Genomic DNA, 57,521 nt, shown 5'->3' with positions numbered 1-57,521 from the left:
CGCCCTGTTCTGAGCACGGTCCGGTCGTCGCGCACAGGATCGTCGTAGCGCGGGCCGGCGCCGCCGGCCCGCCTTCCGCAACCGGAGGACGGGGGGACGCAAGCCATGAGACGTCGGATCGCCGTCCTCGACGCGCCGACCAACCTCGGCCTGCGTCCGCCCACCTTCTCGTCGGTGCCGGGATGCGGGAAGGCGCCCGGGGCGCTGCGCGACCACGACCTGGTCGCCCGACTGGGCGCTCGGGACGCCGGTTGCCTCACCCCGCCCCGGTACGATCCGGGCGACTGGCGGCCCGGCGACGGGGTGTGCCACGCCCGGGAGATCGCCGGGTACTCCACCGCCCTGGCCGGTCGGATCGGTGCGATCATCGACCGGGGGGAGTTCCCGCTGGTCCTCGGCGGGGACTGCTCGGTGCTGATCGGTTCGGCGCTGGCCATGCACCGGTTGGGTGAGTCCGTCGGGGGGCGGGTCGGCCTGGTCTTCGTGGACGGTCACTCCGACTTCCGGCATCCCGGCAACGCCTCCTACGTGGGCGCGGCGGCCGGGGAGGACCTCGCCCTGGTCACCGGGCGGGGGCAGGCCGACCTGGCGGCCATCGAAGGGCGTCGGCCGTACTTCCGCGACATCGACGTGGTGGTCCTCGGCACCCGATCCCAGGACGAGTACCGCCTCGACCTGCAGGCCGCCGGCATCGTCAACCGACCCGTGCCGGAGCTGCGGGTCGAGGGTGCGGCAAGGACCGCCCAGTGGGCGCACGAGCAGCTGACCGACTGCGCCGGATACTGGGTGCACATCGACGTGGACGTCCTCGACCCGGCGGTGATGCCGGCCGTCGACGCCCCCGAACCGGGCGGCATCGCCTTCACCGAGCTGGAGATCCTCCTCGCCGGTCTGGTGGACACCCCGCACTGCCTCGGTGTGGAGCTGACCGTCTTCGACCCCGACTACGACCCGGACGGCGGGTACGCCGCCGAGATCGTCGACGCCGTGGTCGCCGGGCTCTCCCCGGTGTCCACCCTGGACGTCGACCCGCCGGGCGTACCCGGTCCGGGGCGGGAGCCGCCCCCGGGACCGGAGCCGGTGGTGCCCCGGCAACCGGCCTCCCCGGACGCCGACGCCGACGACCGCCCGGAGCCGGTGGCGGGGGAGGCCCGACCCTGAACCGCCGGTCGTCGGGCGTCCGGCCCCCTTCCGGGACCGGCGGTGGTCACCGGGGGAGGGCGCGCAGGAAACGTCCGGCGGCCGGTACGGCGCTGTCGCCGCTGGACCCGCCCTGCTCGACGAAGACGGCGAAGGCGACGTCACCCTGCCAGCCGACGAACCAGGAGTGGGTGTTGGCCGGGTCGTCGTCGTACTCGGCGGTGCCGGTCTTGCCGTGCACCGGGCCGCCGGGCACGTCGGCGAGCGCCTTGGCGGTGCCCACCGTCACCACCTGCCGCATCATCGTCCGCAACGGCTCGACCGACTCGGCCCGCAGCTGCGGGCCGGGGGCGGCCGGCTGCGCCGGGGCGGGATCGGTCACCAGCTTCGGCTGTTCCCACCGGCCGCGGGCCACCGCCGCCGTGGCCGCCGCCATGGCCATCGGGCTGACCACGGTCGTGCCCTGACCGAAGGCGGCGGCGGCCTGCTCGGGTCCGGAGCCGCCGGTGGAGACCTTGCCGGTGAACACGTCGGTGCCCAGGTCCCAGCTGCCCTCCAGGCCGAGGGTCCGGCCGGTCTCGGCGAGGCCCTCCGGGCCGAGCTGCGGGGCCAGGGCGGCGAAGGAGGTGTTGCAGGACCGGGCGAAGTGGGTGCGGAACGGGACCGAGCCCAGGTCGAAGTCGTCGGCGTTGGAGAAGGACCGGCCGTCGACGGTGAACGTCTTCGGACAGTCCACCCGACCGTCGAGGGTGACGGCACCCTTGTCGAGCAGGCTGAGCGTGCTGACCATCTTGAACGTGGAGCCGGGCGGGACCTGCGCGGAGAGGGCGAGGTTCTCCCCGGCCGCCCCCGGGCCGTTGGCCACCGCGAGCACCGCGCCGTCGCTGATCCGTACCGCCACCAGCGCCGCCCGGCGCTTCTCGGCGCGCAGCGCCCCGTCGGCGGCGTTCTGGGTCCGTACGTCGAGGGTGGTCCGCAGGGGTTGCCCCGGCTGCGGTTCCGCGGTGAACAGGGGCTCCTCGGCGGTCACCTCGGTCCCGTCGGGTCGGGTCTGCCGGACCACCACCGAGGCTCCGGGTACGCCGCGCAGCCGCTCGTCGTACCGGCTCTGGAGCCCACCGTGGCCCACCAGGTCACCTCGGGCGTACCGGTCGGGATGGGCCTGGAGGTCCTCGGCGGTCGCCGGGTCGACGGTGCCCAGCAGCGCCCGGGCGAACTCCCGGGTCGGGGCCAGGTCGAGGTCCTCGGTGCGGAACTTCGTGCCGGGCAGGTCGCGGATCCGGGCCCGGATCTGGTCGTAGGCGTCCCGGCGGAGGGTGAGCACCTCGACGAAAGCCTCCGGATCGGCCCCGGAGATGCGTTCGGGCAGGTCGGAGAGGTCGACCGCCGGGGTGATCGGGGGTTTGACGGCCCGGAACGCGGCGGTCAGGTCCCGGGTGAGTCGTGCGGCGTCGGTGACCTCGCTCGGCTGCACACCGATCCGGACCACGGGTCGGGGGGTGACGATCGGTTCACCGGCGCCGTCCAGGACCGCCGACCGGGTGGGGCGTTCCCGCTGCAGCGCCAGCCGGTCACCCTTGGTGAGCTGTTCGTGCATCACCTTCGGCTCCCAGATCACCTGCCAGCCGTCGTCGGCGCCACGGCGTAGCCGGACCTCGCGGTCGTAGCCCCACCGGATGTCGCCGGGGAGGGTCCACTCGATCCGTACCCCGGCGGTGGCGAGATCCTGGGTGACCGTCGGATCGCCGGTCCGGTGCAGCTCGGGCGGGGTCTTGGCCAACTCCCCGGAGAGCTGTTGGATCTCGGCGGACACCTCCTCGGCCCGGAGCCGGGCCCCGGTGGGGTCGATGAACCCGAGTTCGTGGAGGTCGCCGGAGCGCCATCCGGCGAGAAAGGCGTCGACGCTCCGTTCCGGCCCGTCACTGTCCGAACACCCCACCAGCGCCCCGCCGGCCATCAGCACGGCGGCGAACGCGGCGACGCGTCGGCGGACCCGACGACGGGGGGACAGGTGTACGCGTGCCATTGGCAGCTCCCTGGGGTCGCGGTCGCCCCGCCACGTTAGTACGACCCGACCAGCTCCCACCGGCCCGTCTGTCCTGCGGCCCGACGAAGTGAGCACGAGACCGGTGTGATGAAAATCCCGCGACTGGGTATCCACCAGCCGTTCGCCCAGCTACCCACCAGGGGTGAAAGGACTTCAACCCCGATCCAGACGTCCGGCAGGTGGTCCACCGAGCAGCTCAGAGATCGGCGGGCCTAGGCTGGGCGGGAGAGTGACCCACAACGCGGTGGGTTGAGGGGAGTGCACCAATGGACCGGCGTCCGGCGATCAAACCGGGTCCCGACTTCCGGCTGGTTGACACCGGCCGAGGCGACGACAGCTTCGACACCGCGACCGACACCGACGGCGACGGCCGACTCGACACCGGAGTGACCGGGATGACCGGTTCGAGTGTCGACACGCTGTACGACCTCGGGCTACCCCCGGAGGCCCTGGCCGACGACGTGGAGGACGCCGAGCTCGACGAGCCGGTCCCCAACGCGGAGCGGCTCGTGGCCCAGGCGGTGGCCCTGGCCGGGGAGGACCACGACGCGGCCACCCTGGTCAGTCGGTTCTGGCGGTTCGCGCCGGACGAGGAGCTGATCGGCTTCACCCCGGAGGAGATGCTCGACGCGGCCCGGGACCACCGGGACCTCGCCCAACAGCGGGTCCCCGGCGAACTGCGGCTGCGCATCCACGCCCCCGCCGACGACCAGCACCACACGGTCATCGAGATCGTCACCGACGACATGCCGTTCCTGGTCGACTCGGTGACCGCGCTGCTCAATTCCCACCACCTCGACGTACACATGCTGGTCCACCCGCTGGTGGTGGTCCGGCGGGAACCCCTGGGTCGGCTCACCGAGGTCTCCGCCGACGTGGAACCCGACGACGCGATCGCCGGGGACCTGGTGGAGAGCTGGATGCGGATCGAGGTCGACCCGATCCGCGACGGCCGCCAGCGTGACCGGCTGCGCGGCGAGTTGCAGCGGGTCCTCACCGACGTGCGGGAAGCGGTGGAGGACTGGCCGAAGATGCGTCAGCGGGCCATGGCCCTCGCCGACGACCTCGCCTCGGCCCGGACCTCGCAGGACCGCCCGCCGGTGCCGGAGAAGGACATCACCGACTCCGTGGAGCTGCTCCGCTGGCTCGCCAACGACCACTTCACCTTCCTCGGTTACCGGGAGTACCGGCTGGTGGACGCCCCGTCGGACGGTCCGGAGGGGGCCGCCGGGGGCAAGGCGCTGGAAGCGGTCCTCGGCACCGGGCTGGGCATCCTGCGTCAGGACGCCCAGGAGGCGCGGGCGCTGGCCTCGATGACCCCCGAGGCGCACGAGAAGGTGCTGGAGAAGCGCCTGCTGATCATCACCAAGGCGAACTCGCGGGCCACGGTGCACCGCTCGGCGTACCTGGACTACGTCGGATTCAAGATCTTCGACGCCGACGGTCAGGTGGTCGGGGAGCGTCGGTTCCTCGGGCTCTTCTCCACCGCCGCGTACCGGACCAGCGTCCGGGAGCTGCCGGTGGTCCGCCGTAAGGTCGCCGAGGTGTTGGACCGTTCCGGTCTGAGCCAGCGCAGCCACTCCGGCAAGGACCTGCTCCAGATCCTGGAGACCTACCCGCGCGACGAGCTGTTCCAGATCAAGACCGAGGACCTGTACCACGCGGTGATCGGCGTCCTGCGGATGGCGGGCCGTCGGCAGCTGCGGGTCTTCCTGCGTCGCGACGCGTACGGGCGGTTCATCTCCTGCCTGATCTACCTGCCCCGGGACCGGTTCACCACGCAGAACCGCCTGCGGATGCAGGACATCCTGCTGCGGGAGCTCAACGGACTCGGGGTGGACTACACCACCCGGGTGACCGAGTCGATGCTGGCCCGGGTGCACTTCATCGTCCGTACCGACCCGCACAACCCGCTCGGCGCGATCGACGCCGACCTGCTGGCCGAGGAGCTGGCCGACGCCACCCGACTCTGGGATGACGACTACCGGCTGGTCCTGGAGCGCAAGCTCGGCGACGAGCAGGCCAAACACCTGTTCAACAGGTACGCCGACGCGTTCCCGGAGGGGTACAAGGACGGGCACACGCCGTACGAGGCGATGAAGGACCTGGCCAAGCTGGAGCTGCTGGAGGAGCCCGGCCAGCTGGAGATGCACCTGTTCCGCAAGCAGTTCGCCGCCCGACCGGGGCAGCGCGGTGCGGACGTCGACGAGACGCTGAACGTCCGGTTCAAGGTCTACCGGTACGGCGAGCCGATGATGCTCTCGGCCGTCCTGCCGGTGCTGCACTCCCTCGGCGTGAAGGTGATCGACGAGCACCCGTACGAGGTGGACCGGATCGACGGCCGGATCTGGCTGTACGACTTCGGGCTGCACCTGCCCGAGGGGCACCAGGAGCTGGCCGAGGTACGCCCGCACGTGGAGAACGCCTTCGCCGCCGCCTGGCGGGGGGAGGCCGAGGTCGACGGCTTCAACGAGCTGGTCCTGCGGGCCGGGCTGACCTGGCGTCAGGTGGTGGTGCTGCGCGCCTACGCCAAGTACCTGCGTCAGGCGGGGACGGTCTTCTCCCAGGACTACGTGGAGTCGACGTTCACCGCGAACCCGTCGATCGCCGCACTGCTGGTGGAGCTCTTCGAGGTCCGGTTCGACCCGGAGGCGGAGCTGGAGGCCACCGACCGGGCGACCCGTAGCCGGGAGCTGGTCGAGGCGATCGGCGAGGCGTTGGACGAGGTGGCCAGCCTCGACCAGGACCGGATACTGCGGTCGTACCTGACGATGATCCAGGCCACCCTGCGGACCAGCTTCTACCAGAAGCGGGCCGACGGGCGACCCAAGTCGTACGTGGCCTTCAAGCTGGACCCGCAGGCCATCCCGGACCTGCCGGCCCCCCGTCCCAAGTTCGAGATCTTCGTCTACTCGCCCCGCTTCGAGGGGGTGCACCTGCGGTTCGGCCCGGTGGCCCGGGGCGGGTTGCGCTGGTCCGACCGGCGGGAGGACTTCCGGACCGAGGTGCTGGGTCTGGTCAAGGCGCAGATGGTGAAGAACGCCGTGATCGTCCCGGTCGGTGCCAAGGGCGGCTTCGTCCTCAAGCAGAAGCCGGGCGACCGGGACGAGGCGGTGGTCTGCTACAAGGCCTTCATCTCCGCCCTGCTCGACGTCACCGACAACATCGTCAGCGGGGACATCGTCCCCCCGGACGACGTGGTCCGGCACGACGGGGACGACCCGTACATGGTGGTGGCGGCGGACAAGGGGACCGCCACGTTCTCCGACATCGCCAACGAGATCTCCGCCGGGCACGAGTTCTGGCTGGGTGACGCGTTCGCCTCCGGCGGGTCCGCCGGGTACGACCACAAGAAGATGGGCATCACCGCGAGGGGTGCCTGGGAGTCGGTCAAACGGCACTTCCGGGAGCTGGGTCACGACACCCAGAAGCAGGACTTCACAGTGGTCGGCGTCGGCGACATGTCCGGTGACGTGTTCGGCAACGGGATGCTGTTGTCCGAGCACATCCGGCTGGTGGCGGCCTTCGACCACCGGCACCTCTTCATCGACCCGGACCCGGACGCGGCCACCTCGTACGCCGAGCGCAAGCGGCTGTTCGACCTGCCCCGCTCCTCGTGGGAGGAGTACGACAGGGACCTCATCTCCGCCGGTGGGGGCGTGTACTCGCGTACCGCCAAGTCGATCCCGATCACGCCGCAGGTCCGGGGGGCGCTCGGGTTGTCCGACGACGTCACCCAGCTCAGCCCGCAGGACCTGATGAAGGTGATCCTCACCGCCCCGGTGGACCTGTTCTGGAACGGCGGTATCGGCACCTACGTCAAGTCGTCCGGCGAGACCAACGCCGAGGTGGGGGACAAGTCCAACGACGCGATCCGGGTGGACGGCAAGAGCCTGCGCTGCCGGGTGGTCGGCGAGGGCGGCAACCTGGGCTTCACCCAGCACGGGCGGATCGAGTACGCCCTCTCCGGCGGCCGGATCTACACCGACTTCATCGACAACGCGGCCGGGGTGGACTGCTCCGACCACGAGGTGAACATCAAGATCCTGCTGAACACGGCGGTCGCCGACGGGGAACTCGACGTCCCGGAGCGCGACGAGTTGCTCGCCGAGATGACCGACGAGGTCGCCGAGCTGGTGCTGCGGGACAACTACGACCAGGCGCGGGCGATCAACAACTCGCAGGCGCAGGCCGGTCCGCTGCTGCCGGTGCACCGGCGGATGATCAGCGAGCTGGAACGCTCAGGTGGGCTCAACCGGGCGCTGGAGGGGTTGCCCTCGGACGAGGAGCTGGCGGTCCGGGCCGAGACCGGGCTGACCGCGCCGGAGTTCGCCGTCGTGCTGGCGTACGTCAAGATCGCGCTGGAGCGGGAGATCCTCACCGAGGGGATCGCGGACGAGGAGTGGACGACCGACGTCCTGGTCAACTACTTCCCGACGCCGATGCGCAAGCGGTTCGCCGACCGGATGGGCCGGCACCGGCTGCGCCGGGACATCGTGACCACGGTGTTGGTCAACGAGGCGATCAACCGGGGAGGCATCTCCTTCGTCTACCGGGTGGTCGAGGAGACGGCCGCCTCGGCGGCGGACGTGATCCGGGCGTACGTGGTGGTCCGCGAGGTGTTCGGGCTTCGCCGGCTCTGGGACGCGGTCGAGGCGCTGGACAACCGGATCGACCCGGAGCTGCAGACCAGCGTCTACCTGGACACCCGGCGACTGCTGGACCGGGCGGTGCGGTGGTTGGTGACCAACCGGCGTTCGCCGCTGGACGTCCCGGCGGAGATCGACCGCCTGCGGGCCGGGGTGGCCCAGCTGCTGCCCCGGATGGAGACGCTCTTCTACGGCGACGAGCGGGAGTCGATCGCCGCGAAGATCGACGATTCGACCCGCAAGGGGCTGCCACGGGAGCTGGCCGAGCAGGCCACCCGGATGATGTACAGCTTCGGCCTGCTGGACGTGGTGGAGACCGCCACCGAGACCGGCAAGGACGTGGGCGAGGTGGCCTCGATCTACTTCGTCCTCTCCGACCGGTTCCGGGTCGACACCCTGCTGTCGAAGATCTCCCTGCTGCCCCGGGAGGACCGGTGGCAGACCCTGGCCCGGATGGCGCTGCGGTACGACCTGTACGCCGCACTGGCCGCGCTCACCGCCGAGGTGCTCGGCTCCACCCCGGAGAGCCTCCCGCCGCACGAGCGGGTGCTCCAGTGGGAGCAGTCGAACGCCACCTCCATCCACCGGGCACAGCGGGCGATGGGGGAGTTCGACGAGTCCCGGTCGGATCTGGCCGCCCTGTCCGTGCTGTTGCGACAGATCCGTACCCTGGTGCGGACCTCCTCGGCCACCTGACGGACCGGTCCCGGCGCGCACCCGCCGGTCACCGGGCGGGGCTGGCGAAGACGACGGTGTTCTCAAGGTAGGACTGCGCCTTCTGGTCGAACTCCCCGCCACAGGTGACCAGCCGCAGGCCGGGCCGGTCGTTGGGGCCGTACACCAGGTCGGTGGGAAAGGCCGTCTTCGGGTACGACCGCACCTCGTCGACGGTGAACACGACGCTCCGGCCGTCCTGCCGGCCGACCTCGATGGTGCTGCCCGGTTGCAGGGCGCCGAGTTCCCAGAAGACGGCCGGACCGTCCCGGTTGTCCACGTGACCGATGATCACCGCGTTGCCGACTTCACCGGGGCTGGCCCCCTTGGCGTACCAGCCGGTGAGGTGGGACTGCTCCAGGGGCGGGGTCTGGACGGTGCCGTCCGGGTTCGTTCCGAGCTGCATCACCTGGGCCTGCACCCCGATCTGCCGGATCGACACGGTGGTCGGCTGGGACCGGGGCAGGGCGGGCGTCCCGCCCTGGGCGGCCTCCTGTCCGGCGGGCAGGTCCGGGTCGACGTAGGCGGTCCGTCCGCTGTCCGGGCGTGGGGGCCGGGGGTCTGCGTCGGGACTGGTCGCCACGCCCAGCAGCGCCGCACCGGCCATGGCGACGGCGAGGAGGACGGCCGCGCCGGCGGCGCGCCACGGGGTTCCGTGACGGCCGCCGGCCCGGATCATCCTCACGTCAGACCAGGGACTCATCGGTCCGACGCCGGCGCATCAACACGATGCCCCCGAGCGCCGCGGCGCCCAGCATCCCGGCTCCGCCGGCGGCCATGCCCGTGTCGGTCCCGGTGCTGCCGGCACCGGCCTCGACGCCGCCACGCGGCAGGACCACGAGCTCGCCCTCGCCGCACGACCCCTTCAGGTCGTACGCACCCGGCTCGGCGTCCCACGGGATCTTGACCTCGGCGAAGTACACGAACTCACGCTCGTGCGAGCGCTCGTCCGACTCCTCGCCCTTGTGGCCGCCCCGGTTGCCCTCGTCCTCGCGGGCCCCGTGCTTGTCGCCCTCGTTCTCGTTGCCCTCGTGCTTGTTGCCCCCTTCGTTGCGGGCGTCGTCCTTCTTGCCCTCTTCGTTGCGGGCGTCGTCCTTCTTGCCTTCGTCCTTCTTGGCCTCGTCGGCGTTCTGCTCGTTGCGAGCCTCGTCCTTCTTGGCCTCGTCCTTCTTGCCTTCGTCCTTCTTGGCGTCGTCGGCGGCGCCGCCGCCCCAGCCGCCGGACTTGGCCTCGTCCTGGCTGCTCTCCTCCCAGGAACCCTTGTCCTCCCAGGGCCGCTCGTTCTCGCCGCCCTGCTCCTCGGACCGGCCGTTCTCGCCGTCCTTCTCGCCGTTGCGGCCTTCGTGCTCGCTCTTCTCGCCGTCGCGGCTGTCCTCGTCGCGCTGGCCCTTCTCGCCGTCGCGGCTGTCGCGTTCGCCCTTCTCGCCGTTGCGGCCTTCGTGCTCGCTCTTCTCGCCGTCGCGGCTGTCCTCGTCGCGCTGGTTGCCGTGCCAGTCGCCCCGGTCCCCGCGGTCCTGCTGCTCGGCCTTGTGGAGCTTGACCTTGCCGGTCACCTTCGACCAGACGAAGGCCTCCTCCTGCGCCGTCGGGCAGACCTCGACGAGCTTGACCTTGTGCCCGGCCTTGACGACCTCGGGCTCGGCCAGCACGTAACCCTTCTTGTGGTGCTCGGCGTCCGGCTTGCCACCGTCGGCGAAAGCGGTGGCCGGCGCGAACACCAGCAGCGACGCGCCACCCAGAGCGGCACCCGCGACAACCTTCCCGAGCATCTTGTTAGCCATGACCTGAGTCACTCCATCCCATTTCGTCCTGAACCCGGCGACAGCCGAGCTACGACAGACGTTAGACCGATTCGCGAGTTATAAGAGGAAAAACTCGCGTTTTAATACCTCCTGGGTGACCGACCCGGTTCGGCCCCGAGCGCGGCCTGCCGGCGGGTACCTCCCCGTACGCGGCGTGCCGATCGGGCGCTCCCCCTTTCGTGTCCGCCGGTGGGGGCGTGCCCGTACGCGGCCTGCGGCGGGAGCATCCCCGTCCGGGGTCCGCCGGTAGGGCCGTCCCGGGACGACGCCTCCGGGGTGATCACCCTCGATCACCCCGGAGGCGTCCGGATCGTCCCGGTCGGCGGGAGGGTCCCCCGTGGGGTCAGCGGAAACAGGCCTGGACCGATGCAGCGCCCCCCTGGCAGTTGGTGGGCCGGTTGTCGGTGAGCCCGGTCTTGTCGTCGACGTTGATCCGGAGGTGACGGCCGGACACCCCGCCCGGAGCGTGCACCGAGCGGTTCTCGGTGACCCGGCTGCCGAAGAGGCTGAGCTGCCCGCCGGTGGCGTGGATGCCACCGCCGGTCGAGCGCGCCCCGACGGCACCGTTGCCGGTCAGCTCGCTGTGGCGGACCGGGACGTTCGACCTGTCGACGAACAACCCGCCGCCGTTGCCGTGCGCGGTGTTGGCCCGGACGATGCTCTGGTCGAGGGTGGCCAGGCCCCGGGACGTCCAGATGCCGCCGCCGTCGCCGGTCGCCACGTTCTCCTTGACCTGGAGACCGCGCATCGCGACGGTGGCGTCCCCGTTGGCGATGCCGCCGCCGACCCGCGCGGTGTTCCCGACCACCTCGGTGTCCCACACCCGGGTCCGGGCCGAGAAGCTCGCCATCCCGCCGCCCTGGTCGGCGTGGTTCTGCTCGAAGCTGCTGCCACTGACGTCGGCGGCCCCACGGAAGTTGGCGAACCCGCCGCCGAGCGACTTGGCGCTGTTGCGGGTGAACGTCGACCCGCTCATGGACAGGACGCCGCCGTTGAGGATCCCGCCGCCCCGGCCGGTACGGGCGGTGGCGGCGTTGTCGGTGAAGGTGCTGTCGACGACCCGGAGGTTGCCGTCGTTGAAGACCGCTCCGCCCCCGCCCGTCGCTGACAACGAGATGCTCTGGGTGATCGTGACCCCCTCCAGCACCGCGTTGGCGCCGTGCACGACGTGCACACTGCCGCCCTCGGCGACCGAACGCCCGTTGCGCAGCGTGACGTCGGTCAGTCGAAGGTCGCCGCCGTCACGGACGGTGAAGAACCGGAACTCGGCCGCTCGGGAGTCCCGGGTGATGGTGGCGCCCTCGCCCCGGATGGTGATCGGGTGGTAGACCACCGGCAGGCCGGAGCTGTTGTCCCGCCGGACCTGGGCCGGGGACCGCTCCGGTCGGGCCGGCGCCCCGCCGTTCTCCGCCTGGTCGGCGGCCTCCCGGGCGTCACGGACGCCTCCGTCGAACCGGTCGTCGTCGAAGGCCCCCTCGGTGAGCACGTAGGTGCACCGTGGCGCGAGCTGGAGGGTGCCGCCGCCCTGGGTGTCGGCGTGCAGGAGGGCGGCGACGAGCTTGGCCGCGTCGCAGGGCACCTTCGTCACCTCGCCCGGCCCCCGGGCGTCGGAGTCGGTCCTGCGGTCGCCGTCACGGGCTGCGGTGTCCTGACCGAGCATGATCGAGGCGGGGGTGGTGAGGACCGTACCCAGCACGCCGCTGCCGCCGCCGGCCAGTGCGACGCCGGCCGTGCCGGCGATCAGGCTGCCCGCCACGAGCCCTCCGGCGAGCAGCTGCCGGCGGGTGGTCCGGGCGCGGGACCGGCTGAGCTTCTCGTGGCTGCCTCGGAACGTGGACATCAACTTCCTGCCTTTCGCCGATGACGCGGGCCGTGCCGCAGTGGCACGGAGTGGCTGAACTTCTCTCGCAGTCACTTCCGCCACCGTACGGGCATAACGGACATTACGGAGCAATATGAAGAAACTATGCAAATCTTCTTAGGGTGTCCTCCCCGGGAGGATTTGTGACGCGGAGATTTCCCCTGCTGGCCGAGGTGGAGGGTATAATTAATCGAGACGTTGCCATGGAAGCGCTCCCATGCAAGAATCGCTGCACGCGGTTACGGAGCTACACCGCGAAGGCAGATGTCGAGGGCAGGCCGGTGCGCCGGTACGACACTCCGCCGCCGGTCGGTTACGCCGACCGTGACACCACCACCAAGCCCGTCCGGGTCGGGCACCCCCGAAATCCCGAAGGCACCGACGGCCGTCCACAGCGGATGTCGCCGGAGCCGCACCGCCGGGTCGATAGTGGATCCGGTCTCGCCCAAGGAGATCACTGGCATGAACGTGTGGAGAAGGCTGTCCGGCCAGCGCCGGGCACTCGCGCTGGCCGGCGCGGGGGCCCTGGTCGCAGGCGGACTGGTGACCCTCCCGGTCACCGCGGCGCACGCCGCGACGCAGTGTGACGTGACCTGGACGACCAACGACTGGCAGGGCGGCTTCACCGCCAACGTCACCATCAAGAACATCGGCGACCCCGTCAACGGCTGGACGCTCGGCTGGACGTTCCCCAACGGCAGCCAGCGTGTCCTGCAGGGCTGGTCGGCGGAGATCACCCAGTCCGGCAGCCAGGTGACGGCCCGGAGCCTGTCGTACAACGGTTCGCTGGCCACCGGCGCGTCGACGAGCTTCGGCTTCAACGGCTCGTGGAGTGGCAGCAACCCCAAGCCGACCTCGTTCACCCTGAACGGCACCGTCTGCAACGGCGGCACCACGAACCCGACCACCCCGCCGACCACGCCTCCCACCACCCCGCCGACGACTCCGCCGACGACGCCCCCCACCACCCCGCCGACGACCAACCCGCCGACCGGGTCCAAGGTGGACAACCCCTACCTGAACGCCCAGGGGTACGTGAACCCGGAGTGGCGCGCTCGGGCCAACTCGGTCGCGGGTGGCAACCGGATCTCCGGCACCTCCACCGCCGTCTGGATCGACCGGATCGCGGCGATCGAGGGTACCGACAACAGCCAGTCCAACGGCCCGATGGGCGTGCGTGACCACCTGGACGAGGCGCTGCGGCAGAACGCCCAGTACATCCAGTTCGTCATCTACAACCTCCCCGGCCGCGACTGCGCCGCCCTCGCCTCCAACGGTGAGCTGAAGGCGGACGAGCTGCCCAAGTACAAGGCCGAGTACATCGACCCGATCCGGGCGATCCAGGCCGACGCCAAGTACCGCAACCTGCGGATCATCAACATCATCGAGATCGACTCGCTGCCGAACCTGGTGACCAACACCTCCGGCAACCCGGGCGGCACCGCGATGTGTGACACCGTGAAGGCCAACGGTGCCTACGTCAACGGCGTCGGCTACGCCCTGGCGCAGCTCGGCTCGATCCCGAACGTCTACAACTACATCGACGCCGCCCACCACGGCTGGATCGGCTGGGACAGCAACTTCACCCCCACCGCCAACATCCTGCGTGACGCCTCCCGCGCCTCCGGGGCCACCGCGGCCCACGTGCACGGGTTCATCGTGAACACCGCGAACTACTCGGCGCTCCGCGAGCCGTACGTCAAGATCACCGACTCGGTGAACGGGCAGTCCGTCCGGCAGTCCAAGTGGATCGACTGGAACCAGTACAACGACGAGCTCTCCTTCGCCCAGGCCTTCCGTAACGAGCTGGTCCGGGTCGGCTTCGACTCCAGCATCGGCATGCTGATCGACACCTCCCGCAACGGCTGGGGCGGCACCGCCCGGCCCACCGGCGCGGGCCCGACCACCAGCGTCGACGCCTACGTCAACGGCGGTCGGGTGGACCGGCGGATCCACGCCGGCAACTGGTGCAACCAGGCCGGTGCCGGTCTCGGCGAGCGGCCGAAGGCCGCCCCCGAGCCGGGCATCGACGCCTACGTCTGGGTGAAGCCCCCGGGTGAGTCGGACGGCTCCAGCCGGGAGATCCCGAACAACGACGGCAAGGGCTTCGACCGGATGTGCGACCCGACCTACACCGGTAACGCCCGCAACGGCAACAGCATGAGCGGTGCCCTGCCGGACGCCCCGATCTCGGGTGCCTGGTTCCCCGCGCAGCTCACCGAGCTGATGCGCAACGCGTACCCGCCGCTGAGCTGAGCTGACGGGTCTCGCCTGCCCGCCGCGTCGGTAGTGAGGCACCGACCGGCAGGTTCCCCAGGGGCCCCGGTCCGACCGAAACCGGTCGGACCGGGGCCCCGCCCGGCGTGACGTCCCCGCCGGGCCGGTGTGTGGCGAACTCGGTCAGGGGACGGTCCGCTCGACCGCCGCGTTGCCGTGCTCGGCCAGGTCCCGCCTGGCCCGGTCCAGGTTCTCCGCCGTGGGATCCTGCCCCCGGGCCGCTACCAGGTCCGCCGGCTCCCACTCCTGCTCACCACCGGTGCGGATGTGCTTCCCGCCGGCTCCCGTCCCACCCCCGTACGGGTCGCCGATCAGGTCGTCGGTCTCCGCCGACGTGGCAGGCCGGTCACCGGGGCCGGTGAACCCGGGGTCGTTCCGGTCGGCACCGCCACCGGTCCGCAGCTGCGGCACGGTGCTCTCGTCGTCGACCGCGGCGGCGGCCTCGGGAGTCTCCTCCAGCGGTCGGCGGTTCTGGTCCCGGTCGGTCATGACGCTGCCCTCCTACCCTCGTCCGCGACGGGTACCCGGTCCGCCCCCAGCCATGCCCACCACGACGACGCACCGCCGGCGAGCCGCGAAGCGCTCACCGGCGGTGCGTCGTCGTACGGGTCAGCGACCGAGCACCCGGTCCAGGAAGTCCCGGTACTGGCGTACCGCGACCCGCAGGTCCTCGGTGTCGGCGGAGTCGGCGTCCTGCCAGCTGCCGAGCTTCTCCTTCTGCGCGGCGAGCGCGGCGGCGAGCGCCTGGATCGCCTCGTCGACCAGGGACTGGGCCTGCCCGGCGGCGGCCTTCGGGTCGTCGACGAAACGCAGCTGCACGTCCCGCCACCGGTCCCGGAAGCCCTGGGCGGTCTCCGAAGCGAAGAGGGTGGCCGCGCCGCCCGGGACGGTCTCGGTGCCGCCCTTGGCGGCGTCCCCGAGTCCGGTCTTCCCGTCGGCGTCCGGGTCGACCATCGTCGGTGCGGGCCGGCCGTAACCGGCCGCGCCGGTGTCCTCGGTGGCGTCCCGGTCCGCGACGGTCTCGTCGCCCCGGTCGGCGTGCCGGCCCACCGGACCGCCCTGGTGCAGCCGGTCGGCGGCGGTCGGGTCGGCCCGCTCGTCGTCGAACCTGTCGGTACGTCCCGGCGCGCCGTCTCCGGGGCGGGCGGTCTCCTCGCCGCGCGGGTCGCGCTCGTCCTCGGGCCGGTCACCGGCCATCGCCGAGGCGGCCACGGCCCCGCCGACGGTGGTGGCACCGAAGGTGGTCGGGACCGGGGCCGGCTCGTGGAAGTCCGGGCGGGCGTCCCGCCCGTCGGCGACCTTCGGGTCGTCGAAGGTGCCGCGGTCGTCGAGCGCGTCCTCGGGCCCGTCGGCACGGTTACCGGGGCGGCCGTTGCTCGTGGCCCCCTCCGGCACCGGAACCGGCGTGGACCGGACGGCCTCGGGGTGGTCCTGGGTCACCTGCTGCTCGTTCTGACGCATCCTGGCTTGCCTCTCAACGGGTCGGGACGTCGTGCGGGGTCCGCTGCTGCGGGGGCGACGTGGGGTGGGACTCGGTCGGGCTCGGCTGGTCGGCCGACTCGGAGTGGGACGTCGGGGTCGTGCCCGGCTGCGCGGGCCGGGACCCGACCGGCTCGGTCCCGAGCAGGTCGGCGAAGAGCGCGCGGTAGTGCACGATGGCCTGACGCAGGTCCTCGGTGCTCGCCTCGCCTCGGGCGTTGCGCTCGTGGATCTCGTGGGCGTCCCGGTAGTGCCCCAGCGTCCGGGCGTGCTCGACGGACAGGTGGGCGATCTGGTCCGAGAAGTCCCCGGTCGGGTAGCCACGCTCCGAGATCAGCCGGGTGACCAGTTCGTGGGCGTCGGAGACCGTCTCGTGGGGCGAGTCGACGAAGCGGACCTGGAGTTCCTCCCAGGCCGCCGCGTACCGGTCCCGAGCCTCGGGGGAGAGGGGGGTGAGGGTGAGTTCGGCGTGTCGGCGCTGGCGGTCCCGCAGCTCGCGCTCGGCCGCGCTGCGACTGCTCTGTTCCGCTACCGCCCGGTCGTACTCCGGGCCGAACCGTTGGCGCAGCGCCCGCCGCCGACCGGCGATCACCAGGGCTGCGGCCACCGCCGCGACCACCAGTACGACGAGCACCAACACGATTACCTGCGTGGACGTCATGGCTCCTCCTTCGTCCTCTGGTATTCCCTGCTTCCGGTGATCGCCAATCCCGATCCGCACACTTTCCTCAGATGGGTCGGATGGGTCGGATGGGTAAGGAGGAACAGGTGGGACGGCGGAATGCCGTCGACTGGTGCCCACCGAGCAGGAGGAGAAGCGATGAGCGAGCAGGTCGACAAGCCGGTCCTCACCACCCGGCAGGGCCATCCCGTGCACAACAACCAGCAGCAGCGGACGGTCGGCTCACGGGGGCCGGCGACGATGGAGAACTACCACTTCCTGGAGAAGATCAGCCACTTCGACCGGGAGCGGATCCCGGAGCGGGTGGTGCACGCCCGAGGTTTCGTGGCGCACGGGGAGTTCGAGGCGTACGGCACCATCGGCGACGAGCCCGCCTCGGCGTACACCCGGGCCAAGCTTTTCCAGACCCGGGGCGCCAAGACTCCGGTGACGGTACGCTTCTCCACTGTCATCGGCGGCCGGGACTCCTCCGAGGCGACCCGCGACCCCCGGGGCTTCGCTGTGAAGTTCCGTACCGAGGACGGCAACTGGGACCTGGTCGGCAACAACCTGCCGGTCTTCTTCATCCGGGACGCCGTCAAGTTCCCGGACGTGATCCACGCCCTCAAGCCGGACCCGGTCACCTTCCGACAGGAGCCGAACCGGATCTTCGACTTCATGTCCGGGACCCCCGAGTCGATGCACATGCTGACCTGGCTGTTCAGCCCGCGTGGCATCCCTGCCGACTACCGACGGCAGGAGGGCTTCGGGGTCAACACCTACCGGATGGTCGACGCCGCAGGTGAGGGCGTCCTGGTCAAGTACCACTGGAAGTCGCAGCAGGGCGTCGAGTCGCTGACCGAGGAGCAGGCGGCGGCGATCCAGGCCACCGAGCTGGGACACGCCTCCCGCGACCTGTACGAGGCGATCGAGCGCGGCGAGTACCCACGGTGGGAGCTCAACGTCCAGATCATGAGCGACGACGAGCACCCGGAGCTGGACTTCGACCCGCTGGACGACACCAAGACCTGGCCGGAGGACGCCTTCCCGCTGCGCCCGGTCGGGATGATGACGCTGAACCGCAACGTCGCCAACGTCCACAACGAGAACGAACAGATCGCCTTCGGCACCGGCGTACTCGTCGACGGGCTGGAGTTCTCCGACGACAAGATGCTGGTGGGCCGGACCTTCTCCTACTCGGACACCCAGCGGTACCGGGTCGGCCCGAACTACCTCCAACTGCCGATCAACGCACCCCGCCCCGACGTGGCGGTCGGCACCAACCAGGAGGGCGGTCCGATGTCCTACCACGTGGACGATCGGGGCGACAACCCGCACATCAACTTCGAGCCGTCCTCGGTGGCCGGGTTGCGCGAGGCCGACGAGTCCTACCGGGAGCACCGGCCCTTCGTGTCGGGCCAGGTCGTGAAGGCGCCGATCGAGCGGCGGAACGACTACGCCCAAGCCGGTGAACACTTCCGCACCATGCCCGAGTGGGAGCGCGACGACCTGGTGAAGAACCTGGTCACGCAGCTGGAACAGTGCGACCGGCACATCCAGGAGAAGATGCTCTGGCACCTGCGCCAGTGCGACGAGGCGTACGGAGGGCGGGTGGCCGAGGGACTCGGCCTCGGCGCGCAGTCCTGACCCCCGGAGCGGATCGGGCGCCCCGCCGTGTCGTACGGCGGGGCGCCCGATCGTCGACAGATGTTCGCAGGTGGCGGTGCACGCGGTAATGGTCGGCGCGACAGCCGGTAGTGCATCGGCGGTCAATTACGTATCCTGCCCACGGTGCCCGTACCGGTGCCCGGCACCGTGGCCGGGCCACCGCCCGCCGGTGCCGGTACCCCTTCCGTCACCTTCCGGGCGAGGCTGCGATGAACACCCGTGACTGGCCGATCCGGGCCAAACTGGCCGCGTTGGTCGTCACCCCGGTGGCTGCGCTGCTGGCACTGTGGATCTTCGCTACCACCCTGACCGTCGGGCCGGCCAAGAGCCTGCTCGACGCGAACACCCTCCTCGACGAGTTCGGCATCCCCGGCGAACGGGTCGTCGCCGAGTTGCAGAGCGAACGTCGACTGTCCATGGTCCACCTCGCCGGAGAGGACGACGATTCGCCACCCCTGATCGAGCAGCGCCGCCGTACCGACGAGGCGATCGGCGAGCTGCGGCACCGCATCGACGGCGACTCGCTGCGCGGTGCCGCCCACGACCTGCTGGAGACCCGTCTCGACGAGTTGGTCGCGACGCTGGACGCACTGCAGGCGGGCCGGGGGTACATCGACCGGCGCGAGGTCGACCGGGCCGGTGCCTTCGGCCTCTACACCGGAATGGTCAGCTCGGCCTTCCAGGCGTTCACCGCCCTCGCCGCCCTGCCCGACACCGACCTCAACCGGCAGGTACGGGCGATCACCGACCTCGGCCGCTCCCGTGAACTGCTCGCCCAGGCCGACGCGCTGGTCGCCGGGGCGGCGACCGCCGGACGGTACGCCGAGGACGAGCACACCCGGCTGGTCCAGATCATCGGCAACCAGACGTACATCGTCGAGGGGGCGGTGGCCGAGTTGCCCGCCGCCGACCGGGCTGCCTACCGGCAGCTCACCGAGGGCCCCGAGTTCCGCCGGCTACAGGCGATGCAGGACAGCCTGGTCGCCGGCTCCGCCACCGGCCGACCCCGGGTCGAACTCACCGAGTGGCAGACCCGCCACGACGCCGTCCAGGACATCATGCGCGACTTCGAGCTGGGTCAGTCCGACGCGCTCGCCGACCGGTCGGTGCCGGTCGCTGTCGGCATCCTGGTCCGGCTCGGATCGGTCGGGCTGCTCGGTCTCCTCGCCGTCGTGGCCTCCGCGGTGGTGGCGCTGCGGGTGGGCCGTTCCCTGGTGTACCGGCTGACCCACGTGCGCGACGACGCCCGGGAGATGGCCGAACGCCGGCTGCCGGACGTGGTGGCCCGGCTCCGGCGGGGGGAGGAGGTCGACGTCGCGCGGGAGGCACCACCCCTGGAGTACGGCCGTGACGAGATCGGCGAGGTCGGTCAGGCCTTCAACGAGGTACGCCGTACCGCGCTGAGCGCGGCCGTGGACGAGGTCACCCTGCGGCGCGGCCTCAACGAGGTGTTCCTCAACATCGCACGGCGAAGCCAGGGGCTGGTGCACCGGCAACTGGCCATCCTGGACCGGCTGGAGCGGCGCGCCGAGGACCCGGACGAGCTGGCCGAGCTGTTCCGCGCCGACCATCTCGCCGCCCGACTCCGACGCCACGCCGAGGACCTGGTCATCCTCGCCGGGGCCGCGCCCGGTCGGGGGTGGCGCAACCCCGTCGCCATGGTCGACCTGGTCCGCGGGGCCACCGGCGAGGTCGAGTCGTACGACCGGGTGGACGTGACGAGCCTGGAACCGGCAGCCGCCGTCGGGCGGGTCGTCGGCGACCTGATCCACCTGCTCGCCGAACTGATCGAGAACGGCACCGCGTTCTCCCCGCCACACACCCGGGTCGAGGTCCGCGGTCGGCGCACCCCCGACGGGTACGACGTGGAGGTGGCCGACCGGGGGCTGGGCATGCCCGCCGACGCCATCGCCGAGGCCAACGCCCGACTGGCCGAGCCCCCCGACTTCGATCCCACGCAGAGCGCCCGGCTGGGGCTGTTCGTGGTGGCCCGACTGGCCGCCCGACACGGCGTACGCGTCGGACTGCGCCGGTCGGAGCACGGCGGGATCACCGCGACGGTGCACGTGCCGGCCGACCTGATCACCGACGAGACGCCCGCCTCGGGGCCGGAGGCGGACCGGGTGGCCCGGGTGACCCGCCTGCACACCCCACCCCGACCCCGGGGCCGGATCACCAGGGAGCGGCAGCGGACGTCGGCCCCGGTGCTCCCCATCGCCGCGGAGCGCAGCAGCGCCGTGGACCTGTCCCCGAACACCGACGGACTGCCCCGCCGGATCCGCCGCCGTGCCCCGGAGGCGCGGCCCCGCCCGCCGGTCGCCGAGACGCCCAGCCCTCGGTCCCCCGAGGAGGCGCGTCGGCTCATGTCGGCGCTGCAGGACGGCACCGCCCGTGGTCGCCGGGGCGTCGCCCCCGAGCCCGGGTCGGGCACCGAGCCGCCGTCGTCGCCCACCGGTGACGGCGTACCCAGACCCCCGACCGCGACTGAGAGGGACGCCTAGTGGTGCAACCGACGAAGCAGAGCGCAGATCTCGACTGGCTCCTCGACGAGCTGGTGGAGCGGGTGCCGACCGCCCGCCAGGCGGTGGTGTTGTCGGCGGACGGGCTGCTGCTCGGCTCCTCCGCCGACCTCGACCGCGCCGACGCCGAGCACCTGTGCGCGATGGCCTCCGGCTTCTCCAGCCTGGCCAAGGGGGCGAGCCGGCACCTCGCCGCCGGACCGGTCCGTCAGACGGTGGTGGAGATGGAGTCGGCGTACCTCTTCGTCACGGCTGCCGGGCAGGGTGCCTGCCTGGCCGTGGCCGCCGACGCCGACGCCGACATCGGCCTGGTGGCGTACGAGATGGCGATGCTGGTGACCCGGGTGGGGGAGTACCTCGCCGCACCGGCCCGGGAGCCTTCGGAGACCGGCGATGCGGGCTGAGCACCCCGACCCGCAGCATGAGTGGCTGGACGGGGAAGCCGGCCCGGTGGTCCGTCCGTACACTCTGACCGGCGGCCGGGTACGGCCGGCGGTCGAGGGTTTCGACCTGGTGGCGTTCGTGCTGGCTGACCCGGCGGCCGACCTGGACGAACACCCGCGGCTGCATCCGGAACACCGGCGTCTGGTCGAGTTGGCCCGACGCCCGGTTCCGGTGGCCGAACTGGCCGCCCGCCTCGACCTCGCGCTGGGCGTGGTACGGGTCCTCCTCGGCGACCTGCTCGCCGGGGGACTCGTGTCGGTCCACGAGCCGAGGCGTGCCGCGATCCTTCCCGACGACAACATACTCAAGGCGGTGGTCAGTGGACTACGTGCGCTCTGATCGGGGTGGCCACCGGGTGCCGCTGGCCCTGAAGATCCTGATTGCCGGTGGCTTCGGGGCCGGCAAGACGACGTTGGTCAGCGCGTTGAGCGAGGTCCGCCCGTTGCAGACCGAAGAGGTCCTGACCGGGGCGGGCATCGGCACCGACGACCTGTCCGGAGTGGAGGCGAAGTCCACCACGACGGTCGCGATGGACTTCGGTCGGATCACCATCAACGAGGACCTCCAGGTCTACCTCTTCGGCACCCCGGGTCAGGACCGCTTCTGGTTCCTCTGGGACGAGCTGGCCTTCGGCGCGCTCGGCGCGGTGGTCCTCGCCGACACCCGGCGGCTGGCCGACTGCTTCCCGTCGATCGACTACTTCGAGCAGCGGGGGGTCCCGTTCGTGGTCGGGGTGAACTGCTTCGACGGGGGTCGGCGCTTCGAGTTGGAGTCGGTCCGTCAGGCGCTGGACCTCGACGCGGACGTGCCGATGATGCTCTGCGACGCCCGGGACCGGCAGTCGGCCAAGTCGGTGCTGATCACGCTGGTGGAGCACGTGGCCCGACAGCGTGGCGAGCCGGTCCCGGTGGCGTGAGACCGCCGCGTCGGTGACCCCGGTGGTGGGTCGGTCCGAGGCGTCCGACCCTCCCGGATGTGGGTGTCGGCCCCGGCCGGGGGTGGAAAATTCGCCGAAACGACGACTGAGTCGCCTGTCCACCGGGCACCCTCTGATGGAATCGACTCCGGGTGTCGACGGAAGGCGGAGCAGGTGAGCGAGCGGGACGAGATCGTCCACATCGGCGGCTACACGAGCGAGGGCGACGGGAAGGCCACCGGGATCGTGGCCGCCCGCCGCGACCGGGAGACCGGGGGGTTGACCCCGCTCGGCACCGTGGCGGTCACCCCGTCACCGTCGTTCCTCGTCCGTCACCCCGACCAGCCCGTGCTGTACGCGGCGAACGAGCTGTCCGAGGGGCGGGTCAGCGCGTTCCGGGTGGGTCCCGAGGGTGACCTGACCCCGCTGGGCAGTCGGCCGACCGGAGGTGCCGACCCCTGTCACGTCGCCGTCACCCCGGACGGTGACCACCTGCTCGCGGCGAACTACAGCGGCGGGAGCGTCGCGGTGTTCCCGTTGGACGCCGAGGGGGTGCCGGGCGACCGCACCGACCTGGTCCAGCACGAGGGGCACGGGCCGGACCCGGAGCGTCAGGAGCACGCGCACGCCCACATGGTCTCTCCGGACCCCACCGGCCGGGGCCCGCTGTACGCGGTGGACCTGGGGACCGACTCGGTCTACCGGTACGACCTGGACCCCGCGTCGGGTCGGCTGGTGCCCCGGGCACCCCGGGTGCGTACGGCGCCCGGCACCGGACCCCGGCACCTGGCGCGGCACCCGGACGGTCGGCGGGTGTACCTCGTGGGTGAGCTGGACGCCACGGTGACCGTCTACGACCTGACCGACGAGGGCGCCCTGCACCAGCGGGGGCGGGTCGACGCGAGTGAACGGCCGGGGCACGTGCAGCCGTCGGAGGTGGCGGTCGGCCCGGACGGGCGTCACCTGTACGTGGCGAACCGGGGGGTAGGAACGATCTCGGTCTTCGCCCTGGAACCGGAGCTGCCGCAGTTGGTGGCGGAGGTGGACACCGGCGGTGGGTGGCCCCGGCACTTCACCCTGATCGACTCCTACCTCTACGTCGCCGACCAGTACGCCGACCAGGTCCGGGTGTTGCGGGTGGACCCGGCGACCGGCGTACCGACCCCGGTGGGGGAGCCGGTACCGGTGGCGAGCCCGAGCTGCGTCCTGCCCTGACCCCCGGACGGACACCGCACCGGCGGCGACCCGAGGGATCCGGGCGGTCACTCAGCGTGGATAAGTAGAGGTCAGCTGTTCATCCTGAGTAACTTTCGTCCGAACGGTCATGGCAGGCACCTGCTGGAATTTGCAAGATTGGTTCCGTGTCCGGCCGCCACCGCATGCGCCACAGGTCTCGCAGAGCAGGCGCCGTCGCCTCCGCGACGGCGCTTGTCGTCGTCGTGGCCGGGTCGTGGGTCGGTCTCCGGCAGCTGGCCCAGCCCGGCTGCACCGGCCGGGAGGAACTCGCCGTGGCGGTCGCGCCGGAACTCGCTCCGGCGGTCGAGGAGGCCGCGACCCGGTGGATGGCCGACGGTGCCGCGGTCGGGGGCACCTGCATCGAGGTCCAGGTCTCCAGCGTCGACCCGGTCCAGGTGGCCGCCGTGGTCGCCGACGAGCACGGCGCCACGCTGGCCGGCATCGGTCGGGCCAGCGGCACCGCGGTGTCGCCGGACGTCTGGGTGCCCGACTCGTCGACCTGGCTGCTGCTGCTGCGCAACGGGGGTGCCAGCGCCTTCGAGCCGGCGAACACCGCCTCCATCGCCCGGAGTCCGGTCGTCCTCGCCGTGCCCGAGCCGGTCGCCACCGCCCGTCTCGGCTGGCCGAGCCGGAAGGTGACCTGGTCGGACCTGCTCACCGAGGTGACCAGCAACACGCCGCTGCGGACCGGGATCGTCGAACCCACCCGGGACGCCGCAGGGCTCTCCGGCCTGCTCGCCCTGACCGCCGCCGCCAGCGGCTCCGGCGAGGACGCGAGGGGGGCCACCACCGCCGCCCTGCGTGCGCTGGCCACCGGGCGTTCGGCCCTACGGGAGGACCTGCTCGCCCGGTTCCCCAGGGCCACCGACCCGACCAGCATCGCCAGTGGGCTCGCCGCCGCCACGCTCTCCGAGGAGGACGTGTTGGCGTACAACAACGAGAAGCCGCCGGTCCCGCTGGCCGCGCTCTACCTGGAGCCGGCGCCGATGCCGTTGGACTACCCGTTCGCTGTGCTGCCCGGCGTGGCACCGGCCAAGGCGTCCGCCGCCCGGGTGTTGTTCGAGCTGCTCACCACCGCCGACTTCCGCGACCGGTTGGCGCGGCAGTCACTGCGTGGCCCGGACGGCACCTGGGGTGAGGGGTTCCGGCCCCCCGCCGGTGCCCCGGACCCGGCCGGAGGAGGCGCGGGCGGGTCGGCCGGCGGTGGTGCCGCCGGGAGCCTGGACCCGGCGGCGATCGAGAACGCGGTGACCGGATGGTCGATCGCCACCCAGTCGGGTCGGATGCTCTGCGTCATCGACGTCAGCGGGTCGATGAAGAAGCAGGTGCCGAGCGCCAACAACGCCACCCGGGCGCAGGTGACGATCGAGGCGGCGCGGCGGGGACTCGGGCTCTTCGACGACTCGTGGTCGATCGGGCTCTGGACCTTCTCCACCCGGCTCGTCGGCGACCGGGACTGGAACGAGGTCGTGGAGATCGGCCCGCTGTCCACCCAGCGGGGGCAGTTGGAGCGGGGCCTGGGTCGGATCACCCCGTCCAACGGGGACACCGGCCTGTACGACACCATGCTCGCGGCGTACCAGCGGGTCCAGGAGGGGTGGGAACCGGGGCGGGTCAACTCGGTGGTGCTGTTCACCGACGGCAGGAACGAGGACGCCGACGGCATCTCCCAGGAGGAACTGCTCGCCGAGTTGGAGCGGATCGCCGACCCGCAACGCCCCGTCCAGGTCGTCGTGATCGGTATCGGGACCGAGGTCAATCGGGCCGAGTTGGAGGCGATCACCAAGGTCACCGGCGGTGGTGCCTTCGTGACCGAGGACCCCACCGGGATCGGCGAGATCTTCCTGAAGGCCATCGCGCTCCGTCCGACGGCCCCTCGTTGAGCAGATCGTCACAGCGGTGAACCGCGACGGCCTCTCGTCCGAAGGGACCGGTGCGACGTGCCGGTCCGCACCGGGCCGGTCCATGGAAACTGACGGTAATGCGTCCGAAGCAATCGGTAGGCATCATTGTCGGGGCAAGATGTCGACGTGCTCCGGGCTGGTGGTCCATCATGGACCGGGCAGCGGTCGTCGGAGCCGTCACCCAGCGATGAGGGAGGGCCGGTGGCCACGGCGACCCTGTTGACCCCTGCCGGTACCTCGACGCAGCCGAACGCGGGCTCGTCGGGGCGGATGGCCCGTGCCGACGAGCGGGCGTACGTGCAGAGCCTGGTGGTGCTGGACACGGTGATCGTCGCCCTGGCGGTCCTCGCCGGCTACCTCACCCGCTTCGGTGACGCCGCGCCGCGCGGCTCGGAGATCCCCTACGTCCTCGTCGCACCCGGGCTGGTGCTCGCCTGGCTGGTGTCGCTCAAGGCGATGCGCTGCTACGACGACAGGGTCCTCGGGTACGGCGCCGACGAGTACCGCCGGGTCGGGGTGGCCGGCATGCGGCTCGCCGCCGGGGTGGCGATCCTCGGCTACATCTTCGACGTCGGGGTGTCCCGGGGGTTCCTCGCCTTCTCGTTCGCCTTCGGTCTGGTCGGCCTGGAGGTGGCCCGGTTCGCCGCCCGTAAGCGCCTGCACCGGGCCCGGATCCGGGGGGCCGGCTGGTCCCGACGCGTGCTGGTGGTCGGGGACACCGCGCACGTCCTGGAGTTGGTGCACACCCTGCGCCGGGAGCCGTACGCCGGGTACCACGTGGTCGGGGCGTGCATCCCGGACGCCCTGCTCGCCCCGGTGGCGCAGCGGCTGGGCGACGTGCCGGTGGTGGGGTCGTTCCGGGGGATCCCCGAGGCGGCCACAGCGATCGGTGCGGACACCGTGGCGGTGACCGCCTCCGGTGAGCTGACCGCCACCCGGCTGCGTCGGCTCGGTTGGCAACTGGAGGGGACCGGGGTGGACCTGGTGGTGGCTCCGGCGTTGACCGACGTGGCCGGCCCGCGCATCCACACCCGGCCGGTCGCCGGCCTGCCGTTGATCCACGTCGAGGCACCGGAGTTCCGGGGTGCCCGGAAGCTGGTGAAGGGTTTCGTCGACCGGGCCGCCGCGTCGGTGGCCCTCCTGCTGTTTTCCCCCCTGCTCCTCGGCATCGCCCTGGCCATCAAGATCGACAGTCGGGGGCCGGTCCTGTTCCGTCAGGTCCGGGTGGGCCAGGGCGGCGAGGAGTTCGGGGTGTACAAGTTCCGCACCATGGTGGTGAACGCCGACGAGCTCCTGGCGGAGTTGGCCGCCCGCAACGAGACCGACGGACTGCTGTTCAAGATGCGCGACGACCCCCGGGTGACCCGGATCGGCAGGCTGCTGCGCAAGTGGTCGCTGGACGAGCTGCCCCAGCTGGTGAACGTGCTGTTCGGGCAGATGAGTCTGGTCGGGCCCCGGCCGCCGCTGCCCGCCGAGGTGGCCCGGTACGACGGCGACGTCGCCCGGCGGCTGCTGGTCAAACCGGGCATGACCGGACTCTGGCAGGTCAGCGGTCGATCCGACCTGAGCTGGGAGGACGGCATCCGGCTCGACCTCTACTACGTCGAGAACTGGTCCCTCGCCGCCGACCTGACCATCCTGTGGAAGACCGTGGGGGCCGTGGTGCACGGCCGGGGCGCGTACTGACCGACGTGCGGCCCCGGGTCGGTGTCGGTGCGGCCTACGACGCCGGTCCGGACCAGTCCAGGCAGACCACCACGGCGTCGTCGATCAGGTCGCCGGCGACGAAGGCCCGCAGGTCGCCGATGAGGGAGCGGACGGCGTCGAGGGTCGCCATCTTCCGGGTCCGGCGCAGGAACCGCTCCAGCGCCGTGTCGCCGTAGCGGACGTCCTGACCTGCGGCGTCCACCACCCCGTCGCTGACCACGAAGAGCCGGTCGGCGGGTTGCAGGTCGAAGCGCTGCTCCCGGTAGTCGGTCCCGTCGAACATGCCCAGCGGGAACTGCTGGTCCAACGGCCAGTCGTGTACGTCGTCCCCGCGCAGCATGATCAGTCGGGGCGAGCCGGCGTCGACGGCGGTGAGCACGCCCGAGCGCAGGTCCAGCTCCAACAGCAGCGCCGAGAGGTGCTGCTGACCCCGGTGCAGGGCGTAGATCGCCTGGTCGGCCAGGGCGGCCTGGTCGGCCAGGCTGAGCCCGCCGCGGCGGGCGTTGCGCAGCGCGTGGGTGGCCAGCGAGGTGAGCATCGAGGCCTCGACCCCCTCCCCGCTGCCGTTGATCGTGGAGAGCCAGAGGCGGGACCCGTCGTCGGACCAGTCGAAGCTGTCGCCGCGCACCGCGTACGCGGGCTCCAACTGCCCGGCCAGGCTGAACGAGGGGCGTACCCGGCTGCGGGCGGGCAGCAGCTCCCACTGCATCTCGGCGGCGAGGGTGAGCCGGCGACTGCGGCTGGCCGACCGGTAGACGTCGGTGCCGGCGGAGACGGCGGCCAGTTCGTGACCGAGCGCGGTGGCGATGCCGGCGAACTCGTCGACCAGCGCCGGGGCTGCGGGCACCGGTGCCAGTCGGAGGACGCCCTGACGTTCGCCGCGCATCCCCACCGGGAACCAGCCGACCCCGTCGACCAGGACCGGCTCCTGATGGTCGAAGCAGCGCCAGGCGGGGTGACCGGGAGTGGTGATCGAGTCGCCGGGACCCAGCGGCAGCAGTTCGGCGAGCCGGTAGTCGATCTGGAACAGCTCGGTCGAGGTGACCTCGTACGCGGCCCGCAACTCGGCGGCGAGTCGGTCCACCAGGAGATCCGCCGGGGCCTCGATCAACGACCGCCGGGCCCTGTCCTCCGTCGCGCTCATCGCAGTTTCCCTTCACAACCCCTCGGTGACCAGGGATACCGAGGTAGTCTCGTGCCCACCATGGCCGAACGAAACGGTCCGGTCGGACCAGAAGCGAGTATGGCTGCTGCGCTGGATGACGTAGCAGGGACCCTGCTTGCGGTCTGGGAGGCGGCCCGTGAGGGCACCAGTAGCAGACTGTCCGGTGCCCAGTTACGCGCCGTGATGGTAGTGGAGCGGAACGACGGCATCAACCTTCGCCGGCTGGCCGCCGAGACCGACATGCTCCTGTCCTCGGCGAGCCGTCTCTGCGACCGGTTGGAAGCCGCCGGGATGGTGGAACGTGAGCCGGGGCGGGCCGACCGCCGGGAGATCTCACTGCACCTGACTCCGCAGGGGCGCAGGATCCTCGCCGAACTCCGGTCCGACCGGCGTCGACGGTTGGCCGACGTGCTGGCCCGGATGACGCCCGCCGGGCAGGAGGCACTGCTGAGCGGGCTCACCGAGTTCGACGAGGCCAGCCGGGAACACTCGGGGGCCGGCCCCGGGGGCGGTGCCCCTCCGCCCTCCTCGGAGCCGGCCGAACCGTCGCGTCCCCGGTCGCTGCCGATCAGCTCGGTGCCGGAAGCCCGGTCGGGCCCCCCGGCCGACCCGGTCGCCCGCTCGGCCTGAAGCCCTCCGCTCCGCCATCGAGCTCGCCCGCCGGCCTGAGGCCCCCGCTCCGCGAGTCGCTGGGGCACCCCGCCTGGCCTGAACCACCCCGCCCGGCCTGCGCGATCAGGCGGTCGTCTCGGCCACCGCCGCCCGGGCGTGCTGCACGTAATCTCGGGCCGTCGGGTGCTCCGCCAGGACGCTGGCGCATCCGGCCAGCACCGTGTCCAGCAACCCGGTCCGACCGGGACGGGTGGACAGCAACTCGACCTGCCAACCGGCGAAGTCGACCAGCAGCTGTGGATCACCGACCCGGATTGCGGCGGCGAGCGCGTCCACCAGGTGCGCCACGGCGGTGGCCAACTCCTCGGCGTGCTCCGGCGGTGGCGCGACCGCCCGGACGGCCCGCTCCACCACCTCCCGTCGGCGGCGCAGCACCGCTACGTACTCGTCGCTCCCGGCCGGTCGTACCGGCCCGGCGGCGAATCCGGGGTGACGGTGCCGGTCGAGGAGTCGGGCCGCGTCCCGTGCCGTGGCACCCCAGGCGGTCGCCCCCACGGCGGTGGCCCACCGGCCCTCAGGCCCGAAACCGGGTCCACCGGCGATCACCGGCACCCCGGCCGACCGGCACGCCTCGATCATGCGGGCGGCCCGGACCAGCCGGTTGGGTTGGACGCAGCTCAGCAGCACCATGTCCGGTCCGGTCTGGTGCAGGTAGGAGACGAGGTGCCGGGCCGGGACGCTGGCCCCCAGGAAGGTGACCCGCCACCCCGCCGCCCGGACCGTCTCGGCGACGATCCGCGCGGCCAACGCGTGCCACTCGCCCTCGACGCAGGCCATCACCGCGTGTCCCCGGGGTGTCGGGACGGGGGTACGGGACGCGACCGCACTGACCACCAGGTCGCTGACGTGCGTCGCGGCGTGTTCCTGGGCGATGCTCCACCGGCCGGTCTGCCAGCGCAGCCCGATCTCCCGCTGAGCCGCCGCGACGAGGTCCACCAGGACGTCGGCGGCCGACCAGCCGGTGTCGAGCAGCCCGAGCGCCAGTCCGACCGCCGTCTCGCGGTCGGCCCGGTCCACCGCTTCGAGGTATCCCTCGACGACCGCTGGCAGGCGGTCGTTCACTGCTGCGCGCTGACCGCGAGGAGCGCGATGTCGTCCTGACTCTGACCGTCCAACCACTCGTCGACGAGTTGCAGCAGTCTGTCGATCACGGCCTCGGGCGGCAGCCCGACGCTGGAGGCCAGCGCCTGGTGCAGCCGGTCCTCGCCGAACATCTCCAGGTCGCGGGGGCCACCACGGGCCTCGGTCACCCCGTCGGTGTAGGCGACCAGCAGTTCGCCGGGGGCGAGGACGACCTCGGCCTCGGTGAACCGGGCGTCGGTCAGGGCACCGATCGGCATCCCACCGACCTTGACCGCCCGTACGGTCCCGTCGGGCCGCAGCACCAGCGGCGACGGATGTCCACCCCCGGCGATCCGGACCCGCAGCACCCCGTCGGGCTCACGTCGTACCGAGCCGAGCAGGAGGGTGGTGAACTGGCTGCGCCGGGCTGCGTCGGGGGCGTCGAACAGCGCCCGGTTGAGCAGCCTCATCAGGGCCAACGGCTGCTGCTCCACCAGCCGCAGCGTCTGCAACGACTGGCGTACCCGACCGGTGAGGACTGCCGCGCCGACCCCCTTGCCGCAGACGTCGCCGAGGGCGAACATCGCCCCCTCGGCGGTGCGGAACACGTCGTAGAAGTCCCCGCCGATGCGCAGGCTGTCCCCGGCCGCCCGGTAGCCCCCCGCGAGGGTGATCCCCCGGACCGAGGGCAGGTCCGGCGGGAGGAGGCTGTTCTGGAGCACCCGGGCCAGGTGGGTCTGCTCGCCGTACAGGTCGGCGGTGGCGAGGGCGGCACCGGCCCGGGTGGCGAACTCGCGGGCCAACTCGATGTCGCGGGAGTCGAACGCCGGGCGTCCGGCCCGGCGCAGCAGCACCAGGGCCCCCGCCGGCCGACCGGCACCGATCATCGGGCTGACCAGGACGGTGTCGGGGCGGCCGAAGTCGTCGGGGAGCAGAGCCGCCAGATCGGTCAGCTCCGCGTCCAACCAGGGGCTCGGGTCGCTGACGTCGCCGTCGAGCGCCTCGGCGAGGCCGGGCACCGCGCCGGGCAGCTGCCAGGAGCCGACGCCGGTGACCGGGGCGGGGTCGTCGGCGGCGTACCGGATCCAGTGCGGCAGGTCCTCGGTCGGTGCGGGGAGGACGTGGACGACCAGGGCGGCGTCGGCGAGGTACGGGACCGGCAGGGTCACAGTGGTCCGCAACGTCTGGTCCCGGTGCAGGGAGACCCCCAGGCGGCTGCCGGCCTGGGCGAGGAAGGCGGTCCGGGAACGCTCGGCGAGCAGCGCGTCGGTACGGGCGTGCTCCTCGGTGACGTCGCGGACGTACCAGGCGCTCCCGCCGCCGGCGAGGTCACGTCGGGTCCCGCGCAGCCGACGTCCGTGGTGCTCGGCGTCGAAGCCGTCCGTCCCGGCCCGTACGGCGTCGGCCAGCGCCGGAACCGGGGCCACTGTGAGGTCCACCTTGCCGGCGATCTCGGGTAGGAGTCTCGCCGCCATGGCGTTCACCAACGTCACCACGCCGGTCCGGTCTGTGGTGACGACAGCCTCGGCCAGCCCGTCCAGCAGTTCCCGGGCGAGTCTGTCGTCGGCGGGTGGCACGGCCTCGGGGGCCGGTCGGGGTGTGGGGCGGACCGGCCGCCCCCCGCCGCTGACCGGGTCGGCCACATCGCCCTGTCGGGCCGCGGTCACCGGTCGTCGCCGGGCGCCTCGGTCGATTGACGTGCGCGCATGTGGGTTCCGCACTCCCTGCCCTGGGAAATCGTTGCCAGGGGGCAAGCGTACCGAGGACTACCTGCCCTCGCCCATCCAGGAAGCTCGCCGACTGCTCAGCCACCCGCTCGGCTCGGCCACGATCCGCCGGACCACCGACCCGGCGGCCCCCACCACCGCCGCCTCGGGGCCGAGCAGCGCCGGTCGTACGGTGACCGGGGACCAGGCGGCGGTGAGCACCCGACGGCTGATCTGGTCGCGCACCGTCGGCACCAGCCAGGGTGCCAGCGGGGCGTATCCGCCGCCGAGGACGACGGTGTCCAGGTCCAGGAGGTTCACCACCGAGGCGACGGCCACGCCGAGGGCGGTGCCCGCGTCGTGGAGGGCTCCCAGCGTCGTCGGATCCCCGGCGGCGGCCAGGTCGGCCAGCCGGGTGGCGGCGGTGTCCGCAGGCAGGTCCGCCCAGGTCAGGCCGGCTGCGGTGAGGATCGCCTCCTGTCCGGCGTACTGCTCGAGGCAGCCCCGACCGCCGCACCGGCAGGACGGACCGTCGGGCTGGATGGGCAGGTGGCCGATCTCGCCGCTCCAGCCCCGGGCTCCCCGGTAGAGGGCCCCGTCGAGGACGATCCCGGCACCGATGCCCACCTCGCCGGAGATGTGCAGGAAGCTGGCCGGTCCGTCCGGGCCGGCGTCCAGTTCCCCCAGTGCGGCGAGGTTGGCCTCGTTCTCGACCGTCAGGGCGGGGGTTCCGGCGACCGGGGGCAGCGCCGGGAGGTGTCGGCGGAGCAGGGCCGGCACGTCCACGTCCCGCCAGCCGAGGTTGGGTGCGAGCCGGACCCGGCCGCCGTCACCGACCAGCCCGGGTACGCCCAGGACCGTGCCGGCCAGGGTGAGCCCCTGGCGGCGGGCGTCGGCCTCGGCCCGGCCGGCCAGGTCGCCGAGGCGGGCCAGCGCGTCGGCGGGGGTGGCCGGTCGCAGGTCGGCCCGGCGGACGGTGTGGTGTCGGACCCGCCCGGCGAGGTCGACCACGCAGGCGGCGAGGTAGTCGACGTTGACCTCCAGCCCGAGTCCGGCGGGGCCGTCACCGGCGAGCACCAGCCCTCGGGCGGGACGCCCGGCGCCGGTGCGGGGGGCGGGGTCGGCCTCGGTGACCAGTCGACCCCCGATCAGGTCGTCGACCACCGCCGAGACGGTGGCCCGGGTGAGACCGGTCTCGGCCGCCAGGTCCGCCCGGGACGGGGGCCGCCCGGCAGCGGCGATCCGGCCGAGGACCAGGGCGAGGTTGAGCTCCCGGAGGCTGCTCTGGCGGGCTGCCCCGACCGGGCTGCTGACGCGACTCACCTCTTGACACTGCCACATCGTCGCCAAATAATTCAATCACTGAACAAATGCCCGTCCCTCACACCGGAGGTCACCATGGCGCCCCGTCCCACCCCCGCCGACAAGTTCTCCTTCGGCCTGTGGACCATCGGCTGGCAGGCCCGTGACCCCTTCGGGGACGCCACCCGACCCGAGCTGGACCCGGTGGAGGCGGTGCACCGGCTCGCCGAGGCCGGCGCGTACGGCATCACCTTCCACGACGACGACCTGATCCCGTTCGGCAGCGACGCCGCCACCCGCGACGCGCACCTCACCCGCTTCCGGAAGGCCCTCGACGAGACCGGCCTGGTGGTGCCCATGGTGACCACCAACCTCTTCACCCACCCGATCTTCAAAGACGGCGGTTTCACCAGCAACGACCGTGACGTCCGGCGGTACGCGCTACGCAAGGTGCTGCGCAACGTCGACCTCGCCGCCGAACTGGGCGCGAAGACCTTCGTCATGTGGGGTGGCCGGGAGGGCTCCGAGTACGACGTGGCCAAGGACGTCCAGGCGGCGCTGGAGCGGTACCGCGAGGGCGTCGACCTGCTCACCCAGTACGTCGTCGACAGGGGCTACGACCTGCGCTTCGCCATCGAGCCCAAGCCCAACGAGCCGCGTGGGGACATCCTCCTGCCCACCGTCGGACACGCCCTCGCCTTCATCTCCACCCTGGAGCACCCGGACCTGGTCGGCCTCAACCCCGAGGTCGGGCACGAGCAGATGGCCGGGCTCAACTACGCCCACGGCATCGCCCAGGCGCTCTGGCAGGGCAAGCTGTTCCACCTCGACCTCAACGGCCAGCGCGGCATCAAGTACGACCAGGACCTGGTCTTCGGCCACGGTGACCTGCTCAACGCGTTCGCCCTGGTCGACCTGCTGGAGCACGGCGGCCCGGACGGCACTCCCGCCTACGACGGCCCCCGGCACTTCGACTACAAGCCGTCCCGGACCGAGGACATGGCCGGGGTGTGGGCCTCGGCCGAGGCGAACATGCGGACGTACCTGCTGCTCAAGGAGCGGGCGGCGGCGTTCCGGGCCGACCCGGAGGTGGCCGAGGCGTTGGCGGCCGCCAAGGTCGCCGAGCTCTCCACCCCGACCCTGAACCCCGGCGAGACCTACACCGACCTGCTCGCCGACCGCAGCGCGTTCGAGGACCTCGACGTCGACACCGTGGCCGCCAGGGGATTCGGTTTCGTCCGGCTCAACCAGCTCGCCGTCGAGCACGTGCTCGGCGCCCGCTGAGGCCGGCCCGCAGTGGTGCTCATCGCCGGGGTGGACTCCTCCACCCAGTCCTGCAAGGTGGTCGTCCGGGACGCCGAGACCGGTGACCTGGTCCGTCAGGGCCGGGCTCCGCACCCCGACGGCACCGAGGTCTACCCCGCCGCCTGGTGGCAGGCGCTCGGGGCGGCAGTCGACGCCGCCGGTGGGCTCACCGACGTGGCAGCCGTCTCCGTCGCCGGTCAGCAGCACGGGATGGTCTGCCTCGACGAGGCCGGGGAGGTGGTCCGGCCGGCGTTGCTGTGGAACGACACCCGGTCGGCCGCCGCCGCCGCCGAGTTGACCGCCGAGGCCGGTGCGGGGGAGGCGGGCCGACGGTTCTGGGCGGAGGCGGTGGGCTCGGTCCCGGTGGCCAGCTTCACCGTGACCAAGCTGCGCTGGTTGGCCCGGCACGAGCCCGACCGGGCGGCCCGGGTCGCGGCGGTCTGCCTGCCCCACGACTGGCTGACCTGGCGGCTGGCGGGGGCGGTCGGCCTGGACGCCCTCCGTACCGACCGCAGCGACGCCAGCGGCACCGGCTACTGGTCCGCCGCCTCCGGCGAGTACCGCCCGGACCTGCTGGAACAGGCCTTCGGACGGCGACCCCGGCTGCCTGTGGTGCTCGGTCCGACCGATCCGGCCGGCACCCTCGCCGGGGTCCTGCCCGGCGGGGCCCCGGCCGACGCGGTGGCGCTCGGACCCGGGGCCGGGGACAACGCCGCCGCCGCCCTCGGGGTCGGTGCCCGCCCCGGCGACGTCGTGGTCTCCATCGGCACCTCCGGCACCGTGTTCAGCGTCGCCGACACCCCGGCCGCCGACCCGGTCGGGGCGGTCGCCGGGTTCGCCGACGCGACCGGACGCTTCCTCCCGCTGGTCTGCACCCTCAACGCCGCCCGGGTGCTCGACGCCGCCGCCCGGCTGGTCGGGGTCCCCCTGGACGAACTCGCCGACCTGGCCCTCACCGCCCCGGCCGGGGCGGAGGGGCTGGTCATGGTCCCCTACCTGGAGGGGGAGCGGACCCCCAACCGGCCGGACGCCACCGGGGCGGTGCACGGGTTGACACTGCGGACCGCCACCCCGGCGCACCTGGCCCGGGCCGCCGTCGAGGGGATGCTCTGCGCCCTCGCCGACGGACTCGACGCGCTGCGAGCCCAGGGCGCCCGGGTCGAGCGGGTCCTGCTCGTCGGCGGCGGTGCCCGGTCACGGGCGGTCCGCCGGATCGCCCCGCAGGTGTTCGGCTGCCCGGTGGTCGTCCCACCCCCCGGTGAGTACGTCGCCGACGGCGCGGCCCGCCAGGCCGCCTGGGTGGCCCTCGGCGGTTCGGCCCCGCCGCAGTGGCCGTTGACCGGCACCGAGGAACACGTCGCCGACCCGGTCCCCGCCATCCGTGAGCGGTACGCCCAAGCCCGTGACCTGGTGGCCGACCGCCTCCACGAGTGAGGTGAGCCCCGGCCGACGCCGATGGTGACGGCCGGGGACTCCTCCCGTCGGCCCGGTTGTCCCCGGGTCGCCGCCCCCGCCGTACCCCGGTCGTGATCTGCTTCTGTGGAGGGTCGGTACGGGGTCGGGAACGGGAGACGGTGTGCTCAGGGCGTGGGGCGGTTCATCGGCGCACCGGCTCTACAGCGTCGTGGTCTTCGTCTTCCTCGCCTCGTTGGACAACGTGGCGATCGGTCTGGTGCCCCCGCTGTACGGGCCGATCGCCAACACCTTCGACGTACCCCAACGGATGATCGGGCTGGTCACCGCGGCGACCTTCCTGGTCAGCGCGGTGGCGGCGGTGGCCTGGGCGTACGTCGGCGACCGGACCAACCGCAAGCCCCTGCTGATGGTCGGCACGCTGCTCTGGGCCGTCGGGACCGGCGGGACCGCGCTCGCCGGAGGCTACGCGACCTTCCTCGCCGCCCAACTGGTCGGGGCGGTCGGCCTCGGGGCGGTCGGGTCGGTCGGCTTCTCGGTGGTCACCGACCTGATCTCGCCCCGTCGCCGGGGGCTGGTGATGAGTTTCTGGGGATTGTCCCAGGGCGTGGGGACCCTGGCCGGGACGTTGACCGGAGGGCTGCTCGGCGCCACCGACTGGCGGCGACCGTTCCTGGTGCTGACCGGGCTCGGCCTGGCCGCCACCGTGGCGTACCTGTTCACCTACGACGTCCGGCGGGGGCAGAGCGAACCGGAGCTGGTCGACGCGCTCTCCGCCGGTGCGGACTACGACTACCGGATCACCCGGGCCGACCTGCCCCGGATCCTCGACCGGCGGACGAACCGGTGGCTGATCATGCAGGGGTTGACCGCCCAGGCGGCCTTCGGGTCGCTGGTCTGGCTGCCGGTCCTCTTCGCCGAGCGGGCCGAGCAGCAGGGATACTCGGTCGCCACGTCGGTGGTGGTGGGCACCGTGTTCGCCACCCTGTTCCAACTCGGCGGGGTCTTCTCGATCCTCGGTGGGCTGGCCGGCGACGCCCTGCAACGGCGTACGCCACGGGGGCGGGCGATGGTGGCGTCGATCGGGATCCTCGCCGCCGTCCCGTTCTACCTGGTGCTCTTCTTCGTGCCGATCACCATCGACGTGCCCGACGGGGCCGGCTCCGGTGCTGTGGTCCAGGCGGTGCTGGCCAGCGTCTTCACCGAGCCGACTGTGGGGTTGAGCCTGCTCACCGCGGTCTTCGCGCTGGCCCTGACCTCGGCCAACTCGCCGAACTGGTTCGCCCTGATCGCCGACGTGAACCCCCCGGAGCACCGGGGCACCGTCTACAGCCTCGGCAACCTGGTCAACGGGGTGGGCCGGGCGGCCGGGAACGGACTGGTCGGGGTGGCCTTCCACGGGCTGCGGGCGGCCTTCCCGCCACCGTTGAACTTCGCGGTCGGGCTGGCCGCCTTCCAGCTCTTCTTCGTCCCGACCGGCGTCATGTACTGGCTCGCCTCCCGGACCTCCCCGCGCGACATCGAGGCGGTCCACGACCTGCTGCACACCCGGGCCGAGAAGCTCTGACCCCGGTAGGGGAGGGCCCCTGTGCACGCCGGACGGCGTACGCAGGGGCCCCACCACGGGTCGGGGTCAGGCTCGGAACCAGACCGTCACGTCGGTGGGGACGTGGCCGGTGCCGTCGAGGGGGGCACTGGACACCAGCACCTCGGCCCCCTCGGGCAGCGGGACCGGGGCCGGACCGAAGTTGGTGAGCACCCGCAGCCCGTCGTTGGCGAAGGCGAGCACCTCGTCGGCGGACTCCAGCCACCGCAGCGCACCCCGGCCGAGCCCGTGCTCCCGGCGCAGCCGCAGGGCGGCCCGGTAGACCTCGTACGTCGAGCCGGGCACGTCGCGCTGCCGGTCGAGGGCGTACTCCGACCAGGACGGCGGCTGGGGCAGCCAACTCGCGTCGGTCGGCCCGAACCCGTACGACGGGGCGTCGGCCTCCCACGGGATGGGCACCCGACAGCCGTCCCGCCCCCGTTGCGCCCCCCGGGTGCGGTGGTACGTCGGGTCCTGGCGGGCCTCGTCGGGCAGTGTGGTGTGCTCCGGCAGCCCCAACTCCTCACCCTGGTAGAGGTAGGCGGACCCGGGGAGGGCGAGCATCAGCAGGGTGGCCGCCCGGGCCCGACGCAGCCCGAGTCCGGCGTCGGGCTGCGGGTCCTGCGCCCCGATCCCGTTGGGCCGGGGCGTGCCGATCGGCAGTCCCAGCCGGGAGGCGTGCCGGACCACGTCGTGGTTCGACAGCACCCAGGTGGTCGGCGCACCCACCGCGTCGGTGGCCTCCAGGGAACGGGTGATCACCGCGTACTGGGCCGGTGCGGTCCAGGCGGCGAGCAGGTACTCGAAGTTGAACGCCTGGTGCATCTCGTCGGGGCGGATGTAGCGGGCCAGCCGTTCGGCCGGCTCCACCCACGCCTCGGCGACGAGGACCCGTCCGTCCTGTGGTGCGGAGCCGTACGAGTCGACCACCCGACGCCACTCCCGGTAGATCTCGTGGACCCCGTCCTGGTCCCACATCGGGGGTCGGGGTTTGTCGACCTCCCGGCCGGAGAGGATCTCCTGCGGCTCCTGCCAGTCGGCCAGGTCGGCCTGTTTGATCAGGCCGTGCGCCACGTCCACCCGGAACCCGTCCACCCCCCGGTCCAGCCAGAAGCGCAGGACGTCCACGAACTCGGCCCGGACCTCCGGGTTGTCCCAGTTGAGGTCGGGCTGGGCGGTGTCGAACAGGTGCAGGTACCACTGGCCGGGCCGGCCGTCGGGTTCGGTGACCCGGGTCCAGGCCGGTCCGCCGAAGACGCTCTGCCAGTCGTTCGGCGGCTCGCCGCCGTCCGCGCCGAGCCCGTCGCGGAAGACGTAGCGCTGCCGTTGCGGGCTGCCGGGGGCGGCGGTCAGCGCCTCGGCGAACCAGACGTGCGCCGAGGAGGTGTGGTTGGGCACCAGGTCGACGATGACCCGCAGCCCACGCCGCTTCGCCTCGCCGATCAGCCGGTCGGCGTCGGGAAGCGTGCCGAACAGGGGTTCCACGTCCCGGTAGTCGGCCACGTCGTACCCGGCGTCGGCCTGCGGCGACGGGTAGAACGGCGAGAGCCAGACGGCGTCGACGCCGAGTTCGACGAGGTGGTCGAGGCGGGCGGTGATGCCCGGGAGGTCGCCGATGCCGTCACCGTCGGAGTCGGCGAAGGATCGTGGATAGATCTGGTAGATGACGGCTTCGGTCCACCAGCCGGGGGTCACCCCGGCGGGGGTCTCCTGGGGCGTCGATGTCGTGTTCAGGGCGTTCTCCCGTGGGTCGAGACGTCCGGTCGCCCGTTCATTGTGCCCAGGATGACCTCCGGTGAAGCCCGTTGCGCGCCGTGGCCCGGGCCGCGATCCGGCGGGGGCGTACGCCCGTCTGTCAACCGGCCCGGGGCGGGGCGGTGGAGTACCTGACGACCAACCGGGTGGGCAGGACCACCGACTGCTCCGCCCCGGCCTCGGCGGGACCGGACGGCCCGGTGGCCAGCGCCCCGACGATCGGGTCGAGCAGGATCCGGGCCGCCAGGGTGCCCTGGTCGGCGGCGGGTTGGGCGATGGTGGTCAACCCCAGGACCCCGGCCAGGTCGTGGTCGTCGATGCCGATCACGCTGACGTCCTGCGGCACCCGCAGCCCGGCGTCCCGCAGGGCGCTGATCGCCCCCATCGCCATCTCGTCGCAGGCGGCGAAGACCGCCGTGGGCGGGTCACCCCGGCGTAGCAGCTCCTCCATCGCCCGGGTGCCGCCGTTGATCGTGAACTGCGACTCCACGTCGAGGCTGGGGTCCGGTTCCAGACCGGCGGCGCGCAGCTCCTCCTCGTAGCCCCGCCGACGGTCGATGTGGGTGGTGAACGCCAGCTCGTCGTCGGGGTCGCCGGAGATGTGCGCGATCCGGCGGTGGCCCAGGTCCAGCAGGTGCCGGGTCGCGGTCCGGGCGGCGGCCCGGTCGTCGATCCGGACCCACGGCCAGTCGGGTACGACGCCGCCGGAGCTGATGGTGATCCCGGGGAGGGTCAGCCGACCCAGCGCGGTCAGCTCGGTGTCCCGCAGCGGGGTGGCGACCAGGATCACCCCGTCGGCCCGCTTGTCCAGGTCGGCGGTGCGCAGCACCCGTTGCCGGAGCTGCTCGCGCCCCCCGAGGTTGCACAGCAGCAGGTCGTACCCGGATTCGTAGAGGACGTCCTCGACCGCCTCGACCACCGTGCTGAAGAACCACCTGGTGATCCGGGGGACCACCACGGCGACGGTGCCGGTCCGGCCGCCGGCCAGGCGGGAGGCGCTGGGCGAGACGGCGTACTCCAGCTGTTCGGCGGCGGCGAGCACCCGGCGGCGGGTGTCCGCGGAGACGGTCGGCAGGCCGCGCAGGGCCCGGGAGACGGTGGCGGTGGAGACCCCGGCCAGCCGGGCGACGTCGTCGATCCTCGTCATGTCAGCCTTGCTCGGTAACCGACTCCGCCGCCGTCGAGGACCTCGACGGCGGCGGAGGACGGTCGGATCAACCCTTCACGCTGCCCGCGAGGAGACCTCGGACGAAGTAGCGCTGCAGGGACAGGAACACGATCAGCGGTACGACCATCGAGACGAACGCCCCGGCGGTCAACCGTTGCCACTCGCCACCTCTGGTGCCGGCCAGTTCCGCGAGGCGGACCGTCAGCGGGGCGACGTCACTGCCGCCACCGGCGAAGATCAATGCCACGAGCAGGTCGTTCCAGACCCAGAGGAACTGGAAGATGCCGAACGCCGCCAGCGCCGGGGTGATCAGGGGCAGGACGATGCTGCGGAAGATCTTCGGGTGGGTGGCCCCGTCGACCCGGGCCGCCTCCATCAGGTCCTTGGGGAGCTGGGAGACGAAGTTGTGCAGCAGGAAGACAGCCAGCGGGAGGGCGAAGCAGGTGTGGGCGAACCACACCTGGATGTACCGCTCCTCGCCGGCGAGGTTCCACGCCGGCATGAGGGTCACCCCGCCGAGGTTCACCCCCCGGGAGAAGAAGCTGAGCAGCGGCACCAGGGCCATCTGCAACGGGACGATCTGCAACGCGAAGATGCCGATGTAGAGCCAGTCCCGGCCCCGGAAGTTGATCCAGGCCAGTGCGTACGCGGCCATCGCCGCGAAGGCCAGCGGGAAGAGCACCGACGGCAGGGTGATCACCAGCGAGTTGACGAAGTAGCCGGCGAGCTGCCCGGAGGACGCACCCCTACCGAAGAGCACCTGCTGGTAGTTGTCCAGGGTGAACTGCGGGTCGCGGAAGAACGTCCACCAGCCGGTGGTCTTGAGCTGTTCCTCGGGACGGAAGGACGAGACGAACAGCCCGAAGGTGGGGATGGTCCAGACCGCCGCGATGACGATCGAGACGACGGTGGCGGTGCGACTGGTGAGCCGCTTGCGGACCCGGCCGGCTCTGGTCGGAGTCCCGCGGGTGCCCTGTGTCCCGGCGGCGAGCGGGGGAGTCGAGGTGGTCATGTCAGCCCTCCCGCTGCTGGCGCAGGTTGCGGATCTGGTAGATCACGATCGGGATCACCAGGACGAAGAGCACGACCGCCAGGGCCGAACCCTGACCGCTCTGGCCGTACCGGAATGCCTGGTTGTACATCTCGTTGGCCACCACGCTGGTGTCGTAGTTGCCGTTGGTGGAGGTCCGGACGATGTCGAAGACCTTCATGGTGGCGATGGATATCGTCACCACCACCACGATCAGCGCCGGCTTGATGCTCGGCATCGTGATCTGCCAGAACATCTGCCAGGGGGTCACCCCGTCGAGGCGGGCTGCCTCGACGATGTCCGCCGGGATCGCCTTGATCGCCGCGGAGAGCACCACCATGGCGAACCCGGCCTGGATCCACACCATGATCACGATGAGCAGCAGGGTGTTCAACGGCGGGTCCTGCAACCACTGCCGGGGCTCACCACCCAGGGTGACCACGATCTGGTTGAGCAGCCCGATCTGTTCCTGTTCCGGACCCCGGTACGCGTAGACGAAGCGCCAGATGATGCTCGCGCCGACGAACGAGATGGCCATCGGCATGAAGATCAGCGACTTCGCCACCGACTCGAACCGGACCCGGTCCACCATCACCGCGTACACCAGGCCGATCGTGGTGGCCACCAGTGGCACCAGGATCACCCAGGTCAGCGTGTTCAGCAGCACCCGGACGATGGAGTCCTCACTGAACATCCAGCCGTAGTTCTGCAACCCGACGAAGTTGTCACCGGGGCCGTCCATGAAGGACAGGAGGGTGGTCCGGATGGCCGGCACCACCAACCCGATCATGAGCAGCAGCACAGTGGGCAGCAGGAAGAAGAGCGCGAACAGGCCCTCCCGCTGCCTGGGGCGCCGGGGCAGCGGCCCGCCACCGGCGGCTGCCGCCACCAGCTGGGCTTCGCGGCGTCGGGCGAACCAGGCCGGCACCACGTCGAGCAGCGCGAGCATGCCACCGACCACGACGACGAACGCCAGCAGGCCGTAGAGCAGCATCAACAACTTGCCTTGTTGTGCGACGAAGTCGAACTCCATCAGTCCCTCCAGGGTCCACGGCCCGAGAACCTCGGGGCCCGGCCCGTGTGTCACGGACCGGGCCCCAGGTCACCTCAGTTCGGCCAGCTGCTCTCGATACCGGAGAGGACGCTCGCGGTGTCCCTGCCGTTCAACCACTCGATCATGCCCTTCCAGAAGGTGCCGGTCCCGACGGCGGCCGGCATCAGGTCGGAGCCGTCGAAGCGGAACACGGTGTTGCTGTCCTGGAGGAGCTGCACGGAGAGCTTGTCCACCGGGTTCGGGACGTTCGCCAGGTCGAGCTTGTTGTTGGCGGACACCCAGTCACCGATCTTGGCGCGGCTGTTGGCGTACTCGCCCGAGGCGAGGTACGTCTGCACGGCCTGGACCTCGGGGCGGTCGGCGAAGGCGGCGGTGAACTCGCCACCACCCAGGACCGGCTTGCCCTTGGCCGGGTCGATCGCCGGGAGGTAGAAGGCGAAGACGTCGCCGTCCTCGGCCACCTTCGTGCCCTCCGGCCAGTTGTTGGCGTAGAAGGACGCCTGCCGGTGCAGCGCGCACTCGTCCTTCAGGATCGGCAGACCGGCCTCCTGGAACGCGGTGGAGGTGATGCTGCGGACCCCGCCGAAGCCGCCGTTGACGTACTTCTCGTTCTTCAGGATCTGCCCGGCCTTGTCGACCGCCTCGACGACCCGGGGGTCGTTGAAGGGGATCTGGTGGGTGGTCCACTGGTCGTAGACCTCGGGGGTCTGCGTACGCAGCATCATGTCTTCGATCCAGTCGGTGGCCGGCCAGCCGGTGCCCTCACCGGACTCGACCCCGACGCACCACGGCTTGGTGCCGCCGGCGGCGATGGTGTCGCTCAGCTTGATCAGGTCGTCCCAGGTCTCCGGGACGGTCCAACCCTTCTCCTGGAACGTCTTCGGCGAGTACCAGACGAAGGACTTCACGTTCGACCCGAGCGGGGCGCCGTAGAAGGTGCCGTCGACGGTGCCGTACTTCAGCCAGTCGGCCGAGTAGTTCTGCTCGGCCATCGCCTTGGTGTCGGGGCTGGCGGCCTTGAGCTGACCGGCGGAGGCGAACCGCTGGATCAACCCGGGCTGGGGGATGAACGCCAGGTCCGGAGCGTTGCCGCCCTGCACGAGGACGGGGAGCTGGGCCTCGAACTCGCCACTGCCCTCGTGGCTGATGTCGATGCCGGTGCACTCGCTGAACTCTTTCCAGGACTCGTCGAGACGGTCGGCCTCGATCTCCCGGATCGACGAGTAGATGGTCACGGTGGTGCCGTCGTGACCCTCGTACTTCTCGTATGCGGAGCAGTCCCCGGAACTGGCGTTGTTGCCGCCGCTGTCGCCGCTGCCGCAGGCGGTGGCGCTGACCGCCAGCCCGAGCACGCCGGCGATCACGAGGGCCTGGCGTGGTCTGGCAAAGACCGCCATGCCGTCCTCCTTCCTAGCCGGCGCGGTCGCGAAGGCGGCGCCGGTCCGATGGGCGTCCCAACATGTAAGCGCTTTCATCTGTGTGGGTCCACCCCTCACCGGACACGACCGAGTAACGATCCGGAAACCTCAGTGCCCTGCGGTGGGCGCGCTCCCACGAGCGTTGCGAGTCGCCTCCGGACGGTGAAGGAAATGCGACGACAGTCGATAGGCGATGACGCAGATCGACCCCGGTCGGAACCGACCGGGGTCGTGCGGAGAGCGGAGCGACGGATCACATGTTGAGCTGCCAGATCGAGAGGTTGAGGGCGGCGGCGAAGGTGACCCAGGCCCAGTACGGCAACATCAACAACGCCGCCGGCTTGAAGATCCGCCAGAACAGGGCGACGGTGACCCCGATCGCCAACCACATCACCACGATCTCGGCGAATGCCAGACCGTATTGACCCGCGCCGAAGAACAATGGGGTCCACAGCGCGTTGAGTACGAGTTGGGCGATCCAGGCGTACACGGCCGGACCGAAACCGACGCGTCGCCAGACCAGCCAACCGGCGATCGCGATCGTCGCGTACAACGCGGTCCAGACCGGCCCGAACAACCACGACGGCGGTGCCCAGGAGGGCTGGCGCAGGCTGTTGTACTCACTGGCCGCCCCGCCGACGGCGAGCCCGCCGACGGCGGCTGCCACGAGCACCGCCGCCCCGAACCCCAGCAACGCCAACCAGGCCCGGGGGCCGCTGTGCCGTTGCACCGCGCTCGAAGTCGTCATGGTGTCCAGATGCCCACCCTCGGTGACGGACAAACCTCCCCGAGGGGGACGGCCGCCCCCATCGGCGGGCACGAAGGCGCCGAGGTCGTCGGAGCCGGACCACTCCTGTCGGGAGGACGGAGTTCCGGATCCGACGACCTCGGCGGGTTGAAGGGAACTGCGAGAGGTGACCGGGTCAACTGAAGATGCTGACACCGCCCGGGCCCACGATCAGCCCGACCACGATGAGGACGACGCCCCAGAGGATCTGCTTACGGAAGAGGGCCAGAACACCCGCGACCACCAGCACGACTGCGAGAATCCAGAGAAGTAGCTCCATGACCGCTGAATACCCGCTTAGGCGAATCTGGAAACCCGATCTCAGTCGAGTCGACCACCGAGTTCGAAGACGCTGTACGCCTGCTTGATCACCGGGTGGGCGACGTTGCGGACCCGGACCCCACCCGGGGTGGTGCCCCGCTCGGAGCCGTGGTGCGCGTGCCCGTGCAGGGCCAGCGCCGTCGGTGCCGAGTCGATCGCCTGACCCAGCTGGTACGACCCGAGGAAGGGGTAGATCTCCAACGGCTCACCGGCGAGGGTCTCCGGCACCGGCGAGTAGTGGGTCAACGCCACCAGCAGGTCGCAGTCGAGCCCCCGCAGCGCCGCACCGAGCGCGTCGGCGCTCTCGGTGGTGGTCCGGACGAACGCCTTCATCTCCGGCTCGCCGAAGTCGCTGGCGCACCGGCCGGCGAACCCGCCGCCGAAACCCTTCACCCCGGCCACCCCGAGCCGTCCACCGGCGCACTCCAGCACCACACCCGTTCCCTCCAGGACGGTGATGCCGGCGTCCTCCAGCACCTTCACCACCCGGGGAACCTGGTCGCACTGGTGCTCGTGGTTACCGAGCACCGTCACCACCGGTACGCCCAACCCGCCGAACTCGGTCGCCACACAGCGCGCCTCCGACTCGGTGCCGTGCCGGGTCAGGTCCCCGGCCAGCAGCAGCGCCTCGGCGTGCTCGGGCAACTCCTCCAGGGCCGGCCGGAACCGTCCGACCACGTCCTCGTCCATGTGTACGTCGCCGACCGCGGCGATCCGGATCACCATGAAACCCTCCTCACGGCAACTGCTCGACGTCAGTGGGTGCCTGCGCCCGGATCACCCCGATGTCGCTGCTGACCGGCACGTCCGGGAAGCGCTCGGCGACCCGGCGGAGGATCTCCTCCCGCCGGTGCGGGCTCTCCACCTCGCCGTAGAGCACCAGTCCGCGTTCGGTGCAGACGACACTGATGCCCTGTTCGGCGACCGCCGGGTCCTCGGCGAGCAGCCGTTGGATCTCCGCCTCGACGTACTCGTCCGGCGGGGAGGTGCCGCTGTCGCGGTACTCGGTCACGGTGTCCCCTTCTCTCCCGATGGGCCGGTCTCCGGCACCACGTCCAGTCGGTCGAGCAGCACCAGGAACGCCTCGGCGTACGGCGAGTGCTGCGTCTCCTTCCGTACCCGTTCCCAGTCGATCTGCTCCCGCAGCGACCGGGCCAGCGGAAGCCCCCTGGCGAAGTCGCAGTAGTGCTGGGAGAAGCTGAGCAGCTTGTGCACCATCAGCTGGGTGGCCGACAGCACCGGCATGTGGATCGCGTCGACCGGTCGGATCACCGTGTCGCCGAAGGTCTCCTCGGTCACCGGGGTCTCGATGGGTCGGTGGATCAGGTCCACCATCCGGTCCCCGTCGAAGACCTTCACCAACCAGTCCTCGGGTGGGCGCTCGGCGGTGAAACCGGCCGCCGTCAGCTCCTCCAGGGCCCGGTCGACGTCGGCTCCCCGGATCAGGAAGTCCACGTCGTGGTCGCTGGAGTGGCCGCCGTGGGCGTACACGGCGAAGCTCCCCCCGAGCGCGAACGGGATCTCGGCCTGCTTGAGCACGGCGGCGACTTTCTTCAGGGTGTGTACCAGCGTCTCGTCTCCGCGCTCCGCCATCTGCGTCTCCCGTCGTGGAACCGATTTCCTTCGTCGGTGGATGGCTGATTGCGTACCCGGCATTCCGGTCGTCCACACCTGCCCCCGGCGCGTTCGGTGACGGTGCGGGAGGAAAGCGACAAACGCCCGAGGGGGCACGCGTCGGATAGCCTGTGCAGAGTGTCCAGATCACCACGGGCGCGGCGCGACAGAGCCCGGTTGCGCGCCGTCGCTTTGATCGGCATCGACGGTTCGGGCAAGACCACCCAGGCCTACCGGCTGGCCGAGGCGCTCACCACCGCCGGCCGGCCCGCGACCTACCACCGCAACGCGGGCGGTCGCCGCTGGCTCGGCCGGTTGGCGGTCCGGCTCGGCCGACTCGACGCCCAGCGGCTCGTCGGTCGGACCGGACTGCTCACCGTCGAGTCGGTGCTGAGGTGGGTGGCGATCGCGGCGGCGTTGACCAGCTGCCTGGTGACCGGCCGTACGGCGATCATGGACCGCTACTCGGCCTGTCAGTACGTCAGCATCCGGGCACACGGTGGGCAACGCGGGGAACGGCTGGCCCGGGTCGGGTACCGGATCTTCCCGCCCCCACAGGTGACCTTCCTACTCTCCCTCGACCCGTCGGAGGCGTACCGACGCATCGAGCGGCGGGGGACCGACCACGAGACGATCGGCTACCTCACCGCGGCCGACACGGCGTACCGCACCCTGCCGGAGTACCCCTCCTTCGTGGTGGTGGACGCGGGCCTGCCGCCGGACGAGGTGAGTCGGCAGATCCTGGCGTACCTCGACGGCTGGCTGCCGACTCCCGCCGGGCCGCCGCCGGTCGACCCCGGCCCCCCGGCTTCGGCGCTCGACACCCCGAGACCGGTGGTCGACGACCCGCCGACCGCGCTTCCGGTCGACGAACCCGGGCCGCCGAGGCCGGTGGTGCCCGCCTGACGTCACCCCGATCCGCGACGTCGACGTTGACTGTCGTCCATCGGCGGAAGTAGCTTTCCACAGTGCCGAAGGGTCGGGGTGGCCGGGCAGGTGCCCGGCGAGGTCCCCAGGAGTACGCCGGGAGCGGACCACCGGACCTGGCCGTCCACATCAGCGGCCTGCTGCCGTCGCTCTCCCCGGCCGAGCAGCGGGTGGCTCGGCTGGTGGTGGCCGACCCGGGGGGCGTCTCCCGGCGGACCATCACCGACCTGGCCACCGCCGCCGAGACCTCCGAGGCGACAGTGGTCCGGTTCTGCCGGTCGATCGGCCTCGACGGCTATCCGCACCTGCGCATCAGGCTCGCCGCCGACTCCGCCCGACGCCGCGAGCCCCCGGACGCCCGGGTGTTCTCCGGGGACGTTCCACCCGACGCCGACCTGTCGGCGATCATCGCGACCGTCGCGTTCCACCATGCCCGGGCCGTCGAGGAGACCGCCCGGCGGCTCGACCCGATCGTCTGCGAACAGGTCGCGGCGGCGATCGTGGCCGCCGGTCGGGTCGACGTGTACGGGGTCGGAGCCAGCGGGCTCGTCGCCGCCGCCGCCCAACGCAAGCTGCAGCGGATCGGGCGGACCACCTGCTGCTTCCCGGACGTGCACTCCGCCCTGACCTCCGCCGCCCTGCTCGGCCGGGGTGACGTCGCGGTGGGCGTCTCGCACACCGGCACGACGTCGGAGGTCGTCGAGGTGCTGCGACAGGCAAGCGGCCGGGGGGCCACCACCGTCGCGCTGACCAACTTCCCGCGTTCCCCCCTCGCCGGGGTGGCGGATCTGGTGCTCGCCACCGCCGCCCACGAGGTCGGCCACCGGTACGGCCTGCCCGTCGGCGAACCCGCCCAGCTCACCGTCGTGGACTGCCTCGTCCTGGCGGTGGCGGTCCGGGACCGGGAGGGAGTCGAAAGGTCACTTTCGGTGACCGACGAAGCGGTCCGGGTGTACCGGATGGGGCAGGGGCGTCGACGGGCCTGATCGCCGTGGAACCCCACGTCGGGTGCGACCGGGAACACACCCGTCGGCGGGACGGAAGGCCGGTGCCTGATTGTTCCATCGGGCGTGGGGTATTCCGTGACCACCGGACGAACCGCCTGGTCCACCGGGCGGAACCGCCCGTGACGAGGATCGCAGCCGGGCGGTGACCCGGGTCGCTGACCTCCGGAGGTGCGCAATGGTGCGATTCCTCCGGGCGGCGAAGCGGTGGTCCGCCGACCCGTCGACCCCCGTGGTGCCCCATCGGCGAGTCACCCGACGGGGTGCTGACAGCAAATATGGACCGCGCTCTCAGCTGATACTCAGGCATTCGTGACACGTTCGACTCACGACATGGAATCCCTGACACGTCCCAACTGTTGTGTAGGTGTCAGCGAGGCGGGGCACTCAAAGGGACGGGGGAGGGCTGATGAACGTGGGGATGGCAAGGAACCGGGCGACCGGCGCGAGCGAGGGGACCGTGGGCAACGTGGACAAGAACATCGGATTGCGGACCGACGAGGTCGCCGAGGAGCGCGACCTGGTCGGAGTCTACCTGCACGAGATCTCCCGGACGCCGCTGCTGGACGCCGCCAAGGAGGTCGAACTCTCCAAGACCATCGAGGCCGGCCTCTACGCCGAGCACCTGCTCGCGGAGGACCGCGTCCCCGCCGGCGTCGACCGGGACGACCTGGAGCGCCTGGTCGCCGAGGGTGAGCGGGGCAAGGACCTGTTCATCCGGGCCAACCTGCGGCTGGTCGTGTCGATCGCCCGTCGGTACGTCCGGTCGGGGATGCCCATGCTCGACCTGATCCAGGAGGGCAACACCGGCCTGGTCCGGGCGGTCGAGAAGTTCGACTACGAGCGCGGGTACAAGTTCTCCACCTACGCGACCTGGTGGATCCGCCAGGCCATCAGCCGGGCCATCGCCCAGCAGGAGCGGACCGTACGGCTTCCCGTCCACCTCGTCGAGGACGTCAACCGGATGCGCAACGTCGCCCGTCAGCTCACCCGTGAGCTGGGCAGCGACCCGGAGCCGGAGCAGATCGCCACGGCCCTCGGGGTGACGGTGGAGCGGGTCAACGAGCTGGTCCGCTGGTCCCAGGACACCGTGTCGCTGGACACCCCGGTCGGGGACGACGGTGACACCAACCTCGGTGACCTGGTCGCCGACAGCGACGCGCCGTCGCCGGAGGAGATCGTGCTCACCGGGCTGGAGCGTCAGCGCATCGAGGGGCTGCTCAACCACCTCGACGACCGTTCGGCCGGCATCATGCGGGCCCGGTACGGCCTGGAGGACGGCCGGGAGCACTCGCTCACCGAGGTGGCCTCGCGGTTCTCGCTCTCCCGGGAGCGGATCCGGCAGCTGGAGATCCAGGCGCTGGGGCGGCTGCGGGAACTGGCCCGGGCCGAGGGGTTGCAGGCCGCCTGAGCACGATGCGCGGCCACGACGACGCGGCGCCGGTCCACCGGGACCGGCCCCCCGACCACACGGTGCACTCGAACGGCCGGCGTCCCACAGGGGACGCCGGCCGTTTCTTCTTCCGCGCTGGGTGGTCGGCCCGGCCCGTCGGGTGGGTCAGCGGACCCGGCCGTACCCGTACGGTGCCATCAGGTCGACGGGGCGCTTCTCCACGTGTCGGCCGAAGGTCGGCGCGTGGATCACCTGACCGTCGCCGACGTAGAGCGCCACATGGCCGAGGCTTCGGTAGAAGACCAGGTCACCCGGGCGTAGCTCGGATCGATTGATCTTGGCCACCGCGCTCCACTGCATCTTGGTGTTGTGCGGCAGCGACTTGCCCGCCGCCCGCCAGGCCGCCGAGGTCAACCCCGAGCAGTCGTACCCGTTGGGGCCGGAGGCGGCCCACACGTACGGCTTGCCGATGGCGCCGTAGGCGTACCGGACCGCCGCACCGGCGCCACCGGAGATCCGGGGGGCGTCGTTGGCGGCGCTGCCCGCCTGCTGCTTCGGCTGCTCGGTGGCCCGCCCGTACGCCGCCCGGCGCAGGTCGTACAGCTTGGCCAGGTCCCTCTCGATCTTCTTCTTCCCGGAGTTCAGCTCCTTGGCCTGCGCGGCCTGCCGGGCCAGCGTGGTGTCCAGTCGGGTCTTCTGGTCGACCAGTTGCCGTTCGTTGGTGGTGAACCCCTCGATGCTCTTCTGGCGCTGGCGGGTGAGCTGGTCGAGGGTGCCGAGCCGTTCCACCACCGAACCGGAGCCGCCCTGCAGCAGGGCGTCGACGGTCTGCAACCCACCGGTCTTGTACGCGGTGACAGCGATCTCGCCGACGTCGGCCCGGCTGCGCTCGGTCTGCTCCTGCAACGGCCCGATCCGGGCCTGGAGGGTGGCGGCGGCCTTCTTGTTGTCCTTGATCTTCTCGCGCAGTTCGTTGTACGACTCGACCACCTGCGCCAGTTCCGTCGAGGACTTGTCGATCCGTCGCGTCAGCTCCGCGACCGAGGGTTCGGCCGAGGCCGGTGCCGCCGGGGCGACCAGCACCGCGACCAGGCCGGCGGCGACGAGCGGGCGCAGCAGTGTCCGGAGAGACGACAAGAGCGGAAGGCTCCTCTCCCGTGGCCGCCGGGAACGTGGGGACACCCCGGACGGCGCCGAGCCCGGGGCCTTCCGGTCGGAGGGCACGTGGCCGGTCCGGCCTGCTCAACGTAGCTCGGGACCGCAGTGATGGGCAGTCATTGCCGAGACCAATGTTGCGGAAGTGGCAGCTTTTTGGGCCCGATCGTCACTGTGGGTAGTGAATCGAGGACCTTTCGGATTCGCCGTGGTGGATCCGGTCAGCCGGCGACCGGCTCCGGGGTCTGCTGCGGCTGCGCTTGGTGCACCCACTGGCTGACCCGTCGCTCCGCCCAGAACGAGACGAAGGGCACCGTCCCGGCGAGCATCACCGCGAGCATCCGCTTCAACGACCAGTCCGCCCGTCGGGACAGGTCGAAGGCGGCGGCCAGGTAGACCATGTAGAGGAAACCGTGGGACGGCCCGATGGTCTCCACCACCACCGCGTTGTCGAAGCCGTACTTCATCGGCATCCCGACCACGACCAGCATGATCAGCACCACGCCCACGATCCAGGCGATCACGCGGTACCGGTTGAGGGCTGCGCCCACCGTCGTCCGTCCTTCCGCACCGGCCTCAGCCGGGATAGTCACCGGGGCGCGCCCCCGGATTGGCGTTCAACCATGACAGGTAGTGGTTGTAGGCGGCCAGCTCGCCGTCCTCGGCGGGGCCGGTCGTCGACGTCCGGGAGACCCGGACCGGTCGGCGGATCGCCGGTCGAGCGTCGGAGGCCCCGTCGACGGCCCCCGCAGGGGCGGCCGACGTCTCGACGGCGGGGTCCGGATCGGTCTCCGGTGCGCTCCCGTCGGGAGACCGGCGCAGCTCGTGCCGCACCTCCCGCCACCACACGAACACCACGAACCCGGCGAAGATCGGCCACTCGAAGGCGTACGCCCAGCTCAGGGCGTTCCCGCTGACCGCCCGGCTGATCTGCCACCAACCCAGGGCGAGGAATCCGACCACCAGGACGACCATGGCCACGTGGCGGAACAGCAACGCCGGGGTCCAGAGCCGCTTCATGACGTCGAGGGTACCGGCCGCCCCGGCTCTCTCCGACACGGCGTCGTAGTCGGCGTGCCCCGTGGGTTTGGTCGACCCGGGCTGGGGCACACGTCTAGATGCGAGCCCATACCAGAGCAGGGGGCGATCATGAGCGATTCGGTACGCCAGAACGGATTCGACGCGCCGACCGTCGGCGAGACCAGCCCGGAGCAGCGGGTACCGGAGTGGGACACCTCCGCTGCCACACCCGGTGGCACGAGCGGCGCCGGTGACCTGCTCGACGAGGACGTGGTCGGGATCGATCCGGCCGAGCTGGACGACGACGACCTGCTCCGGGAGGTGCACAGCCTGCACCGCACCCGGCTGGACACGCTCCGGCACGCCTCCGACTCGGCCCTCGCCAACCACCTGCGCCGTACGGCCGAACTGGAGACGGAGTACCTGGCCCGGCATCCCGGCCGGGAGGTCGACCCGAGTCGACTGCGGAGCGCCTGATGTCCGGGCAGGCCGCGCGGGGCATGTCCGCGCCACCCGAGGTGGTCTTCAGTACGGCGACCGACCCGGACCGCTCCTCGGCCTGGCTCCCCGAGCCGCTGCGGGCCGCCGGTGAGCAGCGTTCGCAGGTCGACGCGGCCGAACTGCACGCCCGCTGGAACGAGACGGACGGCGGATGGGCCGCCGAGATCCGCGTCGAGCCGGGACCCGGCGGCGGGGCGCGGGTCCGACTCGACCTGCACGACGGTTCCGACGGCTCCGGCCTCGACGAGCTGGCCGAGGAGAGCCTGGCGAACCTCGCCGACGCGGTGGCCGACAACCTGACCGCCGGATGACCGACCGACCCCCACGACCGAGACTGACCGAGGAGACTCCGGTGACCCAGGGCGGCCTGAAGGAGAAGGTGGCGCGGTTGCGCCGGTCGTACGCACCACACGAGCATCGGCCGTTGGGCGGCTACCTGGTGGCGATGGGCACGTACGCCGGGGTGACCGGGGCGCTGGCCGGTCTGGCCAAGGCGACTCGACGCCCGGTCCCCGAACGTCCCGCCACGGCCGACGTGATCCTGCTGTCGATCGCCACCCACAAGCTCAGCCGACTGTTGTCCAAGGACGCGGTGACCAGCCCGCTGCGGGCCCCGTTCACCCGTTACGACAAGCCGATCGGCAGCGGCGAGGTGATGGAGCAGGTACGCGACTCGGGCAGCCCCACCCGGCACGCCATCGGCGAGCTGCTCAGCTGCCCGTTCTGCCTGGCCGTCTGGGTGGCCACCGGGCTCACCGGGGGCCTGGTGCTGGCACCCCGGACGACCAGGCTGGTCGCCACGGCGCTGACCGCTGTGGCCGCGTCGGACTTCCTCCAGATGGCGTACGCCATGGCGCAGCAGAAGGCCGAGGGCGGCGGCCCCGACGAGGAGTAGAGGCGACGGACGGGTGGTGCCGGTCTCGGCCCCACCCGTCCGCTGCGTCACGCCTGTCGGCGCTCGATCATCCCGGCGGCATCGTCCCGGCGACGGTCAGCGTTCCATCCCGGACCACCCGCGCGGTGCCTCCGTCTCGCGTTCGTCGGCGTCGGCGTCGGTGACCACGTCCCGGTCCACGGCGGTACGGTCGTGCTCGTTGGCGAAGTCCGGGTCCTTCTGCGGTGTGGTGGCCCGTGGCGGTTGGCCGAGCGCCGGCAGGTCCCGTTGTTCGTCGTCGCGATCGCTGCTCATCTCGTCCTCTTCTCGGGCGGCCGGGACGGCGGGGGACGGGTCGGTCAGCCCGGTGTCGCGCCGAGCAGGTCGGCGACCTCGTCCAGGGCGTACTCGCCCTCGGGGAGGGCGCTGACCTTGATCAGGATTTCGGCCGGCAGTTCGGCGGCCACCGCCCGGCGCTGGATCTCCGCCTGGCTGAGCCGTTCCTGCCCGTGGTAGAGCTCGTCGAGCAGACCGTCCAGCTCACTGCGGGTCGGCGTCTCGATCAGCGGCTCGCTGGTGGTCACGGGTTCGTCGGTCACGTCACTTCGGCTACCCGTCATCGAACCGGTCAAACGTGGCACCTCCGGTGGCGGTCCGGACCACCTCCGGAGGGTGGGACTGTGACGTGGGCCACGACCGATACCGGAACACCGAGGCGGGTGGGCCGGTTGAATGGGGTGTCGGTGTGTCCAGTGTCCCCGGGCCTCACCTATATAGCCTTCGCGGAATACCGTTCGGCTGGAGCCGCGTCGTGCCACTCGCCGAGAGGCGACCTGCACACCGACGCCAGCGGCCCCGGTCACCACCGGGGCCGCTGGTCTTCTCACCTCAGGGACTTCGTGTAGGGCCGGTCGGGCGTGACTCCCGCTCAGGGCTGGGCGGGCGTCGCCAGGGTGGTCCGACGGGCGCGGGTGGAACCGGCCAGCTCGGTGAGGACCTCCGCGGTGGTGTCCCAGCCGATGCAGGCGTCGGTGACCGACATGCCGTACTCCAGCTCCCGGGTCGGGTCCAGATCCTGCCGGCCGGCCTGCAGGAAGCTCTCCAGCATGATCCCCGCGATGCCCCGCTGGCCGTCGGCGAGCTGCCGGGCCACGTCGGCGGCGACCTTCGGCTGGTTGCGGTGGTCCTTACCGCTGTTGGCGTGACTCGCGTCGACCACCACCCGCTCGGGCAGCCCGGCGGCGCGGAGCAGGTCCAGCGCGGCGGCCACCGAGGCGGCGTCGTAGTTCGGGCCGTCGTTGCCACCGCGCAACACCAGGTGACAGTCGGCGTTGCCCCGGGTGTGCATGATCGCCGGGGTGCCGGAGACGTCGATGCCGGGGAACACGTGCGGGACGCCGGCCGCCCGGATCGCGTCGACGGCGGTGCCGATGCTGCCGTCGGGCCGGTTCTTCATCCCGATCGGCATGGACAGCCCGGAGGAGAGCTGCCGGTGCACCTGGCTCTCCACGGTGCGGGCACCGATCGCCCCCCACGCCACGGTGTCGGCGATGTACTGCGGGGTGATCGGGTCCAGGAACTCGCACCCCACCGGCAGACCGAGCCGCAGGACGTCGAGCAGGAGGGCCCGCGCGGTGCGCAGACCGGTGTTGACGTCACCCGAACCGTCCAGGCCCGGGTCGTTGATCAGGCCCTTCCACCCGACGGTCGAGCGCGGCTTCTCGAAGTAGACGCGCATCACGATCAACAGGTCGTCGGCGAGCCGGTCGGCCAGCGACCGGAGCCGCTCGGCGTACTCCAGGGCAGCGGCCGGGTCGTGCACCGAGCACGGCCCGACGACCACCAGGAGTCGGTCGTCGTCCCGGTCCAGCACCGCGGCGGTGGCCCGCCGCCCGGCCAGCACTGCCGAGGTGAGGCCGGCGTCCAGGGGGAGGTGGTGGTGCAACAGGGCAGGGGTGGTCAGCGGGACGACGCGGTCGATCCGCTGGTCGATGACCCGATCGGTGTCCGGGTTCGGCACGGTGGTGTTTCCTTCCGCCGACCGTGCCCAGGGCCGGCGCCCGGGACGAGCCGGCTGCTCGTACGCGAAAGGGCGGGACTCTGTCCCGCCCGGCCGGCTCGAAGTGAGGTGACGTCAGTTCACGATGAGGTCACCGGCTCCGCAGCCGGCTGCATAAACCATCGATACCACTTCGTCACGCCGACAACCCTACCCGAGGATCCCGCAAACCCTCATCCCCGCACCACATTGTGAGCAGAGCCGCCCCGACGCCCCCGCCGCCGGGGCGGTGCGGGCTTGGCGGACCGCCGGGTTGGGTAGGAGAGGCGTCATGACCGAACGAATCCAGGACCAGGACCGGGTGGAGTCCCGGGCACACCTGCTGCCGGAGGAGGCCGCCGCCGGCAGCGACGACGCCCGGGCGCAGGCGGCGGCGATCCTCGCCGAGTCGGACCTGCGCGAGGCCGACCCCGGGGCGGCGCCGGACACCGTGCTGGAACGCCGTACCTCCGAGGAGGCGGCACCGGCGGTCGAGCCTCCCGACTGACCGACCACCGGCACCGCCGGCCCGGCCGGCCGTCGTCGGGCGCGCCGGTGGTGCACAGCGGTGGATTCGCGCCCGTGATCCGATAGCGTCGGGACATGCCCGAAAGCGGTTACCCCTGGCCGATCGAGACGACCCGACTGGACAACGGCCTCCGTGTCGTCGTGAGCGAGGACCGCACCGCCCCGGCGGTGGCGGTAAACCTCTGGTACGACGTGGGATCGCGGCACGAACCGGATGGGCAGAGCGGCTTCGCCCACCTCTTCGAACACCTCATGTTCGAAGGGTCGGTGAACGTGGCCAAGACCGAGCACATGAAGCTCATCCAGGGTGCGGGCGGTTCGCTGAACGCCACCACCAACCCGGACCGGACCAACTACTTCGAAACCGTCCCGGCCGAGCACCTGGAGCTGGCGCTCTGGCTGGAGGCCGACCGGATGGGCGGGCTGGTGCCCGCGCTGACCCAGGACACGCTGGACAACCAACGTGACGTGGTGAAGAACGAACGCCGGCAGCGGTACGAGAACGTGCCGTACGGCGACGCCTGGCTGCGGCTGCTGCCGATGCTCTACCCGCCGGGGCACCCGTACCACCACTCGACCATCGGGTCGATGGCCGACCTGAACGCGGCCGACCTGGCCACCTTCCAGGCGTTCCACCGGACCTACTACGCCCCGAACAACGCCGTCCTGACGGTCGTCGGGGACACCACCGCCGCCGAGGTGTTCGGTCACGCCGAGAAGTACTTCGGTGCCCTGCCCGCCCGCGCCGACATCCCCTCCGCCCCCGACGGGCGGACCGTGGCCCCGACCGGGAAACCGGTCCACGAGACGGTCACCGCCGACGTTCCCGCCCCCCGGGTGTACGTGGCACACCGGACGTACGCCTTCGGCACCCCCGGGTACGACGTGACGACGGTGCTCGCGGCGATCCTGGGCAGCGGTCGGGGCAGCCGCCTCTACCAGCGCCTCGCCGACGGCGAGCGGATCGCCCAACCCGACCTCGTCGGCGCGTACGGGGTGGACCTGGCGCACGCCCCGGCACCCCTGATCGCCACCGCCACCGCCCGTCCCGGGGTGACCGCCGAGCGGCTGGCCGCCGGGCTCGCCGACGTGGTCGACGAGCTGGCCACGGTGCCGGTGACCGCCGCCGAGCTGGACCGGGCCAAGGCCCTGTTGAGCACCATGTGGTGGCGGCAGATGGCCACCGTGGACGGCCGGGCCGACACCCTCAGCCGGTACGCCGTCCAGTTCGGCGACCCGGCGAAGGCCGCCGACCGGCTTCCCGGCTGGCTCGCGGTGACCGCCGGACAGGTCGCCGAGGCCGCCGCCGAGGTGCTCACCCCCGCCGACCGGGCCACCCTGGTCTACCTTCCCGAGGAGACGTCATGACCCTCATCGCCACCCGTCCCGGCCCGGGGGCTGCCCGGGCCTACCGGTTCCCACAGGTGGTCCGGCGGAGCGCCGCCGGTGGCCAGGTGGTGGCGGCACACCTGCCCGGCCAGAACCTCGCCGTGGCCCTGCTGCTGCTCGACGCCGGGGCCGGTCGGGAACCGGTCGGCAAGGAGGGCGTGGGCGCGGTCCTTGCCAAGGCGTTGGAGGAGGGGACCGCGCAGCGGGACGCGACGGCGTACGCGCTGGCCGTCGAGGGGCTCGGCACCGAGTTGGTGACCGGGCTGGACTGGGACTCCTTCCAGGTCAGTGTGCAGGTGCCGGTGGACCGG

Annotated in this window: 51 protein-coding genes and 1 pseudogene (2 of these 52 running past the window's edge); 25 read left to right on the top strand and 27 right to left on the bottom strand. The window is 71.7% G+C overall.

All coding sequences use genetic code 11. The features are described from left to right. Positions 1-13, top strand: the 3' end of a protein-coding gene (locus WHN02_RS27245; protein ID WP_434741462.1) for a tetratricopeptide repeat protein. The gene continues 908 nt to the left of window position 1, outside the view; only the last 13 of its 921 coding nucleotides appear in the window; its start codon lies off the left edge, out of view; it ends in the stop codon at positions 11-13. A gap of 92 nt (positions 14-105) precedes the next feature. Beyond that, positions 106-1,012, top strand: a pseudogene (locus WHN02_RS27240) (arginase family protein); the annotation flags it as partial. Between the two features lie 195 nt (positions 1,013-1,207). Here the strand turns inward: WHN02_RS27240 and WHN02_RS27235 are convergent. After that, positions 1,208-3,166, bottom strand: coding sequence for a penicillin-binding transpeptidase domain-containing protein (locus WHN02_RS27235; RefSeq protein WP_434741461.1), 1,959 nt, complete (start codon positions 3,164-3,166; stop codon positions 1,208-1,210). A 287-nt stretch (positions 3,167-3,453) separates the two neighbouring features. On the opposite strand from WHN02_RS27235, the gene WHN02_RS27230 reads away from it, so the two are divergent. Next, positions 3,454-8,532 (top strand): NAD-glutamate dehydrogenase, encoded by a 5,079-nt coding sequence (locus WHN02_RS27230; RefSeq protein ID WP_434741460.1) that lies wholly within the window; start codon positions 3,454-3,456, stop codon positions 8,530-8,532. Between the two features lie 28 nt (positions 8,533-8,560). On the opposite strand, the gene WHN02_RS27225 is transcribed toward WHN02_RS27230, so the two are convergent. From WHN02_RS27225 to WHN02_RS27215, 3 genes are all read right to left on the bottom strand, one after another. Continuing rightward, complete coding sequence (locus WHN02_RS27225; RefSeq protein ID WP_434741459.1) at positions 8,561-9,235, bottom strand: class F sortase; 675 nt, start codon at positions 9,233-9,235, stop codon at positions 8,561-8,563. 1 nt (position 9,236) lies between these two features. Next, positions 9,237-10,331 (bottom strand): hypothetical protein, encoded by a 1,095-nt coding sequence (locus WHN02_RS27220; RefSeq protein WP_434741458.1) that lies wholly within the window; start codon positions 10,329-10,331, stop codon positions 9,237-9,239. A gap of 364 nt (positions 10,332-10,695) precedes the next feature. Next, positions 10,696-12,192, bottom strand: a complete 1,497-nt coding sequence (locus WHN02_RS27215) for a hypothetical protein (protein ID WP_434741457.1) — start codon at positions 12,190-12,192, stop codon at positions 10,696-10,698. A 483-nt stretch (positions 12,193-12,675) separates the two neighbouring features. Here WHN02_RS27215 and WHN02_RS27210 point away from each other — a divergent pair, with 483 nt between their 5' ends. After that, complete coding sequence (locus tag WHN02_RS27210; protein ID WP_434741456.1) at positions 12,676-14,469, top strand: glycoside hydrolase family 6 protein; 1,794 nt, start codon at positions 12,676-12,678, stop codon at positions 14,467-14,469. 144 nt (positions 14,470-14,613) lie between these two features. On the opposite strand, the gene WHN02_RS27205 is transcribed toward WHN02_RS27210, so the two are convergent. From WHN02_RS27205 to WHN02_RS27195, 3 genes are all read right to left on the bottom strand, one after another. Then, the gene (locus WHN02_RS27205) at positions 14,614-14,979 is read right to left on the bottom strand and encodes a hypothetical protein (protein ID WP_434741455.1); all 366 of its coding nucleotides are present in this window, start codon (positions 14,977-14,979) and stop codon (positions 14,614-14,616) included. Between the two features lie 120 nt (positions 14,980-15,099). Then, entirely contained in the window at positions 15,100-15,951 is an 852-nt protein-coding gene (locus tag WHN02_RS27200; protein ID WP_434741454.1) for a hypothetical protein, read from the bottom strand. 13 nt (positions 15,952-15,964) lie between these two features. Beyond that, the gene (locus tag WHN02_RS27195) at positions 15,965-16,630 is read right to left on the bottom strand and encodes a hypothetical protein (protein WP_434741453.1); all 666 of its coding nucleotides are present in this window, start codon (positions 16,628-16,630) and stop codon (positions 15,965-15,967) included. A 159-nt stretch (positions 16,631-16,789) separates the two neighbouring features. Between WHN02_RS27195 and WHN02_RS27190 the strand changes: the two genes are divergently transcribed. From WHN02_RS27190 to WHN02_RS27155, 8 genes are all read left to right on the top strand, one after another. Further along, the gene (locus WHN02_RS27190; protein WP_434741452.1) at positions 16,790-18,277 is read left to right on the top strand and encodes a catalase; all 1,488 of its coding nucleotides are present in this window, start codon (positions 16,790-16,792) and stop codon (positions 18,275-18,277) included. Between the two features lie 230 nt (positions 18,278-18,507). Further along, positions 18,508-20,799, top strand: a complete 2,292-nt coding sequence (locus tag WHN02_RS27185; RefSeq protein WP_434741451.1) for a sensor histidine kinase — start codon at positions 18,508-18,510, stop codon at positions 20,797-20,799. Further along, positions 20,799-21,221, top strand: coding sequence for a roadblock/LC7 domain-containing protein (locus WHN02_RS27180; RefSeq protein WP_434741450.1), 423 nt, complete (start codon positions 20,799-20,801; stop codon positions 21,219-21,221). Before WHN02_RS27185 ends, WHN02_RS27180 begins: the two co-directional genes overlap by 1 nt. Then, positions 21,211-21,600, top strand: coding sequence for a DUF742 domain-containing protein (locus WHN02_RS27175; protein ID WP_434741449.1), 390 nt, complete (start codon positions 21,211-21,213; stop codon positions 21,598-21,600). Before WHN02_RS27180 ends, WHN02_RS27175 begins: the two co-directional genes overlap by 11 nt. Beyond that, a complete protein-coding gene (locus WHN02_RS27170) occupies positions 21,581-22,177 on the top strand; it encodes a GTP-binding protein (protein WP_434741448.1) in 597 nt (198 codons plus the stop codon). The genes WHN02_RS27175 and WHN02_RS27170 overlap by 20 nt, the downstream gene beginning before the upstream one ends. Before the next feature lie 174 nt (positions 22,178-22,351). Beyond that, positions 22,352-23,392: a lactonase family protein gene (locus WHN02_RS27165; RefSeq protein WP_434741447.1), complete on the top strand. Its 1,041-nt coding sequence runs from the start codon at positions 22,352-22,354 to the stop codon at positions 23,390-23,392. 164 nt (positions 23,393-23,556) lie between these two features. Continuing rightward, positions 23,557-25,296: a substrate-binding domain-containing protein gene (locus WHN02_RS27160; RefSeq protein ID WP_434744097.1), complete on the top strand. Its 1,740-nt coding sequence runs from the start codon at positions 23,557-23,559 to the stop codon at positions 25,294-25,296. A gap of 291 nt (positions 25,297-25,587) precedes the next feature. Then, the gene (locus WHN02_RS27155) at positions 25,588-27,003 is read left to right on the top strand and encodes a sugar transferase (protein WP_434744096.1); all 1,416 of its coding nucleotides are present in this window, start codon (positions 25,588-25,590) and stop codon (positions 27,001-27,003) included. 34 nt (positions 27,004-27,037) lie between these two features. Here WHN02_RS27155 and WHN02_RS27150 read toward each other — a convergent pair whose 3' ends face one another. Next, positions 27,038-28,168 carry a PP2C family protein-serine/threonine phosphatase gene (locus tag WHN02_RS27150; protein WP_434741446.1) on the bottom strand — a complete coding sequence of 377 codons (1,131 nt, stop codon included), beginning with the start codon at positions 28,166-28,168 and terminating at the stop codon, positions 27,038-27,040. A gap of 204 nt (positions 28,169-28,372) precedes the next feature. Here WHN02_RS27150 and WHN02_RS27145 point away from each other — a divergent pair, with 204 nt between their 5' ends. Further along, a complete protein-coding gene (locus WHN02_RS27145) occupies positions 28,373-28,819 on the top strand; it encodes a MarR family winged helix-turn-helix transcriptional regulator (RefSeq protein ID WP_434744095.1) in 447 nt (148 codons plus the stop codon). Between the two features lie 105 nt (positions 28,820-28,924). Here WHN02_RS27145 and WHN02_RS27140 read toward each other — a convergent pair whose 3' ends face one another. The 3 genes from WHN02_RS27140 to WHN02_RS27130 form a co-directional block, all read right to left on the bottom strand. After that, positions 28,925-29,923, bottom strand: a complete 999-nt coding sequence (locus tag WHN02_RS27140; protein WP_434741445.1) for a cobalamin B12-binding domain-containing protein — start codon at positions 29,921-29,923, stop codon at positions 28,925-28,927. Beyond that, a complete protein-coding gene (locus tag WHN02_RS27135; protein ID WP_434741444.1) occupies positions 29,920-31,590 on the bottom strand; it encodes a SpoIIE family protein phosphatase in 1,671 nt (556 codons plus the stop codon). Before WHN02_RS27135 ends, WHN02_RS27140 begins: the two co-directional genes overlap by 4 nt. 99 nt (positions 31,591-31,689) lie before the next feature. Next, positions 31,690-32,970, bottom strand: coding sequence for an ROK family protein (locus tag WHN02_RS27130; RefSeq protein WP_434741443.1), 1,281 nt, complete (start codon positions 32,968-32,970; stop codon positions 31,690-31,692). A gap of 57 nt (positions 32,971-33,027) precedes the next feature. Here WHN02_RS27130 and xylA point away from each other — a divergent pair, with 57 nt between their 5' ends. From xylA to WHN02_RS27115, 3 genes are all read left to right on the top strand, one after another. Then, on the top strand, positions 33,028-34,215 hold the full coding sequence (gene xylA, locus WHN02_RS27125) for a xylose isomerase (protein WP_434741442.1): 1,188 nt from the start codon (positions 33,028-33,030) through the stop codon (positions 34,213-34,215). Between the two features lie 12 nt (positions 34,216-34,227). Beyond that, positions 34,228-35,670: a xylulokinase gene (gene xylB, locus WHN02_RS27120; RefSeq protein ID WP_434741441.1), complete on the top strand. Its 1,443-nt coding sequence runs from the start codon at positions 34,228-34,230 to the stop codon at positions 35,668-35,670. Positions 35,671-35,773: 103 nt separating this feature from the next. Then, a complete protein-coding gene (locus tag WHN02_RS27115; RefSeq protein WP_434744094.1) occupies positions 35,774-37,216 on the top strand; it encodes an MFS transporter in 1,443 nt (480 codons plus the stop codon). A 66-nt stretch (positions 37,217-37,282) separates the two neighbouring features. On the opposite strand, the gene WHN02_RS27110 is transcribed toward WHN02_RS27115, so the two are convergent. The 10 genes from WHN02_RS27110 to WHN02_RS27065 form a co-directional block, all read right to left on the bottom strand. Then, positions 37,283-38,929 carry a glycoside hydrolase family 13 protein gene (locus WHN02_RS27110; RefSeq protein WP_434741440.1) on the bottom strand — a complete coding sequence of 549 codons (1,647 nt, stop codon included), beginning with the start codon at positions 38,927-38,929 and terminating at the stop codon, positions 37,283-37,285. A gap of 160 nt (positions 38,930-39,089) precedes the next feature. Continuing rightward, positions 39,090-40,136: a LacI family DNA-binding transcriptional regulator gene (locus WHN02_RS27105; RefSeq protein WP_434741439.1), complete on the bottom strand. Its 1,047-nt coding sequence runs from the start codon at positions 40,134-40,136 to the stop codon at positions 39,090-39,092. A 67-nt stretch (positions 40,137-40,203) separates the two neighbouring features. Beyond that, the gene (locus WHN02_RS27100; RefSeq protein WP_434741438.1) at positions 40,204-41,169 is read right to left on the bottom strand and encodes a carbohydrate ABC transporter permease; all 966 of its coding nucleotides are present in this window, start codon (positions 41,167-41,169) and stop codon (positions 40,204-40,206) included. 1 nt (position 41,170) lies between these two features. Next, entirely contained in the window at positions 41,171-42,220 is a 1,050-nt protein-coding gene (locus WHN02_RS27095; protein WP_434741437.1) for a carbohydrate ABC transporter permease, read from the bottom strand. A 74-nt stretch (positions 42,221-42,294) separates the two neighbouring features. Beyond that, positions 42,295-43,638: an ABC transporter substrate-binding protein gene (locus WHN02_RS27090; protein ID WP_434741436.1), complete on the bottom strand. Its 1,344-nt coding sequence runs from the start codon at positions 43,636-43,638 to the stop codon at positions 42,295-42,297. A 274-nt stretch (positions 43,639-43,912) separates the two neighbouring features. Further along, positions 43,913-44,407 carry a TspO/MBR family protein gene (locus tag WHN02_RS27085; protein WP_434741435.1) on the bottom strand — a complete coding sequence of 165 codons (495 nt, stop codon included), beginning with the start codon at positions 44,405-44,407 and terminating at the stop codon, positions 43,913-43,915. A 175-nt stretch (positions 44,408-44,582) separates the two neighbouring features. Continuing rightward, entirely contained in the window at positions 44,583-44,726 is a 144-nt protein-coding gene (locus WHN02_RS27080; protein ID WP_434741434.1) for a GPGG-motif small membrane protein, read from the bottom strand. A 41-nt stretch (positions 44,727-44,767) separates the two neighbouring features. Next, the gene (locus WHN02_RS27075; protein WP_434741433.1) at positions 44,768-45,493 is read right to left on the bottom strand and encodes a metallophosphoesterase family protein; all 726 of its coding nucleotides are present in this window, start codon (positions 45,491-45,493) and stop codon (positions 44,768-44,770) included. Positions 45,494-45,503: 10 nt separating this feature from the next. Next, positions 45,504-45,779 (bottom strand): BON domain-containing protein, encoded by a 276-nt coding sequence (locus WHN02_RS27070; protein WP_350894820.1) that lies wholly within the window; start codon positions 45,777-45,779, stop codon positions 45,504-45,506. After that, positions 45,776-46,360, bottom strand: a complete 585-nt coding sequence (locus WHN02_RS27065) for a nucleotidyltransferase family protein (protein ID WP_434741432.1) — start codon at positions 46,358-46,360, stop codon at positions 45,776-45,778. The genes WHN02_RS27070 and WHN02_RS27065 overlap by 4 nt, the downstream gene beginning before the upstream one ends. A 159-nt stretch (positions 46,361-46,519) precedes the next feature. On the opposite strand from WHN02_RS27065, the gene WHN02_RS27060 reads away from it, so the two are divergent. From WHN02_RS27060 to WHN02_RS27050, 3 genes are all read left to right on the top strand, one after another. Next, complete coding sequence (locus WHN02_RS27060) at positions 46,520-47,287, top strand: dTMP kinase (RefSeq protein ID WP_434741431.1); 768 nt, start codon at positions 46,520-46,522, stop codon at positions 47,285-47,287. A gap of 137 nt (positions 47,288-47,424) precedes the next feature. Beyond that, positions 47,425-48,294: a MurR/RpiR family transcriptional regulator gene (locus WHN02_RS27055; RefSeq protein ID WP_434744093.1), complete on the top strand. Its 870-nt coding sequence runs from the start codon at positions 47,425-47,427 to the stop codon at positions 48,292-48,294. 439 nt (positions 48,295-48,733) lie between these two features. After that, the gene (locus WHN02_RS27050) at positions 48,734-49,723 is read left to right on the top strand and encodes a sigma-70 family RNA polymerase sigma factor (protein WP_350894835.1); all 990 of its coding nucleotides are present in this window, start codon (positions 48,734-48,736) and stop codon (positions 49,721-49,723) included. A gap of 147 nt (positions 49,724-49,870) precedes the next feature. On the opposite strand, the gene WHN02_RS27045 is transcribed toward WHN02_RS27050, so the two are convergent. From WHN02_RS27045 to WHN02_RS27035, 3 genes are all read right to left on the bottom strand, one after another. Then, a complete protein-coding gene (locus tag WHN02_RS27045; protein WP_434741430.1) occupies positions 49,871-50,842 on the bottom strand; it encodes an NlpC/P60 family protein in 972 nt (323 codons plus the stop codon). Between the two features lie 239 nt (positions 50,843-51,081). Beyond that, positions 51,082-51,411 (bottom strand): DUF3817 domain-containing protein, encoded by a 330-nt coding sequence (locus WHN02_RS27040; RefSeq protein WP_434741429.1) that lies wholly within the window; start codon positions 51,409-51,411, stop codon positions 51,082-51,084. A gap of 25 nt (positions 51,412-51,436) precedes the next feature. Then, on the bottom strand, positions 51,437-51,880 hold the full coding sequence (locus tag WHN02_RS27035; RefSeq protein ID WP_434741428.1) for a hypothetical protein: 444 nt from the start codon (positions 51,878-51,880) through the stop codon (positions 51,437-51,439). 126 nt (positions 51,881-52,006) lie between these two features. Between WHN02_RS27035 and WHN02_RS27030 the strand changes: the two genes are divergently transcribed. From WHN02_RS27030 to WHN02_RS27020, 3 genes are read left to right on the top strand one after another with little or no spacing between them, the layout of a single operon-like run. Then, the gene (locus tag WHN02_RS27030; protein WP_434744092.1) at positions 52,007-52,357 is read left to right on the top strand and encodes a DUF6158 family protein; all 351 of its coding nucleotides are present in this window, start codon (positions 52,007-52,009) and stop codon (positions 52,355-52,357) included. Then, positions 52,357-52,692, top strand: a complete 336-nt coding sequence (locus tag WHN02_RS27025) for a hypothetical protein (RefSeq protein WP_434741427.1) — start codon at positions 52,357-52,359, stop codon at positions 52,690-52,692. The genes WHN02_RS27030 and WHN02_RS27025 overlap by 1 nt, the downstream gene beginning before the upstream one ends. A 41-nt stretch (positions 52,693-52,733) precedes the next feature. Then, the gene (locus tag WHN02_RS27020) at positions 52,734-53,276 is read left to right on the top strand and encodes a DUF1360 domain-containing protein (protein WP_434741426.1); all 543 of its coding nucleotides are present in this window, start codon (positions 52,734-52,736) and stop codon (positions 53,274-53,276) included. A 96-nt stretch (positions 53,277-53,372) separates the two neighbouring features. Here WHN02_RS27020 and WHN02_RS27015 read toward each other — a convergent pair whose 3' ends face one another. The 3 genes from WHN02_RS27015 to WHN02_RS27005 form a co-directional block, all read right to left on the bottom strand. Beyond that, the gene (locus tag WHN02_RS27015; RefSeq protein ID WP_434741425.1) at positions 53,373-53,570 is read right to left on the bottom strand and encodes a hypothetical protein; all 198 of its coding nucleotides are present in this window, start codon (positions 53,568-53,570) and stop codon (positions 53,373-53,375) included. A 44-nt stretch (positions 53,571-53,614) separates the two neighbouring features. Beyond that, entirely contained in the window at positions 53,615-53,875 is a 261-nt protein-coding gene (locus tag WHN02_RS27010) for a hypothetical protein (protein WP_434741424.1), read from the bottom strand. Between the two features lie 308 nt (positions 53,876-54,183). Then, positions 54,184-55,275 (bottom strand): 3-deoxy-7-phosphoheptulonate synthase, encoded by a 1,092-nt coding sequence (locus WHN02_RS27005; RefSeq protein ID WP_434741423.1) that lies wholly within the window; start codon positions 55,273-55,275, stop codon positions 54,184-54,186. Between the two features lie 310 nt (positions 55,276-55,585). Between WHN02_RS27005 and WHN02_RS27000 the strand changes: the two genes are divergently transcribed. The 3 genes from WHN02_RS27000 to WHN02_RS26990 form a co-directional block, all read left to right on the top strand. Then, entirely contained in the window at positions 55,586-55,801 is a 216-nt protein-coding gene (locus WHN02_RS27000) for a hypothetical protein (RefSeq protein WP_434741422.1), read from the top strand. A gap of 95 nt (positions 55,802-55,896) precedes the next feature. Next, the gene (locus WHN02_RS26995; RefSeq protein WP_434741421.1) at positions 55,897-57,189 is read left to right on the top strand and encodes a M16 family metallopeptidase; all 1,293 of its coding nucleotides are present in this window, start codon (positions 55,897-55,899) and stop codon (positions 57,187-57,189) included. Then, positions 57,186-57,521, top strand: partial view of a M16 family metallopeptidase gene (locus WHN02_RS26990; protein WP_434741420.1) — the start only. Its footprint extends 1,005 nt past the window's final position; 336 of the gene's 1,341 nt are visible here — the first part of the coding sequence; the start codon lies at positions 57,186-57,188; its stop codon lies off the right edge, out of view. The genes WHN02_RS26995 and WHN02_RS26990 overlap by 4 nt, the downstream gene beginning before the upstream one ends.

Origin of the sequence: Micromonospora sp. SH-82 (assembly GCF_051132485.1) — a bacterium.
Taxonomy (GTDB): domain Bacteria; phylum Actinomycetota; class Actinomycetes; order Mycobacteriales; family Micromonosporaceae; genus Micromonospora.
The sequence above is the reverse complement of the archived record's forward strand: the minus strand, read 5'-3'. Positions and strand labels throughout refer to the sequence as shown.

Coding starts and splice junctions, on each gene's coding strand:
- WHN02_RS27085 (WP_434741435.1), bottom strand. CDS start 44,407: ATGACGACTTCGAGCGCGGTGCAACGGCACAGCGGCCCCCGGGCCTGG.
- WHN02_RS27105 (WP_434741439.1), bottom strand. CDS start 40,136: ATGACGAGGATCGACGACGTCGCCCGGCTGGCCGGGGTCTCCACCGCC.
- WHN02_RS27000 (WP_434741422.1), top strand. CDS start 55,586: ATGACCGAACGAATCCAGGACCAGGACCGGGTGGAGTCCCGGGCACAC.
- WHN02_RS27205 (WP_434741455.1), bottom strand. CDS start 14,979: ATGACCGACCGGGACCAGAACCGCCGACCGCTGGAGGAGACTCCCGAG.
- WHN02_RS27090 (WP_434741436.1), bottom strand. CDS start 43,638: ATGGCGGTCTTTGCCAGACCACGCCAGGCCCTCGTGATCGCCGGCGTG.
- WHN02_RS27065 (WP_434741432.1), bottom strand. CDS start 46,360: ATGGCGGAGCGCGGAGACGAGACGCTGGTACACACCCTGAAGAAAGTC.
- WHN02_RS27145 (WP_434744095.1), top strand. CDS start 28,373: ATGGTAGTGGAGCGGAACGACGGCATCAACCTTCGCCGGCTGGCCGCC.
- WHN02_RS27200 (WP_434741454.1), bottom strand. CDS start 15,951: ATGCGTCAGAACGAGCAGCAGGTGACCCAGGACCACCCCGAGGCCGTC.
- WHN02_RS27095 (WP_434741437.1), bottom strand. CDS start 42,220: ATGGAGTTCGACTTCGTCGCACAACAAGGCAAGTTGTTGATGCTGCTC.
- WHN02_RS27155 (WP_434744096.1), top strand. CDS start 25,588: ATGGCCCGTGCCGACGAGCGGGCGTACGTGCAGAGCCTGGTGGTGCTG.
- WHN02_RS27215 (WP_434741457.1), bottom strand. CDS start 12,192: ATGTCCACGTTCCGAGGCAGCCACGAGAAGCTCAGCCGGTCCCGCGCC.
- WHN02_RS27175 (WP_434741449.1), top strand. CDS start 21,211: ATGCGGGCTGAGCACCCCGACCCGCAGCATGAGTGGCTGGACGGGGAA.
- WHN02_RS27015 (WP_434741425.1), bottom strand. CDS start 53,570: ATGAGCAGCGATCGCGACGACGAACAACGGGACCTGCCGGCGCTCGGC.
- WHN02_RS27025 (WP_434741427.1), top strand. CDS start 52,357: ATGTCCGGGCAGGCCGCGCGGGGCATGTCCGCGCCACCCGAGGTGGTC.
- WHN02_RS27190 (WP_434741452.1), top strand. CDS start 16,790: ATGAGCGAGCAGGTCGACAAGCCGGTCCTCACCACCCGGCAGGGCCAT.
- WHN02_RS26995 (WP_434741421.1), top strand. CDS start 55,897: ATGCCCGAAAGCGGTTACCCCTGGCCGATCGAGACGACCCGACTGGAC.
- WHN02_RS27210 (WP_434741456.1), top strand. CDS start 12,676: ATGAACGTGTGGAGAAGGCTGTCCGGCCAGCGCCGGGCACTCGCGCTG.
- WHN02_RS27100 (WP_434741438.1), bottom strand. CDS start 41,169: ATGACCACCTCGACTCCCCCGCTCGCCGCCGGGACACAGGGCACCCGC.
- WHN02_RS27035 (WP_434741428.1), bottom strand. CDS start 51,880: ATGAAGCGGCTCTGGACCCCGGCGTTGCTGTTCCGCCACGTGGCCATG.
- WHN02_RS27230 (WP_434741460.1), top strand. CDS start 3,454: ATGGACCGGCGTCCGGCGATCAAACCGGGTCCCGACTTCCGGCTGGTT.
- WHN02_RS27235 (WP_434741461.1), bottom strand. CDS start 3,166: ATGGCACGCGTACACCTGTCCCCCCGTCGTCGGGTCCGCCGACGCGTC.
- WHN02_RS27050 (WP_350894835.1), top strand. CDS start 48,734: ATGGCAAGGAACCGGGCGACCGGCGCGAGCGAGGGGACCGTGGGCAAC.
- WHN02_RS27010 (WP_434741424.1), bottom strand. CDS start 53,875: ATGACGGGTAGCCGAAGTGACGTGACCGACGAACCCGTGACCACCAGC.
- WHN02_RS27130 (WP_434741443.1), bottom strand. CDS start 32,970: ATGTGGCAGTGTCAAGAGGTGAGTCGCGTCAGCAGCCCGGTCGGGGCA.
- WHN02_RS27195 (WP_434741453.1), bottom strand. CDS start 16,630: ATGACGTCCACGCAGGTAATCGTGTTGGTGCTCGTCGTACTGGTGGTC.
- WHN02_RS27160 (WP_434744097.1), top strand. CDS start 23,557: ATGCGCCACAGGTCTCGCAGAGCAGGCGCCGTCGCCTCCGCGACGGCG.
- WHN02_RS27080 (WP_434741434.1), bottom strand. CDS start 44,726: ATGGAGCTACTTCTCTGGATTCTCGCAGTCGTGCTGGTGGTCGCGGGT.
- WHN02_RS27150 (WP_434741446.1), bottom strand. CDS start 28,168: ATGAGCGCGACGGAGGACAGGGCCCGGCGGTCGTTGATCGAGGCCCCG.
- WHN02_RS27220 (WP_434741458.1), bottom strand. CDS start 10,331: ATGGCTAACAAGATGCTCGGGAAGGTTGTCGCGGGTGCCGCTCTGGGT.
- xylA (WP_434741442.1), top strand. CDS start 33,028: ATGGCGCCCCGTCCCACCCCCGCCGACAAGTTCTCCTTCGGCCTGTGG.
- WHN02_RS27075 (WP_434741433.1), bottom strand. CDS start 45,493: ATGGTGATCCGGATCGCCGCGGTCGGCGACGTACACATGGACGAGGAC.
- WHN02_RS27185 (WP_434741451.1), top strand. CDS start 18,508: ATGAACACCCGTGACTGGCCGATCCGGGCCAAACTGGCCGCGTTGGTC.